We start from the raw sequence: 57,540 nt of genomic DNA, 5'->3' as shown, positions 1-57,540 counted from the left end.
GGCCCGGTCGAGCAGCTCGTGCAGCAGGTCGGCGTGGGCGGACATCAGTTCCCTCCGGTACGGGCGACGGGACGGACGGGGTGCGGCGCCGTCGCGGGGGCGGGCAGGGCGCGCAGCGCGATGCGGCAGATGCCGTCGACGTGGTGCAGGTTCTCCGGGACGAGGTCGTCGGCGTCGAACTCGACGGCCAGCTCACGCTCGAGGCGTTCGACGATCTCCACCACCCGGAAGGAGGTGAAGCCGGGTACGTCCGCCAGCGGCAGCCCGTCGAGCAGGGCCGCCGGGTCGGCCTTGAGCACGGCCCCGGCGGCGGCCGCGACCCGGGCCCGCAGCGCGGCGGGCACGGGCGTGGCGTCGGCCGGCCGCGGCTCGGGCGCGCGGAACGCCGTGGAGCCGAACGCCTCCCGGTCCCGGCGCAGCTGCCCGGCCAGGCGGTCGAACACCTCCCGGGCCTCGGGCCGGCCGCGCTCGACCCGGCGGTAGCCGAGGTAGACGCTCTCGGCCAGCGACTCCCACGCCGTGACGTGCGCGAGGGCCGCCGTGTCGTCGCCGAGCAGGCCGCGGGAGCGCAGGAAGCGGGCGTGCAGCTTGCGGGAGCGGGCGAGCAGCCAGGTCTCCAGGGTGAGCCGGTCCAGGGCGGCGAGCCGGTCGGGGTGGTCCGCGTACGCGGCGACGTACCGGGCGGCCGTCTCCTCGTCCGCCAGGTCGGGTGCGGCGCCGGCCGGGGCGGCCGGACGTCCGGCCGGGGCGAGGGTGACGGCCAGGGCCGGTCCGGGCACGGCGGCGGCCAGCCCGGCGCGGTCCAGCGGGCGGCGGACCGGGCGGGCGCTGCCCCAGGGTGTCTCGTTGTGGTAGCCGTCCACCACGACGGCGTCCGCGCCGGCGGCCGGCTCCAGCAGGAAGCTGTGCTCCATGTGCCGCCGCCCGAAGTACGGCACCCACGGCAGGTGGTAGGCGTCGGCCACCACGTAGCGGCCCTCGGCCGGGGCGATCGCCTCGCCCGCCCGGGTGGTACGGCGCTCCACGACGGTGAGCCCGAGGAGCGGGGCCGCCTCGCCGAGCTGCTCGGTGGCGGAACGTTCCACCGTGGGCAGCCCGTCCGGCCCCGGCACCGGGCGGAAGCGCAGCACGGAGCCGAGGTCCAGATGGGTCCCCGGGCCGTACCAGCGGTCGGCCAGGACCGCCAGGTTGACCTGGACACAGTCGAACAGCGCCCACTCCACGGATCCGGGCATGGACACGGGCTCGGACGCGGCTGCGGTGGCCGCGGTTGCGGTCACGGCCGCGGTCGCGGTCGCGGGGTCAGCGGCCATGACCGGCCCCCGCCTCCGCCAGCCGCTGCGCCGGCTCCACCGGTTCCAGACCGCCCATGGCGCGGCGCAGCGCCTGCGCGTCCGGCGCCTCGTTGCTCAGCTCGCCGTCCAGCAGCTGCTGGTAGGCGCCAAGGTCCAGGTAGCCGTGGCCGCTGACGCACACCACCACGCCCTTCTCGGCGCGCAGCGTGCCGTTGTTCCCCTCGGCCCCGGCGCCCGCCAGGCGCGCCGCCGCGGCCAGTGCGTGACCGGACTCCGGCGCGGGCAGCACCATCTCGCCGCGGGTGAAGCGGCGGCCGGCGTCCAGCGCCTCGACCTGCCCGACGGCGGTCGCCGCGATCTGGTCGCGGTGGCGCATCGCCGACAGCACCTTCGCCGCGCCGTGGAAGCGCAGCCCGGCCGAGTGCGAGTCGGGGATCGGATACGAGCTGCCGATGGTGTACATCGCCTCCATCGGCCCGGTGCCGGTGGCGTCCGTGCGGTCGTAGGCGTACGTGCCCCGGGTCAGCTTGGGCGTCGTGCTGGACTCGGCGGCCACCAGCAGCGGCGGCTCGGTGCCGGCGGCGGCCGCGGCCGAGAAGAACGGCAGCGCGATCCCGCCGAAGTTGGAGCCCGCGCCCACGCAGCCCACCACCGCGTCCACCGACGCCTCCAGGCCGGCGAGCTGCTCGGCGGCCTCCAGACCGATCACCGACTGGTGCAGGATGCTGTACGTCTCCCCGCTGCCGATGCAGAACGCCGCGCCCTCGGTGCGGGCGGCGTACTCCACCGCCTCGCCGATGGCCAGTGACAGGCTGTTGACGCCGGCCTCGCTCTGCCGGGCCACCTCGGTCAGCGGGCTCGGGCTCGCGTGCACGGTGGCCCCGAGGGTGCGCATCAGCGTGCCCCGGTACGGTTTGCGGCGCAGGCTGCCGCCGACCATGAAGACCGTGCACTTCATCCCGAACATCGCGCAGGCCGCCGCCAGGGCGGTGCCCCACTGCCCGGCGCCGGTGCCGCTGACGAGTTCCCGCACCCCGGCCCGCGCGTAGTAGTAGGCCTGCGCGAGGGCGGTGTTGAGCTTGTGGCTGCCGGAGATGTTGCCGCCCTCGTACTTCACGTAGATCGGCACCCGGGCCCCGACCGCGCGCTCGAAGCCCCGGGCCCGCCACAGCGGCGTCGGCCGGAACGCCCGGTAGGCCTCGGCGACCTCGGCCGGGATCTCCCAGTACTCCTTCAGCTGGACGCTCTGGCGCACCAGCTCCATCGGCAGGTTGACCTGCACGCTGCCGCCCCCGGCGGCGCTCTCGGGCGTACGGTCCGCGGGCAGCCGCTCGTCCAGGTGCGGCAGGACGCTGCGCCAGCGGGCGGGCGGTTCGGTGCGGCTCATCGGGACGCCTCCGCCGCGGACACGACGATCTCGATGAGGTCGTGGACGGTCTGGAAGCTGCGTCCGACGAACAGGTCGTCGGGCAGGACGATGTCGAGTTCGTCCTCCAGTCGCACCAGCATGCCCACGAATCCGAGCGAGTTGACGCGCAGGATCTCTCCGTTGAGCGGCTCGTGGTCGTCGATGTCCGCGGGGCGCAGTGACAGCCGGGACTCGGCGATGACCACGCGCTTGACGGACTCGGTGACCGCGGTGCGGTCCAGCCCGGTGATCATGGTTCCTCCGTGGAAGGTCGGGAAGGCCGGAAGGCCGGGAAAGGCCGGGACAGGCCGGCGAGTTCAGGCGGATCAGGCGGATCGGGCGTTCGGCGGGGCCCGGCGGCCCCGCCGCGGCACGGGGGCCGGGGGGTCAGGGCCGGGACGCGGTGAGGGGGCTGCGCAGCGTGCCGTGCGCCTCGACGACCCAGCTGTGGGTGACCAGCGAGCCGAGCGTGACCGGGCCGCGCACGTGCATGCGGCCGGTGCTGATGGAGATCTCGGAGCCGAGGCCGAGCGTGGGGCCGTCGTGCAGGCGCAGCGAGCCGTTGACGACGATCGCCGCGGCGTCCACCCGGCGGGTGAACTCCTCGCTCACGCCGCCGTCACGGGCCAGCACGCCCTCGGTGTGCCCCGAGCCGTGCCGCCGGATGTGGGCCAGGGCCTCGTCGAGGCCCTCGACCGCGCGCACGCCGATCGTGGCGTCCAGGAACTCCCGGCCGAGGTCGTGCTCGCGCAGGTCCTCGATCCGCCAGGGCCCGCCCTCGGCCTGCCCGCCGGGCCGCGCCACCCGCGGGTCGAGCCGCACCGTCACCTGCCGCTGCCCGCGCTCGGCGGCCCGCACGATCGCGGCGACCAGGTCACCGGCGACCTCGGCGTCCACGAGCATCAGCTCCGCGGTGTTGCAGGCGGTCGGCTCCGGCAGCTTGCTGTCCAGGGCGACCTCGGCGGCCAGCTCCAGATCGGCGCTGCGGTGCACGTAGACGTGGTTGACGCCGCCGCCGCTGGCGATCACCGGGATCGAGGAGGCGCCGCGGCAGTAGTCGATGAGCGAGGGGCTGCCGCGCGGGATCAGCACGTCGACGGCGTCGGGCCGCTTCAGCAGGGCCCGCAGCTGCGACCGGTCGGGGTCGTCGAGGACGGTCACCAGCTCGGCCGGCAGCCCCGCCGCCGACAGCGCCTCCCGGGCCACGACCGCCAGCGCCTCGTTGGTGCGGGCGATCTCCTTGCCGCCGCGCAGCAGCACCGCGTTGCCGACCGCGACCGGCAGCAGCGCGCCCTCCACGGTGACCGTGGGACGGGCCTCGTACACCATGAACACCACGCCGAGCGGCTTGGGCGAGCGCAGCCGCACGCCCCAGTCGCCCACGGGCACGCCGGGGTCGCGGGCGGTCACCTCGGCCAGTTCGGACAGCACGGCGGCGGTGAGCCGCTGGAGCCGGCCGAGGTGGTCGTCGGTCAGCCGCAGCCGGTCGAGCAGGACCGGGGACAGGCCGCGCTCGGCGGCGCGGTCCACGTCCTCGGCGTTGGCCTTCAGGACGGCCGGCCAGTGGTCGGCCAGGCGCCCGGCGAGTTCGCGGCAGTAGCGGGCGTAGGCCGGGTCGCCGGTCGGCGGTGCGGCCGCCAGGGCGGCCCGGGCGGATGTGAGCAGTGCGTCGGTCATGATCTCCTACCACATGAACTGGCCGCCGTCGACGATCAGCTTCTGGCCGGTGACATAGCCGCTGAGGGGGCCCACGAGGTACTCCAGGGCGTCGGCGATGTCGTCGGGGGAGCCGATGCGACGTTGCGGGATCTCGGACAGGACGGCGGCGCGGTGCCGGGGTTCGGTCAGCCGGAACCGGGTGACGAGCTCCTCGGTCTCGGTCATTCCGGGGATCAGGCAGTTGACCCGGACGGCTGGTGCCAGCTCCAGGGCCAGGCACTTGGTGAGGTGCAGCAGCCCCGCCTTGGCGGCCGCGTAGTTGACGCCGTTGAGCCGGGGGCGGATGCCCGTGGTGGCGCCGACGTTGACGACGGTGCCGTCTCCCGCGGCCAGCATGGCCGGGGCGAACGCCTGGGTCAGGTGGAAGGGCCCGGACAGGTTGGTGTCCAGCACCCGCTGCCAGTCGGACTCGGTGAGGTCGAGGAACGGGCGGTCGATGTTGATGCCGGCGTTGTTCACCAGCACCCGCGGCGTGCCGTGCTCGGCGAGGATGTGCCGGGCCGCCGCGCGCACCGCGTGGCTGTCGGCGACGTCGGCCCGCACGGCGATCAGGCCGTGCTCGCCGGCGGCCCGTTCGGCCGCCTCCTTGTCGGCCCGGTACAGGGCGACCGTGCGGTGGCCGAGGCGCACCAGGCGCCGGGACAGGGCAAGGCCGATGCCGCGGGTGCCGCCGGTGACGACGGCGAGCGGACGGGATGTGGTCATCGTGCGTACTCCTGTGCGGCGTCGGCCCGGCGGGCCAGGAACTCGTCCAGGTGCCCGAGCAGACCGGGCTGGTGGGCGGGGTCGAAGACCTCGAAGTGCCCGCACGCGAGGTGCCGTACGGTCAGCCGGTCGGCGAGGCGCCGCCAGCGGTCGATCTGCCGGGTGCGCTGGGCGCCCTCGCAGGCGACCAGCAGGGCCGGCCCGGCGCCCCGGACCTCGGTGCGGTGACCGGCGCCGGCCCGGATGTGCGCGAACGCCGTGGCCCGCGCCCGGGCCGCGTCCCGGCCGCCGCCCAGGTGGCCGACGGACCGTTCCACCGCGGCCCGCAGTCCCTCCCGTACGGCGGCGTCGACGCTCTCCCGCTCGGCGAAGCTGTCGATGAGGACGACGGCGGGCGCCGGCCCGTCCTCGGCGAGCCGCGCCGCCAGCTCCCAGGCGATCACCCCGCCCAGCGACCAGCCGACCAGCACGTCCGGCCGGCGGTCCAGCCCCCGCACCAGGGCCAGGTAGCGGCGGGCCATCACCGCGACGCTGTCGTCGGGTTCCTCGCCGGCCAGCAGCCCGTCGGCGCGGATGCCGTGCACGGTGCCGTGGCGGGCGAGCCGGCCGGCGAGGCCGAGGTACTGGGCGAGCCCGCCGCCCGCCGGGTGGACCAGCAGGCTGTGCAGCGGGCCGGGCCGCCGGGCGAGCAGCACCAGCAGGCGCGCGTCGGCGCCGGTCGTGTCCATCAGGCACCGCCCCCGGAGCTGATCCAGGCGGCCTGGGCGCGGATGGTGGGGTCGCGGAAGAAGTCGAGGACGGGGATCTGCACGCCGTGGCGTTCCTCGATCATGGCGCGCGCGGTCATCACGTTGAGCGAGTGCGCCCCGTACTCGAGCAGCGAGCGGTCGACGGGCACATCCGTGCGGCCGAGCAGCTGTCCCCACAGTTCCTGCAGCCACGCCTCGACCGGGTCGCCCGCCGCGGTGACGGCCCCGGCGCCGGACCGGCTCTCCTCGCGGACGGCCCGCTCCGCCTCCTTCACCAGGACCGGGCGATCCACCTTGCCGTTGCGGGTCAGGAGCACGGAAGGGACCGTGAAGACCCGCGAGGGCGCCATGTACCCCGGGACCGCGCCGGCCACCAGGCGCCGCACGTCGTCCGGGTCCGGCGAGCGGCCCTCCTCCGGCACGCAGAACAGCACCAGCTGCCGTTCGGCGCCCTCCCCGAGGACGGCGGCCACCGCGAGGCGTACGCCGGGGTGGGCGGCGGCCGCGGTCTCCAGCTCGCCGAGTTCCACCCGGTAGCCGCGGATCTTGACCTGGTCGTCGTCCCGGCCCAGGAAGACCAGCGTGCCGTGCTCGTCGCGCAGCACCTGGTCGCCGGTGCGGTACATGCGGGCGTCGGGCCGCTCGCCGCGCGGGTCGGGCAGGAAGCGCTCCGCGGTGCGCTCGGGATCGCCGACGTACCCGATCGCCGGGCAGACGCCGCCCAGGTACAGCTCGCCCGGCACGCCGAGGGGCGCGAGGTGGCCGGTGCCGTCGATCACCTGGGCGGTGGTGTGGGTGATGGGGCGGCCGATCGGCACGTGCGACGGCCACGGCCCGCTGCCGGCCACGAGCCGGTGCGTGGTGACGGCGTGGGTCTCGGTGGGGCCGTAGAGGTTGACCAGCCGGATGTGCGGGCGGTCGGCGAAGAAGCGCCGGATGCCGTCGTCCAGGAGCAGCTGCTCCCCCGAGACGCACAGCAGGCGCAGGTCCGGCAGGTCGTCCCCGGCGTCCTGCGCGGCCCGGGTGAAGGGGCGCAGCGCGGCGACGGGCAGGTAGACGTGGGAGATCCGCAGCGCGCCGACCCGGTCCAGCACCGCGGGCAGGTCCCGGCGGTCGGCCGGCTCCCGGGAGACCAGGGTCCCGCCGGCGACCAGGGTGGGCACGATCTCCTGGAAGGAGACGTCGAAGCCGAGGGGGGCGTACTGGAGGAAGCGGGTGTCCTCGTCCATGTCGAGCGCGTCGAGCTGCCAGGCGGTGAGGTTCACCAGCGGGCCGTCGCCCATCAGCACACCCTTGGGCCGGCCCGTGGAGCCGGAGGTGAACATGATGTACACCCCGTCCGCGTCGCCGCCGCCCCGGCTGTCGCCGCCGCCGGTGTCCGCGGCGGCCTCCCCGGCCGCCGCGTCGCCGTCGCCGGAGCCGGTCAGCTCGCTCAGCGCCAGCACCCGGGCGCCGTCGACCGTGCCGCGGCCGACGACCAGCCGGCAGCCGGCCTTGCCGGTCATGTAGGCGAGCCGCTCACCGGGCAGGGACAGGTCCAGCGGCAGGAACACCGCGCGCCGCTCGAGTACGGCGAGGACGGCGACGACCGTGTCCACCAGCGTCGGCGTGGTCAGCCCGACCACGGTGCCGGCGCCGACCCCGTGCCGGGCGAGACCCGCGGCGGCCGAGCGCACCAGCCGCGCCAGCTCGCCGTAGGTCACCCGGCGGCCGTCCTCCTCGACGGCGGTCGCACCGGGCCGCCGGGCCAGCGCCGCGCGCAGCCAGCGGCGCAGGTCCGGGTGGGGCGGCCGGCGCCAGAAGCCGTCGTGGGCGTGGGACTCGGCCGACGAGGCGTCCTCGAACAGCTCGGCGAGGACCGTGCCGGGGTGTGCGACGGCCTTGTCCAGCAGCCCGGTCAGCGAGTCGGCCAGCGCGGAGACCACGGGTTCGGGCAGCAGCTCGCGGTCGTGCTCCAGCTCCAGCAGCCAGCCGTCGGGGCCGGGCGTCACGCCGAGCCACAGGTCGAACTTGGCGGTGCCGTTGCCGTGTTCGCGCACCCCCAGCACCGGCGAGCCGGGCTCGGCGCCGGTGGCGTCCTGCATGGCGAGCATGCAGGAGAAGACGGGGTTGCGGTTGGTCGAGCGGTCCGGTTCGACGTGGCGCACGATGCGGTCGAAGGAGACGGCCGCGCCGCCCTTCACCCGGTCCGTCTCGGCCTGGACCGTCCGCGTGACGAACTCGTCGAAACGCTGGTCCCAGGGGACGTCGACGACGAGCGGCAGGGTGTTGACGAAGAAGCCGCACAGGTCGAGGGAGCCCAGGGTGCGGCGGGCCAGCACCGGACTGCCGAAGACCACCGAGGCGTTGGCCGAGTGCCGGGCCAGCAGCGCCGCGTAGACGGCGGAGAAGAAGACGAAGGGGCTGACGCCGAGCGCCGCGCAGACGTCGTCGAGGGCGCGGGAACGCTCCGGGGACAGCCGGATCTCCCGGCGTGCGCCGGTGAAGGCGGTGGTGGCGGGCCGGTTCGGCCGCGGGAAGACCACGGTGGCGGGCACCGCGCGCAGCCGCTCCGCGAGTTCGGCGGCCGCCCGCTCGACCTGCTCCTCCTCGGCGGCCGACAGCTGTGCGGCCAGCTCCCGGCACAGGGCCCGTTCGCGGGCGACGCGCACCCGGTCGACGTCGAGGTCGCCGCGTACGGCCGAGGTGAGGTCGCGGACGAACTGGCGCAGCGAGAAGCCGTCGAAGACCAGGTGGTGCACGACCAGCAGCAGCGTCGAGCGGGACAGGCCGTCGGTGTGCAGCAGCACCGCCCGCAGCAGCGGGGGCCGCTCCAGGTCGAAGGCGTGGCCGCCGAGTTCCGCGAGCAGTTCGGCGCGCCGCCGCTCGAAGCCGGCGGCGCCGGTCACGGCCACCCGCAGCGGGATCTCGTCCGGGACGGTGCCCAGTTCGGCGTGCGGGGTGGGCCGCCGGCGTACGGCCAGGCGCAGCGCGGGCTGGACGGCCAGCACGTCCGCGAGCGCCGCGCGCAGGTCGCCGGGGGTGAGGGCCGGGTCCAGTTCCAGCTCGGCCAGGACGTTGTAGAGGTGCGGGACGGGCACGGTGTCGTGCACGACGAGCAGGCCCTGCTGGGCGGCCGTCAGCGGCAGGGTGGCGAGCTGGGGCGCGACGGTCATCGCACGCTCTCCGCCGGCACGAGCAGACCCCGCAGCCACTGCTGGAGGTCCCCGACCGTACGGACCGCGGCGAGGCCCGTCGGGTCGATCTCCTGGTCCGGGTCGGGAACCAGCTCGCTGGCGATCCGCACCACGGACAGTGAATCCAGTCCGACCTCGGCCAGCAGGGAATGGTCATGGAAAGGCACGCGCACATACCTCCTGACCACCGAAATGATGTCGCCGCCGGTCATGTCGTCCGTACGGTTCATTACTCAGACTCCTCAGGCAACGGTCACTGTTCATGACGCGTGAATGATGATTCAGCAATTGCCGAAGAGGGGTCAAGGAACGGTTTTCGCGGCATCGAGTTCTTCGATGACAGGCGATCGGCCACTTCTATGGGCAGTCATCAGGCAGCCATCGAATTCTTCTATCGGACGTCATCGAGTTTTTCGATGGCCGATAGCGGGCGGCGCATGGCCGATGGCAGATGGCCGATGGCCGGAGGAAAGAGGAGCCCGTAAAGGGCGCCCCGCAAAGGGCGCCCGGAAAACGGGACCCGGGAAAGGGAGCGGGGGAAAGAGGGCCGGCGAAGCGGCAGGCCCCGCCGGGGGGTGGCGGGGCCTGCGCGGGCCGGACCGGTGGCGCCAGGCGGTTACCGGTCCGCCGCCGCGGCGGCCTGCTTCGCGGAGTGCCGGCGCGCCTTGGCGCGGTTGCCGCACACGCGCATCGAGCACCAGCGGCGGCTGCGGTTCTTGGACACGTCCCAGAAGACCCAGGCGCAGGCGTGCTCGGCGCAGCGCTTGAGCCGCACGGCCTCACCGGTGACGACCAGCTCGCTCCAGGCGATGGCGAGCCCGGCCAGGGCCTTCCTGACCGGCGTCAGGTCCGCCGCCGGGGACAGCACACCGCCGCGGCCCGCGGCGCCGCGCACGGTGATGAGCACCGGCAGCTCACGCAGGGCCTCGTCCGCGCCGGCGAGGAGGGCCGCGTCGGCGGTGTCACCGACGTTGACGCCCAGTTCCTCGCGGATGCCGGTGCGCAGGCGCAGGCACAGGGCGTGGTCCTCGGCGCCGATCCGGCGTTCGCGGTCGAGCAGCCCGCGCTCGGTGAGCCAGGCGGAGAGCGCGCTCGCCGTGGCCAGCTCGTCGGTGCCGAGTTCCACGTCGACGGTGTTGGCGAAGGCCTCGATGAGCTGGGCGGAAGCCGGGGCTTCGGACATGAGCCACCTCCTGGTAGGGACCCCAGTCTACACCCGGTCTAACCGGCTAACGGCTTGACCGGGTAGCGAACGAGGCCTCGAACGTGTCAGACTCGCCTCCTCGGGAATAACCAGTGAAGGCGATAGATGGTTAGGGGAACAGCGATGAGTGATCAAGCCCTCCAGGTGGCGCGGCCGCCGGCGGCGGTCGCGGACGACACCACGGCGCAGCCCTCCACGCGGCCCACGGCACGCCCCGCACGGCCCACGGCACGCCCCGCCGCGATCCACCCCGGCAAGCCGCGCAAGCCAGCCGGCCACGGGACGTCGAAGGAGGCCGGCGCCCGGCAGGGCACGCGCAACACCGTCGTCCTGCTGGCCTTCACCGCGATCACCAACCTCGCGGACGGTGTCACCAAGATCGCCCTGCCGCTGCTGGCCACCCGCGCCTCCGCCTCCCCGGCCCAGATCTCGGCCGTGTCGCTCACCCTGTCCCTGCCCTGGCTCCTGGTCGCCCTGCACGTCGGCGTCCTGGTCGACCGCGTCGACCGCCGGCGCCTGCTGTGGGGGGCGAACGCGCTGCGGCTGCTCGCGCTCGGCGCGCTGGCCGAGGCCGCGCTGGCCGACCGGGTCACCATCCCCGTCCTGTGCGCCGTGGGCGCGGTGCTCGGCGTGGCCGAGGTGGTCGCGCTGACCGCGGCCTCGGCGCTGATCCCGGCGCTGGTCCCGCCGGAGGGCCGGGAGCGCGCCAACGCCTGGATCGCCGGGGCGGAGACGGTCTGCAACGAGTTCTGCGGCCCCTTCGTCGGCGGCCTCCTGCTCGCCGCGGGCACCGGCTTCGCCCTCGGCGTGACCTGGGTGTCGTACCTGGCGGCCGCCCTGGTCCTGCTCCTGCTCACCGGCCGGTTCCGCGCCGCCCGGGACACCTCGGCGGCCCGCCCCGCCGAGAGCGTCAACCAGCAGATCACCGGCGGCCTGCGCTACCTGTGGCGGCACACGCTGCTGCGCACCATGTCCCTGATCCTCACGGTCCTGTGCGCCTGCTGGGGCGCCTGGCTGGCGCTCATGCCGCTGTTCGCCACCGACGTGATGCACCTCAGCCCCCGCCAGTACGGGACGCTCCTGAGCGCGCTCGGCATCGGCGGCCTGGTCGGCGCCCTCACCGTCGGCTGGGTGAACCGGGTCCTCGGACGGCGCTGGGTGATGTTCGCCGACCTGGTCGGCACCTTCGCGATGATGGCCGTGCCCGCGCTGACCACCGGCCTGTGGGCGGTCGCCGCCGCCGCCTTCGCCGGCGGCCTGGGCGGCACCCTGTGGACGGTCAACGCCCGCACCATCGGCCAGCGCCTGGTGCCCGACGCCATGCTCGGCCGCTACACCGCCGTGGGCCGCCTCTTCAGCTGGGGCGCCATGCCCATCGGAGCCGGCGCCATGGGCCTGCTCGCCGAGTGGCTCGGGCTGCGGCTCGCCTTCCTGGTCTTCGCCGCCTCCGTCGCCGTCACCGTCGTCCCCTTCCTGCGCGTCCTGACCCGTCCCGCCCTCGCGGAGGCCTACGGCGAGTAGCGCGCCGCCCCCGCCCGGGACGGCGGCAGGGTCAGCGAACCGGGGCCGGCACCGGCAGCAGTCCGGCCGCGAGGTCGGCGACCCGGCGGACCGCCTCCCCGCGCAGCAGCGTGTAGTGGTCCGCGGGCAGCCGTACCGTCGCCGGCTCCGGGGTGAACAGGCGCCGCCAGCGCGCCACCTCCCCGTCGGTCAGATCGGCCGCCACCAGCAGCGCCCGCGCCTCGACCGCGTCCGCGCCGCGATAGCCGGCCATCGCCGTCACATGCCGGGTGTGCAGCGCGTACCGCTCGTGCAGCGCCCGCGACGGCGCCTCACCCGCGGTGGCGCGCAGCAGCGCCACCAGCGTCCCGATGCCGAGGTCGGCGCGGCGCCCGAGGCGCAGCCGGTCCGGCGGCGCCGCACCCGCGGAGCGCAGCGCGTTGTGCGCGAAGGCGTCCAGATCGTGCCGGTCGGCGTCCGTGAAGTCGCCGGGGACGGGCGGGTCGAGCAGCAGCAGCGGCGGGCAGGGCAGGCCGCGCCGCCGCAGCAGGCCCGCCATCGCGTGGACGAGGAGTCCGCCCATGGACCAGCCGCCCAGCAGGTCCGGCAGCCGCTCACCGGCCAGCAGCGGCGCGAGATAGCGCTCGGCCATGCCCGCCACGCTCGCCGCGCCCGCGCCGTCGTCCTCGCTGACGGTCACCCGCCAGTCGGCGGGCAGCGCCTCGACCAGCTCGCGGTAGGGCAGCCTGCCCACGCCCGCGCCGTGCACCAGGTGCAGATGCGGGCCGCCGGGCGCACCGCCGCGCAGGGTCACGGGCCCGCCGCCGCGGCCGGCGGCCGGACCGCCGTCCGGGCCGGGGCCCTGCGGTGCGGGCGGCGCGAGCAGCTGGGCCATCCGCCGCGGCGTGGGGTCGTCGAGCCACTCGGCCACGTCCAGTTCGCGGCCCGTGCGCGCCTCCACCCGGGCGACGAGTTCGAGCACCTGCAAGGAGTGCCCGCCGGCCTCGAAGAAGTCGTCCTCCTCGCGCACGTCCCCACCGAGCACGTGCCGCCAGTCGGCCAGCAGCCCGGCCTCCTCCGGTTCGGCGGCGGCGGTCGCGGGACCGGCCGCCGGGATGGCCCGCGTCGGCGCCACGGGGACACCGGCGGCGGCCCGCGAGGCCACGCGCAGCCCGCTCAGCTCCCCGCCCGGGCCGGCCGAGGCGGTCAGCACGTGCTCCACGTCGTCCAGGAAGGTCCGTACGGTGCCCTCCCGCAGCTGGTCCGTGTCGTACTCGATCTCCAGGACGGTGTGCTCGCCCTCCTCGAAGATGCCGACGAGGAGCTGGCAGCGCGCGCTGGTCGACGGGCTGGGCAGCAGCCGGGCGGGGCCGCCGCCGAGCGACAGCCCGGAGCCGATGCTGCCGTGGTGGGTGATCAGCACCGGGGGCGTGGAGCCGAGCGCCGCCCGGTCCTCGGCGGACAGCCGCGCGAACACCTCGGAGAAGCCGGCGTGCTGATGGGGCAGGCTCTCCCACAGGCCGTCCCGGGTGCGGCCGACCACGTCGTCGAAGCCCTCGCCGCCGCCGACCTCGTCCGCCAGCAGCACGGTGTTGGCGCAGTAGCCGACCCGCCGCTGGTCCTCCAGGGTCATCCGGTTCGCGACGACGACACCGAGCGCGGTCCGCCCCGCCGCCCCGCCCCGCGCCAGCACCGTACGGACCGCGGCGAGCTGCACCGCGAAGGCCGTGCAGCCGACCCGCCGGGCGATCCGGGCGACGGCCTCCCGGGCCGGGCCGGACAGCCGGTGCCGCAGCGCCGCCCCGGCCGGGGCGGCGCCCTCCGGCCGGTCCGGCGCCGGGTCCGGAACCAGCGCGGCCGCCTTCACCCCGCGCAGCCGCCCGCTCCAGAACGCCAGGTCGTCGCCGGCCTTCCCGCCGCGCGGGCGCCGGCCGAAGTCCCGGTAGGGAACGGCCGGTTCGCGGAACACCTCGGCGGCCGTCACCCGCGGGCCGCGCTCCCGCACCGCCTCGTACGCGGCCCGCAGGTCCTCCACCACCAGGTGCAGCGCCCAGCCGTCGAGGACCGCGTGGTGCACGGTGATCAGCACCTCCTCGACGCCGCCCACGCCGACGTGCGCCAGCCGGGCCAGCGGCGCCCACTCCAGGTCGAACGGCGTCGCGTGCAGCTGCGCGGCCACCTCGTCGAGCAGCGCCTCGGGGGCACGGTCCGCGGGCGGCTCGCGCCAGCCCACCTCCTGCGGCGTGGCGTCGCAGGCCGGGTGGATCAGCTGGACGACCGCGTCGCCGCGCCGGGCCAGGGCCGTGCGCAGCGCCTCGTGCCGCTCCACGACGAGCCGCCAGGCCGCGGCCAGCGCCGCCGGGTCCAGCCGCGTCACCCGCAGCCGCCAGGTGAGGTTGTAGAGGTCCTTGCGCTCAGCGCGGTGCTGAATCCACCACAGGGCTTCCTGAGCGGGCGAACTGGGGAGTTCCACGGGTGCCGATGTCATGGGTCCTCACCGGGAATGGGGAGTCGTCTGCTGGCGAATTACGCGAGCACCGGAAAAGGATGGCGCGGACACCGGCCCCCGGCAAATACCGGATTCAGAACCTCTATGGCACCGGATTCAGGAACTCTATGGCGGCGGACCCGCCGGCGGCCGCACCCTTGACCGGCTGCCGGCCACCGCGAATAGCATTTTGGCGACGCCCCCGACATGCATTCCCATTTCTTGTCGCGAAGCCGGGAGCTGTTCCGGCGTCCTGCGACGCGTCACGGAAGAGGACCGGACATCATGAACGCCACCTGGACCATGTACGACTGGTTCGCGGCCTCCGCGGCCACGCACGGCGACCGGCAGACCGCGCTCGAGGTCGCCGGGGAGCACCTCACCTACGCCGAACTCGACGCCACCGCCCACCGGCTGGCCGGCGAACTCCTCGCCGCGCACGGCGGCGTCCCCTCCCGGGTGGGCCTGCTGGCGGCCCGCAGCACGGCCGCCTACGCCGGATACCTGGCCGTCCAGCGGCTCGGCGCCACGATCGTCCCGCTCAACCCGGCGTTCCCGCCCGCCCGCAACGCCACCATCGCCCGTGACGCCGGCCTGGACCTCGTCATCGCCGAGGAGGGCGCGCCGGGCCGCGCGGAGCTGCCCGTCCCGGTCGTGGCGCTGTCGCCCGAGCGGATGGCGGCGCTGCGCACCGGCCCGGTGCCCGACCTGCCGGCGTCCACGGCCGGCCCGGACGACCTGGCGTACATCCTGTTCACCTCCGGGTCGACGGGCCGGCCCAAGGGCGTGCCCATCGCGCACCGCAACGTCTCCGCCTACCTGGGCCACGTCATCCCGCGCTACGGCCTGGGCCCGGACGCCCGCGTCTCCCAGACCTTCGACCTGACCTTCGACCCCTCGGTCTACGACATGTTCGCCGCCTGGGGCTCCGGCGCCACCCTCGTCGTACCCGGCAAGAAGGACCTGCTCTCGCCGGTGCGGTTCGTCAACCGCCACCGCATCACGCACTGGAACTCCGTGCCGTCGGTGGCGTCCATCGCACTGCGGCTGCGCGCGCTGAAGCCCGGTGTGATGCCGACGCTACGCTGGAGCCTGTTCTGCGGTGAGGCCCTGATGCTGACCCACGCCCGGGCCTGGGCGGCCGCGGCCCCGGACTCGGTCGTGGAGAACATCTACGGCCCGACCGAGATGACCGTGACGTGGACGGAGTTCCGGCTGCCCGCCCGCGCCGAGGACTGGCCCCGGCCGGCCAACGGCACGGTGCCCATCGGCACCCCCTACCCCGGCCAGGAGCACCTCGTCATCGGCGAGGACGGCCGCCCGGCGTCCGACGGCGAGCTGTGCGTGCGTGGCTCGCAGCGCTTCCCCGGCTACCTGGTCCCGGCCGACAACATCGGCAGGTTCCTGTCCTTCGACGGCGAGCGGGCCGTCCCCTACGACGGTTCGCGGCCGCTGACGGCCGCCCACTGGTACCGCACGGGCGACCGGGTCACCACCCTCGACGGGGCGCTCGTCCACCTCGGGCGGCTGGACCACCAGCTGAAGATCCGCGGCTACCGGGTGGAACTCGGCGAGATCGAGTCGGCCCTGCTCGCCCAGGCCGGGGTGGCGGAGGCCGCCGTGGTCGCCCTGCACGGCCCGGACGGCGAGATCGAGCTGTCGGGCGTGTACACCGGCCCCAACAAGGACACCGAGGCCCTCCTCGACAGCCTCCGGGAGCGGCTGCCCGCCTACATGGTGCCGGCCGGCCTCACCGCGCTGGACGCGCTGCCGCTCAACGCCAACGGCAAGGTCGACCGCGGCGCGCTGACCGCCCTGCTGTCCGCCCCGGCCGCCGCCTGACCCGCCCCGGCGGACCCCACCCCGGCGGACACCACAGCGGCCGGGCTCCCCATCCGGGAGCCCGGCCGCGCACGCGTACCGCTGCGGCCGCGTCCGCGGGGTGCGCACGGTCAGCAGACCGCTTGCAGCGTCAGGTCGGCGGCCGGGTCGCCCGACTCGGCCAGCACCTGCCGGGCCGTGCCGAGCACCGTGCGGAACACCGGGTCGTCGTCGAGGCCGCGGCGCCACACGCACTGCGAGTACACGGTGAAGGGCGGCTGCCAGTCCACGCACCGCAACTGCCCGAGCCGCAGCTCCTCGGCGACCGTGACGGTGGGCAGCAGCGCCATGCCGATGCCCTCGCCGACGCTGCGCTTGACCGCGTCGACCGAGCCGAGGACGAGGATGCCGCGGGCGACGGCGCCCGCCTCCACCAGCGCGGTCTCGAAGGCGCGCTGGTAGCCGCTCTCCCGGCGGGCGCAGGCCACGGTGTACGGGGCGAGGTCGGCGGTGGAGCGCACCGGCCGGCCGGCCAGCGGGTGCTCCGGGTGCGCCACCAGGCTCAGGCCCTCCGGGCGCAGCACCAGATGGCTCACGTCGGCGGCCGCGGTGCGCGGGCCGATGAAGAACGCGCAGTCGGCCTGCTCCTCCCGCACCAGCCGCACCGGGTCGCTGTCCAGCGTCCGCAGCGACAGGTCGAGTTCCTGGTGGCGCAGGTGCAGGTACTCGATGAGCGGGACCAGGCGGTAGGTGACGATGCACTCGGCGGCCCCGATCACCAGCGCGTCCGGGGCGTCGTCCGCGTCGGGGACGGACACGGACTGCTGGGCCAGCTCGCTCAGCTGCACGATGCGGCGCGCGTAGCGGTGCAGCCGGCGGCCGGCCGGGGTGAGGCTCGCCCCGGAGGCCGTACGGTGCAGCAGCGGCGTCTCCAGCGTCTGCTCCAGGGACTTGATCCGGGCGGTGACCGTCGGCTGGGCCAGCCCCAGGATGCGGGCCGCCTGCGTGAAGCTGCGGGACTCCGCGACCGTCAGGAACGCGCTGAGGTGCTTGATGTTCATCCGTCAGCTCACACCCACGGTGCCGAGCGCGGCGAGCGCGCGAGCCCGTATTCGGATTCGAATCACGCCAATCCCCCATCTTCTCCGTGTCTGCGGCAGCCGAACCGATGCCAGGTACGCCGGACTCCGCCGAGCCCGACGGCCCGTAGTTACCGTACAGAACGTTCGCTATGTTTTTCTAGTACGGAACGGCGGCTACCGCATCCAGGGGACCGGGGCAGGGTCGGACCTTCTGTCAGACCTTCTCGGTGGCGACGCCCCGCAGGACCAGCCGCCAGATCCGTTCGACCTGCTCGGCGACGCTCTCGGCCGCGCACACCGGCGCCTCGTTGCCCGTACGGATCTCCGACTCCGCGCCGGCCAGCAGGTACACCACCAGGGCGGCCAGCGTCTCCGGACAGTGCTCCGGGCGCAGCTGACCGTCCGCCCGCGCCCGGGTCAGCAGGTCGAGCATGGTCGGCAGCCAGGTCCGCGACCACGGTTCCGTCACGTCCGGCTGCTCCCGGGCGACCCGTGCCGCCGCCCGGACGGCGACGTCCCGCTCCAGCAGGGCCGCGAGCGCGACGGTCAGGTCGCCCACGGCACGCAGCCGTGAGGTGCCGTCCGCCACCGTCCGGTCCACCACCGCGGCGACACTCGCCGCGCCCTCTTCCCGCACCGCCTCGGCCAGCGCCTTCTTGGTGGGGAAATGGAAGGTCAGGGCCCCCATGGAGGCATCGGCGACCTGGGAGACCCGGGACAGCCGCGCACCCTCGTAGCCCGACCTGTCCATCTCCAGCGCCGCCGCCCGGACGATCCGGGCCCGCGTCCGTGTCGCCCGCTCCTGCTGCCTCATGCATCTCCTCCTCCTGATCGGCCCGGACGGCCGGGAGCGACCCGGCCGTCCGAAGATGCCCAATTTAGCAAAACGATCGTTCTCTATGCTTTGCTTCCGGACAACCGTCGTGTGGCTCAGGAGAGGTCTTGCGATGGCCCAGGCGAGGTCGTGCGATGGCCCGGGTGAGGTCGTGCGGTGGCTCGGGAGAGGTCGTGCGCGGCCCTACACCGCGGTCGAACCGCCGTCGACCGCCATCGCTGCGCCGGTGACGAACGAGGAGCGGTCGCTGCACAGCCAGGCCGCGGCCTGCGCCACCTCGTCGGGCCGCGACATCCGCCGCTGCAGCGAGTCGGCGAGGAAGACGTCCTCCAGCTCCGGCATCCGCGCGATGACGTCGTCCATCATCTCCGTCCGGGTGGCGCCCACGACGAGCGCGTTGACCCGGATGCCCCGCTGCCCGTAGTCGTAGGCCGCCGCCCGCGTCAGGCCGATCACCGCGTGCTTGGCGGCCACGTACGCCGCCGAGGCGCCGGTGGCCTTCAGGCCCGCGACGCTGGAGGTGTTCACCACGGCCCCGCCCGAGCCGGACGCGAGCATCGCCGGTATCTGCCGGGACAGGCAGTTCCACACCCCCCGCACGTTGACGTCCATCGTCGTGTCGTACGTCTCGGCGTCCATCTCGTGCAGCGGGACTCCCGCCGTGGCGTAGCCGGCGTTGTTGAATGCCGCGTCCAGCTTGCCGAACGTGTCCACGGCCGTCGCCACGGCGCGGGCCACGTCGTCCGCCACGGCGACGTCACCCGCCACCGCCGCCGCCCGGCCGCCGGCGCCGCGGATGTCCCGCACCAGCGTGGCCAGCCGGTCCTCCCGGCGGGCCATGAGGACGACGGCCGCCCCCTCCTGCGCGAACAGCCGGGCGGCGGCCGCGCCGATCCCGCTCGACGCCCCGGTGATCATGGCCACCCTGCCGCTCAGCAGCTTCCGCTCGTCTCCCACGAGACCTCCCCCTTCGTCACGTCACACACACCGGGGCGGCCCGGACGGCCGCCCCGGTCCCCTCCCGCGCGGCGGCGGCCGTTCAGTGCGGCCACACCGTGCCGGCGGCGGCCTCGGCGTCCACCGTCCGCAGCAGCTCCTCGTCCACGGCGTGCAGCGAGTCCACCAGGTGCCGGACCCCGGCCTCGCGCATCAGCTGCCGCTGGAAACTGTGCTCGAAATGGCTGGGGTGACCGATGAAGGGCATCCCCAGCGATCTGGCCGCCTCGGCGACCGTCGCGACGTCGTCGATCACGAGCACCTGGTCGTGCTTCAGGCCGAAGTGCTCGGTGGCGATCTCGTGCAGACCCGGCCGGAACGCGTCGGTGCAGATGTAACCGGGGCCGTCGAACAGACCGGCGTGCTCTCCCAGGAACGCGTCGAAGTGGCTCCTGTCCAGGCCGCCGTAGCAGACCGTGCGCAGTCCCAGCCCGCGCAGCCTGCGGACGAGTTCGAGCGCCCCGTCGTTCACCCGCACCGGGTGCGCCGCGACATGGCGCGCACGCTCCTCGAAGTACGCCTCCAGCGCCTCCTCGCCGGTCATGGACCCGTCCACCGCCTCGGCGAGCAGCCGGCCCGCGACCGCACGGGGCCGGGAGAAGATGCTCTGCTCGAGCTGCGGGGTGTAGGCGCAGCCGCGGCTCACCAGGAAGTGGTGGATGACCGGGCTGAAGGTGTCGTTGAGCATGACGCCGTCGATGTTGACCGCGCCGAGGCGCAGCTGTTCCAGACCGTGAACCATGTCGTCTCCCCTGTCGATACGGATCTCACGTTGCCCACGGCACCCGCGGCGCCGGGGGCGATCCGCCCCCGGCGCCGCTCCGGCCGTTCCGGTGCCCGAAGTCAGTTGCTCGGGGCGCCGCCCTGCGGGGAAGCCGCCGCCGACGCGGAGGCCGCGGCCCGCACCAGCTCCTGCGCGCGTGTCTCGCTCACCTCGGTACGGGCGATGACGGGCGGTACGGCGATGCCCGGCAGCAGCAGCCGCCACATCCGTACCACCCGGTCGCCCAGGTCCGCCCGCCCCTCGCTCGCCACGGCCGAGTAGGTCTGCATGCCCGTGCACGCCTCGACGACGAACTCGGCGAGTTCCTCCGGCTCGACGCCCGCCTGCAGCTCACCCTTGCTCGCCGCGACCCGCAGGCAGTCGGCCATGATGGCGCCCCAGTCCCGGTAGGGCTTGGCGTCCCGCATGCCGAAGGAACCCTGCTCGCTGGTGAGCCGTACGCCCGCCCGCAGCAGCGGGTCCGCCCGCAGCTGCTGGGACCAGACCAGGGTGATGTCGACGAGGCGCTGCAGGCCCTCGGACTCCAGCCACGGGACTATCGACTCGGGCTGCGCGTTCATGACCGCACGGGCGAGCGCTTCCTTGGACTCGAAGTGGAAGTAGAGCGCTCCGGCCGTGAGTTCGGCCTGCTGGAGGATGTCCTTGATACTCGCGCCGGCGAAGCCGGACTCGTCGAACACCTCTGCCGCCGCCCGGAGCAGCAGATTCCGCGTCTGCACTCCTCGTTCCTGCTTGGGTTGACGAGCCACCAGTACCTCCCTGTGAAACCGAACACTCTTTACGGTATCGGCCTCCCACCCTCCAACCTGCCCAAACTCTAGGAAGACTCAAGCGGCCCGCCGAGAAAAGACTGATTCGCCCCGTTCTCGTCCCGCCGTACTTGACCAATCCATGACCTCACCTTTGCCATAAACTGGCAGTAAAACAAAACGAGCGCTCTCTATATTGTCGGGGCGGCACTTCGCCGCACCCGTACGCGAGGTCAACAACATCCCTGGGGGGGATCCAGCATGCTGATGACTGCCCCGACGCGCGTCATAGCGCGTCCGTCGGCCACCTCCGTTCCCCGCGAGTACGTGCACAAGACGGCCGCGTCCGAGGTGCTGCTGACCGGGCTGTCCCCGGCCGGGCCCGACCGGTTCCACATCACCGCACGCTGGCCGTCGCAGCACCCCTTCTACGGTCCGAAGGGCGGCTTCCACGACCCGCTCCTCATCGCCGAGTCGGTCCGCCAGACCGTGCCGCTGCTCAGCCACGTCGCCTACGCAGTGCCCTTCGGGCACCGCCAGTCCTGGAGCACCTTCCGCTACGAGGCCGACCCGCTCGCCCTGGCGTTCACCGGCACCGAGGCGGACATCGACATGCGCGTCACCTGCTCCGACGTGGTCAGCCGCGCCGGCCGGCTCTCCTCACTGCGCATGCAGGTCGACCTCTACATCGACGGCCGCCCGCTCGGCGTGGCGGAGACCAGGTTCTGCAACCTGTCCCCGGCCGTCTACCCCCGGCTGCGCGGCCCCTACGCCGACGCCGCACAGGCCGCCCGGCACGCCGTCCCCCTCGCCCCCGCCATGACACCGGCCCGCGTCGCCCGCACCCACACCCACGACGTGGTCCTCTCCCCCACCTCCGTCCCCGGCCGGACCCAGCTGCGCGCCGACCTCTCCCACCCGGTCCTCTTCGACCACGCCGTCGACCACGTACCGGGCATGCTGCTGCTCGAGGCCGCCCGCCAGAGCGCCCACGCGGCCACCCACCCGCGCCCCATGCTCATGACCGGACTCGACGCCGTCTTCAGCCAGTACGTCGAGTTCGACGCCCCCTGCTGGATCGACCGCACCCCGGCCGGCACCCACGGGGACGACCACCACCTCCTGAGCGTCCAGGCCGTCCAGAACGACACTCCCGCCTTCACCGCGACCGTCGCCCTGACCCAGCCCCTGCTGCCGGGATAGCCGCGAGGACGGCGCGCTCATCCCCGGGAGTCGGCGTCCGGCCCGCGGGTACCCGCCCCGCGTCACTGCTCGGCCTGCCCCGGAGAACGTCATGACGCAGCACACCGAACGCCGCTTCTGCACCGCATGCGGCACACCGGCCGGAGACGACGGACTGTGCGAACACTGCGCAACCGTCGTGGACCTGCCCGACGAGGCCGGACTGGTCGAAGACCGGGGAGCGGCACTGCGGCGGGACTTCGAAGGACGCGGCCCGTCGCAGGAGGGGTGAGCGCGCCATCGCCCTGCCGGTGAGGGATCCCCCGGCCGGGCCGGAAATGGGCGAAAGGAAACGAGGGGGTGTACGCCCTTGCCTACCCTGGTTGGGAGGAGGTCGCGGGGACAGCGGCCTCTATAACACGGGGGTTAACGCATGCTGGAACTCCTTGGATTGGGGAAGAACCCGGCAGAGCTCTACCGCGCGGTCCTGGCGCGTCCCGGCCTATCGGTCGAAGACCTGGTGGACACCCTGAGGTGGCCGGCCGACCGGGTGCACGCCGCACTCGACGAGTGTGTACGGCTGTCACTGATCCGGCCCTCGTGGGAGACGCCGGGCACGGTGCGGCCGGTCCCGCCGGACGTCGGACTGCAGGCGCTGCTCGCCGGGCAGGAGGCCGACTTCCTCGAACGGCAGCAGCAGATGACGCAGCTGCGTGTCGAGGTCTCCCGGCTCGTCCACGACTACGCCACGGCACAACGGGAGTCACACCAGATCGAGACCGAGCGCATGGAGGGAATCGACGAGATCCGCTCACGGATCGAGGAACTCAGCCATTCCTGCCAGGTCTCGCTCCTGGCGTTCCACCCCGGCGGCGGTCAGTCCTCCGCCAGCCGCGCCGCCGGCCGGCCGCTGAGCGAGACCCTACGGCAACGCGGCGTCGTGATGCAGACCGTCTATCTCGACAGCATCTACAACGACCCCGAGTCGGTCGACTACGCGCGCTGGCTGATCCGTTCGGGAAACCACGTGCGCACCACGGCGTCGCTGCCCTCCCGGATGCTCATCTTCGACCGGGAGCAGGCGGTCGTGCCCATCGACCCGGACGACTCCGGGGCGGGCGCCATGGTGTTCCGCAGCCCCGGCATCCTCGCCAACCTCTGCGAGCTCTTCGACCACGTGTGGGACAGGGCGGTGCCGCTCAGCGGCGAGAAACGGCCCCGGCAGCCCGCCGAGGAGAACGAACTCACCGGTCAGGAACAGACCGTGCTGCGCCTGCTCGGAGAAGGGCTCACGGACGAGGTGGTCGCCCGCCGCCTGGGTGTCTCGGTGCGTACCGGGCGCCGGATCACCGCGGAGCTGATGGGCCGGCTCGGCGCCAAGAGCCGCTTCCAGGCCGGGATGCGCGCCGTGGAGTCCGGCTGGCTCGGCGGTGACGGCGACCGGACCGGGCAGCCGGACGGGCGGAGGCACGAACCGGCAGGGCCCCTGGACGCGGCCCCGGTCGGCACCGCTGAGCTGCGCGAATCATCCGTATAGAGCGGGCATAGCGGCCCGCCTCAACATCGACTCACCGAACGGACGGGCGGAGTCGCACGACTCCGGATCCTCACCGATCTCTCAGGGAGTCGACATGACCGACGTGACCACCGGACTGGATGCCGCGCGCAAGCAGAACATCAAGGAGGTCGTCTGCGACATCCTCGAGATCGACGAGGACGAGGTCACCGAGGTCAGCCTCTTCAAGGAGGACCACGACGCGGACTCGCTGCGCGCGATCGAGATCCTCGCCGCCCTGGAGCGGACCCAGCACGTGACGATCGACCAGGCCGACCTCAGCCGCATGGTCAACCTCGTCGGCGTGTACACCGTCGTCGAAGAGGCCGCTGCCCGCAGCTGACCAGCAGTGCCCAGGCCCTGCCCCGATCAGTCGGCTGTGTCAGTCAGAGGTGAGCTTCGATGAACACAGGTACGCGAGGCCCGGACCCCGCCCCCCGCAGGGTGGTCGTCACCGGGCTCGGCGTCGTCACCAGCATCGGCATCGGTATCGGCGCGTTCACCGCCGGCCTGCGCGAAGGGCGCGGCGGGGTCAAGCCCATCACGGCGTTCGACACCACCGGGTTCGACCACGCCAACGGCTGCGAGGTCGCGGACTTCGACCCGGCGCGGTGGATCCACCGGGTGGACCCGGACGAGCTCGGGCGGGCCAGCCAGTTCTCCGTGGCCGCCACCCGGATGGCCATCGAGGACGCGGGCCTGACCGTGGACGAGGTGCGCGCCCGCCGCTCCCTGGTGTCCGTGGGCACCACGGACGGCGAGTCCCGCGACCTCGACCAGCTCGCCGAGACCGGTCTCGCCGCCGGCCCGGAGTCGTACGACCCGGTGGTCGCCCGCCGGGTGCCGGCCGGCCGGCTCTCCTCCGGCATCATCAGGGAGTTCGCCCTGGAGGACGTCGAGGCCGTCACGATCCCGACCGCCTGCGCGGCGGGGAACTACGCGGTCGGCTACGGCTACGACGCACTGCGCAGCGGCGACGTGGACATCGCCCTGGTGGGCGGCGCGGACGCGCTGTGCCGCAAGACCTTCACCGGTTTCTACCGGCTCGGCACCATCGCCCCCGAGGTCTGCCAGCCCTTCGACAAGGACCGCAAGGGCATACTCACCGGCGAGGGGGCCGGGATCCTCCTGCTGGAAAGCCTGGACTCCGCGCTCGCCCGGGGCGCCCGGATCCATGCCGAGGTGCTCGGGTACGGGCTCGCCTGCGACGCCCTGCACCCGGTAGCGCCCGACCGGGACAGCATCGCCCGCACCATCGCCATCGCCCACCGCAACGCGGGCGTGACACCCGGCCAGATCGACTTCGTCTCCGCGCACGGCACCGGCACCCGGGCCAACGACATCACCGAGGCCGGCGCGATCCGGCAGATCTTCGGTGCCGACTCCATGCCGCGGACGGTGTCCATCAAGTCGATGATCGGCCACAGCATGGGAGCGGCCAGCGCGGTCGCCGCCGCCGCGTGCGCCGTCGCCCTCACCGAGGGCTTCATCCCGCCCACCGTCAACCACCACGAGACGGACCCCGAGTGCGGTGTCGACTGCGTACCCAACGAGGCCCGCGAGGCCGAGCTGAACATCGTGCAGAACAACGCGCTCGCCTTCGGCGGCAACAACGCGGTGGTCATCCTCGGCAAGTACCGGAGCGCGGCATGAGCTGGATCGTGACCGGGAGGGGAGCCGTCGCCAGCATCGGCTCCGACACGGAGGAGATCTACCGGTCGCTGGTGGCGGGCCGCAGCGGCCTCGCCGCACTGCGCGGCTACGACCGCGGCAGGTTCCGCGCCCAGGTCGCCTACGAGATCGACGACCGGCCGGCTCCCGGCGTCGACGAGCCCCTTCGGGCCACCCGCTGGCTGGAGCGCGCCGTCGCGGCGGCCGCACGGCAAGCCGGTCTCGGTGACGACCTGTCGTCGGTGCCGGTCCTGGTCGGGACGACTCTGCGCGAGCTGCGCTCCGTGGAGCTGTCCTGGCGGGACGGGACACCGGTGGAGGCCGCGGACCTGCACTTCGGCACCATGCTGCGCAGGCGCTTCGGCGCCGCCGACACCCACACCGTCGCCAACGCCTGCTCCGCGTCCCTCTACACCCTGGCCCTCGCCACCGACCTGCTCGACCTCGGACAGGCCGACACGGTGGTGGTGGCCGGTGTCGACACCATCGCCGAGAGCACGTACGGGCTGCTCGACCGCTGCTACCCCGAAGCACCGGACCGGGTGCGGCCGTTCGACCGGGCCCGGCGCGGCATGCTGCAGGGCGAGGGCGCGGCCGCCATCGTGCTGCGCAGGGAGGCCGACGGGCCCGGCCCCGGGGCCGCGGCGCAGGCACGGGTACGCGGTGTCGCGGTCAACTGTGACGCCTATCACCCCTCGGCGCCGGAGGCGAAGACCATCACCGCTGCCGTGCGGGAGGCACACCGCCGGGCGGGGGTCGCCCCCGCCGACATCGACCTGGTGATGCTGCACGGTACCGGCACCCCGCTCAACGACGAGGCGGAGTCCGAGGCCCTCGCCTCGGTCTTCGCCGGTGTGGAGCCGTCCCCCTACATGACCGCGATCAAGTCGATGACCGGGCACACCGCCGGGGCGTCCGGGCTGCACAGCCTGGTCGCGGCCGTCGACGTGATGCGGCACGGAAGCGTGCCGCCGATCGTCGGGCTCGACGATCCGGTGGAGTCCGTGGCCGGATTCCGGCTGGTGCGCGGCCGCGCGGTGCGCCCCGACGAGGAGCTGCGCATCGCCCAGATCGACTCCTTCGGCTTCGGCGGGCTCAACGCGGTCGCCATCGTCGAGCGCTGCCCGCAGGGCGAGGCGGCCGGCCCGGCCGGCGCCGCGGCGCGGGAGGAGGGACGGTGAGCCGGACAGGCGTCGTGGTCACCGCGGTCGGTACGGCGGTCCGCGGTCTCGCCACCCCCGCGGAACTGCTCGGCGACCGGCTCCCCGGCGCGGCGCAGGCCGACCCGGTGGACCGGCTCACCGGCCGGGGCCTGCGCTACCGGGACCGGGCCACGAAGCTCGCCATGGTCGCGGGCGCCCAGGCGCTCGCCGCGGCCGGGCTGACCGGGGCGGACGGCGCGCCGACCGTACCCGGCGAGTCCATCGGCACGGTCGTCAGCACCAACTTCGGCAACGTCGACACCGTCTGCGAGACGGTCGCGACCATCGCCCGCGACACCTACCTCGCCACCAGCCCCATGCTGCTGCCCGCGACCTCCAGCAACGTGGTGGCGTCCTGGCTGGCCATCACCCACGGGCTGCGCGGCGCCAACCTGACCCTGTGCAACGGCCGGACCTCCGGTCTCGACGCGGTCAACTGGGCCCGCCTGCTCATCCGTTCGGGCCGGATCGAGCGGGCGCTCGTGGTGGGGGTGGAGCCGGACAACCCACCGGTCCGCCACCTCGCCCCGGAGCAGGGCGAGTTCTTCGACGGGGCGGCCGCCCTGGTGCTCGAGTCCGCCGCCTCGGCGGCCGCGCGGGGGGTGCGGCCCCTGGCGGAGCTGGGTCCCTACGCGCGCCGGGCCGAGCACACCCGGGCCGTGGCGGAGGTACGCGCACGCGAACCGCGCGCCGTCGGCCTGTGGTGCGTGCCCGAGCACCCGGAAGGCGTCCGCGCCCCCGGAGCCTGCCTCGGAGCCGTGCCGGGCAGCGGCGTACGCGATCTGTCCGCGCTGCTCGGGCCCAGCTCGGGGGCGCTCGGTGTGCTCCAGTGCGTGGCCGGCACGGCATGGCTGGCCGGTGCCGCCCCGGACGGCGCCGGTGCCGTGGTGCTCGCCAGTGCGGGTACCGGCGACGGCGCCCAGGACGACGCGGCGGCGGCCCTCATCCTCGCCCCGGCGGGGAGCGCGTGATGACGTCCGGCGAGGGCGGCGAAGGCGGTCTGAGGGTACGGCTGCGCCGCATGGCCCACGACGACGCCCGGCGGCCCGTGCGGGTACTGCTTCTGCACGGCCTCGCGGGATCGTCCGCCGTGTGGCGGCAGTTCGCGGAACTGGCCGGGAGCGAGCTGGAGCTGTGGGAGGCGGAACTGCCCTGGGCGGCCCACGGCGACAGCCGCTGGAGCCACGGCCCCGACCCGGTGCCCTGGGTGGCCCGTGCGCTCGACGCCGTACCGGGCAGGGTCGACCTGCTGATCGCGCACTCCTTCGCCGCCAACGCCGTGCTGGAGCTGCTGGCCTCGCGGCCCGCCGGGCGGCCGGGGGCCGCCGTCCTGGTGTCACCCTTCCACCGCAGGACGCCCGAGGAGTTCGACTGGGACACCGCCGTCCACTATCTGCACGGCTTCCAGCGCATCCTTGACGAGGGGCTGCGGGTCGGCTCGGGCGGCCGGATCCCCGTCGACCTGCGCGAGGCGATGGCGCTGCGGGTGCGCGACCGGATCGGCCCGTACGGCTGGATGCGGTTCTTCGACGCCTACCTGCGCAGTCCCTTCCTCGACACCGCGGCCATCGCCCTGCCCACCCTCGTCGTGGCCGGCGAGCACGACGTCGCGGCCCGGGCCGCAGACGCCCGCGCCCTCGCCGGGGCGCTGCCGGACGCGCGACTGCGGATCTTCGAGCGGTCCGGGCACTTCCCGATGGCCGAGCAGCCCGAGCTGTTCGCCGGGGCCGTGCACGACTTTCTGTCCTCCCGCACGCGCGCCTCTTGCGTCCCACCCTCCTGCCTGCCCTCTCACGTAACGGAGTTGACGTGACCGCGAACAGCACCGCCCACCCCTTCCAGGAGCCGAGCTCCCTGGAGATACGGCCCCGGTACGAGGGCTCCAACATCTGCACCTGGATCGGCTTCAAGCACGTCAACTACCTCGTCGAAGAAGCCGTGCTGAACCATCTGCGACACGGCGGCCTCCTGCCGGGCACGGCGTACGAGACGTACGGCCTGTGCACCGACATCGTCGACATCGACACGCGCATCCTGCACGCCTTCCACATCGACGACGTGGCGCACGCCGAGGTCACGCGGCACCGCCGGGCCAAGGACGGCGAACTGCTGCTGTCGGTGGTGCTGCACGTCCGGCGCGGCGGCGCCCTGCTCAAGGCCGTGACCTCCACCGTCCGCGTCCAGCTGCGCCTCGACCCGCGTGGCGGCGGCAACGAGCCGGTGCCCGCGTCCCTCGCCCCGTACACCGTCGGGCGGCTGGGGGCGGTCCCGGCCTGGGACCCGGCCGCCCCCGGGACGAACCCCGACTCCGCGGACCTGCTGAAGGAGCTGACCGCGGGCACCAACTCCGTCGCCTGGAAGTTCCGCATCCCGTACTGGTACTGCCACTTCACCGAGCGCATCCAGATGTCGGGCTACCTGCGGCTGATGGAGGAGGCCAAGGACCGGCTCGTCGCCGACCGCGGCGTCTCCATCAAGACCCTGCTCGACGAGCGGAACTGGATCCCGGTCGTCCCGCACTCGCGCATCACCGTCCTCGACGAGGCGCGCATGGAGGAGGACCTGTACACGGTCCTCACCGTCGAGGAGGTCTTCAAGGGCTTCACCTACACCTCCCGGATGGACACCTACGTCGTCCGTGACGGGGCGCTGGTGCACACCGCGACCGGGCGCATCACCCACGGCTACGCGGTGATCGAGAACCGCCGCGACTGGAGCCTGGTCCCCTTCGACGACCGCATGAACGCGGCGCTGGCGGGCACGTCGGCATGACCGGGGAGGTCGTGGTCACCGGGATCGGTGCCGTCTGCTGTCACGGCGGCGGTACGGACACACTGTGGCGTGCCATGACGGCGGCCCGGGTGCGTCGGCCGGACGAGCCGGCCGACCCGCTCGCCGTGATGGAGCTGCCGCGCATCAACCTGGTGCCCGACCCCGACCTGCGGGCGGCACGTGCCGCCCGGTTCGCCGTCGCGGCGGCCCGGGAGGCCCTCGCCGACGCGGGCCTGACCGGGCTGTCCGAGGCGGCGGTCGTCCTCGGCAGCTGCATGGGCGAGCCCGGTCCCAACGAGCGCGAGCGGGGCGACGGGTCATGGACGGCGCCGTTCCGGCTGGCCTCCGCGACCGCCACGCGGCTCGGCCTGGCCGGCGTCGCCCACGACATCGCCAACGCCTGCTCGGCCGGCGGATACGCGCTCGGCATGGCGTACGACATGGTGCGCGCGGGTGAGGCCGACGTGGTGCTCGCCGGCGGGTCCGACGCCTATTCGCGGGTCGCGCTCGGCTGCTTCAACCGACTCGGCGCCGTCGACCCCGACCGGTGCCGGCCCTTCGCCGCCGAACGGGCCGGCACCGTGTTCGCCGAGGGCGCCGGCATCCTCGTCGTGGAGTCCGCCGCCCACGCCGCGGCCCGTGGCGTCACGGCCGCGCCGACCCTCGCCGGCTGCGGCTGGAGCTGCGACGCGGGCCATGTGACGGCACCGCACGCGGACGGCGAGCAGATCGTACGGGCCATGCGCGAGGCCGTCGGCCCAGCAGGCGGCCCCGCGGCCATCGGCTGCGTCGTCCCGCATGGCACCGGGACGCGGCTCGGCGACGTGGTGGAGAGCCGGGCCCTGCACCGTGTCTTCGGCGAGCGCACGCCCGACGTACCGCTCTACAGCCTCAAAGCGCTGCTCGGACACGCGGGCGGGGCCTCCGCCGCGCTCGGCGCGGTCGCCGGCGCGCTGATCCTGCGCCACGGGCACATCCCGCGCAACGTGCCGCTGCGCGAGCAGGACCCCGCGTGCGCGGTGTGGCTGCCGCAGCGCGCCCCGGTGCCGTTGCCCAGCGGCCGCCGGCGGGTCCTGGTGAACGCCTACGGCTTCGGCGGCAGCAATTCCTCACTGGTCCTGGAAGGAGCGGCGGCATGAGCGGGACCACGTGGGCCGTGACCGGCATCGGGCAGGTCACCCCCGGCACCGGGGACGACGACTGGTTCGACCACCGGACCAGGCTCGGACCGCGCGGCTACAAGTACCTGCCCGCCGCCGCCCAGTACCTCCTCGCCGCGGCCCGCGAAGCGCTCGCCGACGGCGGCCGCGCCGACGCGGTGCCCGCCCGGCGCAGGGGCGCCGCACTCGCGCTCAACGGCGGCTTCGCCGAACTCTTCGACCGGATGGACCGGCAGATCGCCCTGGAGAGCGGCGCCGCCGGGCTGTCGCCCGCCACCGCCCCCTACTTCGCGGTGAGCCTGCTCGGCTCCCGCCTCACCTCGGAACTCGGCATCAGAGCCTTCGCGCTGACGCTGGCGACCCCCAGGGTCGCGGCCCTGGAGGCGGTGGAAGCCGGGGGCCGGGCCCTGGCGGCCGGGCGCTGCGACACGCTCCTGGTCGGCGCGGCCGAACACCGGCTGCCCAAATCACCGGCCGGCGACGGCGAACAGGGCGCCGTCGCCCTGACCCTGGAGCCGCCGGCCGCCGCCGAGGCGCGCGGCGCCCGGGTCCTGGGCACCGTCGCCGTCCGCTCGCTGTTCGTCCCGCCGGACCGGGAGCCGCCCGCCGGGCTGCTGACCGGGGCGGTACGCCGGCTGCTGCCCGAGCCGGACACCACCGTGCGGGTCCACCACGTCCTGGACGGCTCGCCGTTCGCCTCGGCGGTGGCCGCCGGCGTGGACCGGGCGACCGGCACCAGCGGCCGCGTCGCACTCGCGGGAGCGGGCTGTCTGGCCGCCGCCCAGGCGCTGGCCGGGCTGCTCACCGGCCCGCCCGGCACCCGGCTGCTGACCACCGCCACGCGCGAGGGGCACGCCGCGCTGGCACTCGTCCGCACCCGGCCGGACCCCTACCGCCATCCCGAGACGTCGCACACTTCCCAGAAGCGGGGGACCCCCTGATGCTCACATCCCTTGACGGCAGCTGGTGCCTGGTGCTCGGCGCCTCCAGCGGGATCGGCCGGGCCATCAGCCTCGGTCTGGCCCGCGAGGGGGTGAACGTCGCCGGAGTGCACTTCGACACCGCGGCCAGGGACGAGGAGGTCGCGGCACTCGTCGAGGAGATCCGGGGACACGGCGTCGAGGCGTCGTTCCACAACGCGAACGCCGCCAGCCACGCCACCCGCGAACGGCTCGTGCCCCACCTCACCGCACTGACCGGTGCCACCGGCGGCATCCGCATCCTGGTGCACTCCCTCGCCTTCGGCACACTGGTGCCGTTCCTGCCCCGCGAGGGCTGGGAGCGGCCGGTCACCTCCCGGCAGCTGGAGATGACCCTCGACGTCATGGCGCACAGCCTCGTCCACTGGACGCAGGACCTGCACCGGGCGGGGCTGCTGCGCAGCGGCTCCAAGATCTACGCGATGACCAGCGCGGGCGTCGTCCAGGCGCTGCCCAGCTACGGAGCGGTCTCCGCGGCCAAGAGCGCCCTGGAGAGCCATGTCCGCCAGCTCGCCTGCGAACTGGCGCCGCAGGGCATCGCCGTCAACGCCCTGCGGGCGGGTGTCACGCTGACGCCCGCGCTGCGGGCCATCCCCGAGCACGCCGGTTATGTCGCGCGCGCCGCGGTGAACAATCCGCACGGCCGGCTGACCAGGCCCGACGACATCGCCGAGGCGGTCGCGGTGCTCTCGCGCACCGACTCGTCCTGGATCAGCGGCAACACCATCGGCGTGGACGGCGCCGAACTGCACGCCGCCGCCGGGGCCTGGGGTTCCGCCGGGACCGGTGCCACCGACGACACGCCGAAGGGCGAGGGACGATGACCGCAGACAGCCTTGTCGTGTCCGGATGGTCCGCGGCATCGCCCTACGGGCTCGGCGCCCAGGCGTTCGCCGACGGGGTGCGCGCGGGCCGCGACGCCACCACCGCGCCGGGGCAGGGGCCGTACCGGCGCGCCGGCGCGATACCGGACTTCGACGTGCGCACGGTCCTCGGCCGCAAGGGCACCCGGGCCATGGACCGGGCCACCGCCATCGCCGTCGCCACCACCGGGATGCTCCTGGCGCAAGCCGGCGGCGGTCTCGCCGGGGACCGGCCCGACGACGTCGGCATGGTGCTGGGCACCGGCCACGGCAGCGTGCAGAGCATCATGGACTTCACCCGCGACTCCCTCACCGGGGACAAGCCCTTCCACGTGGACCCCGCCCGCTTCCCCAACACGGTGATGAACCGGGCGGCCGGCCAGAGCGCCATCTGGCACACGCTGCGCGGCCCCAACGCCACCGTGGCCGGCGGCGCGCTGACCGGGCTGCTGGCCCTCAACTACGCGTCGCGGCTGCTGCGGCAGGGCCACTGCGAGGCCGTGCTGTGCGGCGCCGTCGAGGAGTACTCGGCCGACCGCGCCTGGCTGGAGTACCGGGGCAGGCAGGACACCGCGCGGCGCCCGGCGGGACCGCTCGGTGAGGGCTGCGCGCTGTTCCTGCTGGAACCGCGCGGCCGCGCCGAGTCGTACGGGCGCGCTCCGCTGGCCACCCTGCTCGGCAGCCGCTTCCTGGGCTTCCCGGAGCCGGAGGGCGCCCGGCAGGCCGTCGTACGGGCCGTCACCGAGGCCCTCAAGGAGGCCGGCGCGGAGCCCGAGGACGTCTCGCTGATCGTTCCGGGCGACACCGGCGGCGCCCTCGGCGGCCGCGAGGAGGCCGCCCTGAACGAGGTGTTCGGGCCGCACCGGCCCCGCCGGCTGCGCCTTCGCCGGCTCATCGGCGACGCCTCCGCCGCGTCCGCCGCCTTCCAGCTGGCCGGCGCGCTGTGCGCCACCGGCCCCGGCGGCGTGGCCCTGGTCACCTCCGTCGACCCGGACGGCCAGGCGGGCTGCACCCTGCTGCGGGTGTGAACCCGTGCTGCCGACCGTCCGCCGCCACGCCCGCCGCACCCGCCGCCTGCTCGCCCAGGCCCTGTACGCCGCGCCCGCGGCCCCAGTCCGACGCATCCCCGAACGGAAGACGACCATGACCGAGACCACAGTCAGCAGCCACGCCACCGGCACTCCCGCCCTCGACAAGGAGGAACTGCGCGTCCTCGTCGCGGAGATCCTCGACCTGGACGTCGCGGAGGTCACCGACGACGCCCACTTCGTCGACGACCTCGACGTGGACTCCCTGATGGCGCTGGAGATATTCGTGCGCCTGGAGCGGGAGTACGCGGTGAGGATGGCCGAGTCCGAACTCCTCGCCGTCACCTCCCTGCAGGGCACCTACGAACTGCTCCAGAGCAAGCTGAAGGAGAAGGGGGAGGCCGCGTGAGCCGCGCGAGCGCGCTCGGCGCGGACGGTCTGGAACTGCTGCGCGACGAGCCGCGGGGCGCCACCACCGCCGTCGTCGCCGAGCCCGGCGACCCGGTGCTCCTCGGCCACTACCCGGGCTTCCCGGTGCAGCCGGGCGTCTTCCTGATCGAGGCCGCCGACCGCACCGTACGGCTGTGGGCGGCCGGCGCCGGTCTCGGCACGGACCTCGAACTGGTCGCCATGGACCGCTGCCGCTTCCGCCGTCCGGTCTTCCCCGGCGACCGGGTGTCGACCGAGGTGACGGTCGACACCGGTGAGGACGGCGGGACGCTGACCGCCAGGGCGTCCGCGCACACCGGTTCCGGGGCCGTCGCCGACATCCGCCTGCGCTACCGCCGCGTCCTCGCGGCCACGGCGCCGGCCCCCGAGGGAGAGACCCGGTGAACGCGTCCGCACCCGCACGGACGGGTCCCGGGACCGAGGACACCGGCGCGTTCCACGGCGTCCACCGGATCAAGAACACCATCCCGCACCGCTTCCCCATCCTGCTGGTCGACCGGGTCGGCGAGGTCGTGCCCGGCGTGCGCATGACGACGTACAAGGCGATCTCCGGCAACGAGCCCTGCTACGCGGAGTTCGGCCGGCACGCGGCGCCCGCCGACTACGCGTACCCGACCGCCTTCGTCATCGAGTCGTGGGCCCAGTCCGCCGTGCTGCTGGCCACCTGGGAGCAGCCCAACCCGGACGTGCTCGCCGGCAAGGTCGAACTGGCCGGTGCCATCAACGACGTGCTCCTCGACGGCCACGCCTACCCGGGCGAGGTCCTCGAACACTCCGTACGCCTGCTCAAGCAGGCCGGGGACACCGCGATCCTGGCCGGCCACACCCACGCCGGCGGTCGCCGGCTCCTGAGCGTCGGCGCCTTCGTCGTCGCTCTCAAGGACGTCACCGAACTGCTGCCCGCGCCCGCGGGCCTGCCTGTGTGAAAGGAGGGCATCGGCCATGACCGCTGCGAAGTCCCCGGCCGCCGCCGGGACGTCCAGGACCGCCGGGGCGAAGGTCGCCCTGGTCACCGGCGGATCGCGCGGCATCGGCCGCGCCGTCGTCAACCGGCTCGCGAGCGACGGCTATGACATCGCGTTCTGCTACCGCTCCGACGACTCCGCCGCCGACCTGGTGGCGAAGGAGGTAACGGCCCTGGGCCGCAGGGTGTTCGCCCGCAAGGCCGACGTCGCCGACCGCGAGCAGGTCAAGGCGTTCGTCACGAGCGTCGAGGAAGCCTTCGGACCGATCGCCGCCGCGGTCACCTCGGCCGGGATCACCCGGGACAACCCGCTGGTCCTGATGCCGGACGACGACTGGGACGCGGTGCTGCGGACCAACCTGGACGGCACCTACCACGTGTGCCGTTCGGTGATCTTCCCCATGATCAAGCGGCGCGGTGGCGCGGTGGTGACCCTGTCGTCGGTCACCGGCGTCGCCGGCAACGCCGCGCAGACCAACTACGCCGCGTCCAAGGCCGGCATCATCGGCTTCACCCGCTCCCTCGCCAAGGAGGGCGGCCGGTTCGGCATCCGCGCCAACACGGTCGCCCCGGGCTTCATCGACACCGACATGACGTCGGTCCTGGCGGAGAAGGTCACCGCGGAGATGCTCGGGCGGATCCCGCTGGGCCGCTTCGGCACGGCCGGTGACGTCGCCGCGCTGGTCTCCTTCCTCGTCTCCGACCAGGCGTCCTACGTCACCGGGCAGGTGTTCCAGGTGGACGGCGGCATCGCGCTGTGAGGCCGGGGAAGCGCGAGCGGGTGACGCCGCGGTTCTACTTCTCGCTGCGCAGCCCTTACTCCTGGCTCGCCTACCGGGAACTCGTCGACGACCACCCGGAACTGGCCGCGCGCACGGAATGGGTGCCGTTCTTCGAGCCGGACCGGCTCAGCCGCACGATGCTGGACGCGGCGGGGGGAGAGTTCCCCTATGCCGCGATGTCGGCGGCCAAGCACCGCTACATCCTGCAGGACGTGCGGCGGCTCGCCGCCGCACGCGGACTGGACTTCACCTGGCCCGTCGACCGGGACCCGGTGTGGGAGGTGCCGCACCTGGGCTACCTCGCCGCCCGGCGGCACGGCAGGGGCGCGCAGTTCGTCGCACTCGCCGCGCGGGCCCGCTGGGAGGAGGGCCGGAACATCTGCGATCCGGCCACCGTCGGCTCCTTCGGGCCGCCACTGGGCATCGCGAGCGCCGAGCTGGCCGGCGCGTCGGACGAGCCCGGCCTGCGCGAGGAGGGTCTCCAGGCCCTGCTCGCGGTGCACCGCGACGGGGTGTTCGGGGTGCCGTTCTTCACCGTCCACTACGACAAGTTCTGGGGCGTCGACCGGCTACGGGACTTCGTGGCGGCCGCCGCCGCCCGCGAGGCCCGGGACGCCGCGGGCGCCGGTCGTCCCCGCGGGGACGGCGGACTCCCGCACGGCCCGTCGTTCGACGACGGCCACGCGGGCGGCTGCGGCTGACACCGCACGCCGGGCCCACCCGGCGCCCGGACCCCGTGCACGGCCGCCCCCCGTCGGCCGGCGCGGGGGCACGTCCCGCGGTCATCCGGCCGCCGTCCGGCACCCTCCTGCCGTACGGCGGCCCGCACCGCCTTCCGCCCGCCGCACTCCGCGTGGACTCCGGCAGGCAGGTATAGGCCCGGGATAGCCGGGCCGACCAGGGTGGGTCCACCAGACGGCTTCGAACGCAGGGGAGTGGCACGTGGTCTGCTTCGACGGGTACGTGAGCGGATTCCGGCGCCGGGTCGCGGAGCATCCGGACCGGACCGCCGTCCGGTTCGCCTCCGCGGACGCCGTCACCGACGAGCTGCTGAGCTACGCCCAGCTCGACCGCGCCGCCCGGTCGGTGGCCCGGTGGCTCGCCGTCCGCACCGCCCCCGGCCAGCGCGTGCTGCTCGCCTTCCACCCCGGCACCGGATTCGTCCGGGCCTTCCTCGGCTGCCTGTACGCGGGGGTGATCCCGGTACCCGTGCCGGCGCAGGGCGGACACAGCGGCCGGCAGGCGCGCGTGCGCGGCATCGAGGCCGACAGCGGCGCGAGCCTGGTCCTCGACGAGGCCGCGCTCGAACAGGCCGTGGCCGGCGACGTACTGGGCTGGACGCCGCCCGCCGTACTGCCGCAGCTGCCGGCCTTCCTGCAGTACACCTCCGGCTCGACCAGCGAGCCCAAGGGGGTGGTGGTCTCCCACGCCGCCCTGGTCCACAACATCGAGCTGATGCGTGCCAGCCACGGCTGGCACGGTGGTCAGACCTGGTGCAGCTGGCTGCCCGCACACCACGACATGGGGCTCATCGCGATGATGCTCACGCCCCTCTACCTCGGCGGCACCGCGGTCCTGATGCCGCCCACCGATTTCCTCAAGCGGCCCGTCTCCTGGCTGCGGCTGATCGACCGGACCGGCGCCGCCATCAGCTGCGCCCCGAACTTCGCGTACGACCTGTGCGCGCGGCGCCTGACCGACGAGCAGGTCGCCGGTCTCGACCTGTCGCGCTGGACGCACGCCTGCAACGGCGCCGAACCGGTCGACGCCGCGACCCTGGCCCGCTTCACCGCCCGCTTCGCACCGGCCGGACTGCGCCCCGAGGCGCTGCTCCCCGGCTACGGACTGGCCGAGTCGACGTTGTTCGTCACCGGCACCCGCGTGGAGACACCGCCGGTGGTGACGACGGTGGACGCCGCCGCGCTCGCCGCCGGACGCCTCACCGGCGCGGCAGCGGGCACGGCCGGGCGGGAGCTGGTCAGCAGCGGCGTCGTGCGCGGCCTGGAGGTGCGGATCGTCGACCCCGCGACCGCCCGGGTGCGTCCCGACGGGGAGATCGGCGAGATCTGGATCCGCGGCGAGAGCCTTGCGCTGGGCTACTGGGGGCGGGAGGAGGAGACCCGGCGCACCTTCGGCGCCACCGCCGCCGGGCTCGGCGGCGGCTTCCTGCGCACCGGTGACCTCGGCGCCCTGCGTGGCGGCGAGCTGTACGTCACCGGACGCATCAAGGAAATGATCATCGTGCACGGGCGGAACCTCTACCCGCACGACATCGAGCGGGAGATCGGTGCTCTGGAGGAGGAGTTCGGCAGGCTGCCGGCCGCCGCCTTCGCCGTTCCGCAGGGCCCGCACGAGGAGATCGTCGTCGCCCAGGAGGTACGGGCCGGCCGCCGTGGCGAGGACGAGCTGCGGCAGCTGGCGACCAGTGCCCGCGCCCGGCTGGGCCGGCGCCTCGGGGTCAGGGTCGGCGCCGTCGCCCTGGTGCGGGTCGGTGAGGTGCGGCGCACCACCAGCGGCAAGGTCCGGCGCACCCTCATGCGGGAGCTGTACCTCAAGGACGCGCTGGCACCCGCCGGCACCTCCCGCACCCGGAAGGCGGACAGCCGGTGACCACGGCGGCCACGGCAGCGACCACGGCCCGGACCTGGTCCCCCTACGGGCTCACCGAGACGCTGGAGAGCTGGTTCGGCGACCCGCACGACGCGGCCCTGGCCTTCTCCTTCGCCCGGCTCGGCGCCCTGGACCGGGCGGAGGCGTTCCCGGCCGAAGTGTGCCGGCAGCTCGACGCGCTCGGCCTGCCGAAGTGGTTCGTGCCCGCCCACCTGGGCGGCGAACTGCGTGACGCCGGAGAGCTGTTGCAGATCATCCGCGTGCTCGGCCGCCGCGACTTCACCGTCGCGCTCGCCCACACCAAGACATACCTCGGCGCCGTCCCGGTCTGGGTGGGCGGCACCGCCGAGCAGGCGGCACGGCTGGCCGAACGGGTCATGGACGGCGCGGTGGTCTCGCTCGCGCTGACGGAGCGGTCGCACGGCAGCGACCTGCTCGCCGGGGACCTGACCGCCGAACGCACCCGGGCGGGCGGCTACCGGCTCGACGGCGAGAAGTGGCTGATCAACAATGCCACCCGGGCCGACCTGGTGACCGTCCTCGCCCGTACCGACCCGGCCGGCGGGGCCCGCGGCTTCAGCCTCTTCCTCGTCGACAAGTCCCAGCTGGACGAGGGCGGCTGGCACCCGGTCCCGGCGCTGCCCACGCACGGGGTGCGCGGCGCCGACATCAGCGGCATCGCCTTCACGGGCGCCGAGATCCCCGCGGCGGCGCTGATCGGGGCCGAGGGCGCCGGACTCGAGATCGTCCTCAAGGGCCTGCAGATCACCCGCACGCTCTGCTCCGCGATGACGCTCGGCATGGCCGGACAGGCCCTGGGCGTCGCGGTCGCCTTCGCCGAGCGGCACCAGCTGTACGGACGGCGCCTCGCCGACCTCCCCCAGGCCGGCCGCACCCTCGCCGAGGCCTACGCCGACCTGCTCGCCGCGGAGGCCGTCAGCCTGGTCGCGACCCGCGGCATCCACACCCTGACCGGTGAGCAGAGCGTCGTCTCGGCCATCGTGAAGTACCTGGTGCCGACGGTCGGCGACCAGCTCATCGCCGGTCTGCGGCAGCTCCTCGGGGCGCGCGCCATGCTCGTCGCCGATCACGCCGAGGGCACCTTCCAGAAGATCGAACGCGACCACCGCATCGTCGGCATCTTCGACGGCAGCACCGTCGTCAACCTCCACTACCTCATCAACCAGTTCCCGGTCCTCGTCCGGGGCTGGCGGCGCGGGCCCACCGACCCGGCGGGCGTGGCCGCCTCCGCACGGCTCGACGCACCACCACCCGCACTCGACCCGGACTCCCTGACGCTGTACGCGCGCTCCGGTTGCAGCGTCGTCCAGGCACTGCCGGCCGCCGTCGGCCGCCTGTGCGCCCGCGAACCGGGCAGCGCCGTCGCCGCGCAGGCCGAGCGGCTGCTGGTCCTGGCCGGGGAACTGCACGACGCGCTCGCCGCCCACCGGCCCACCGCCCGCGACGTGCCCGACCACGCCTTCGCCCTCGCCCGCGACTACACGCTGCTGTACGCGGCCTCGGCCGCCCTGCACCTGTGGCTGGAGAACCCCGCCGGACGCTGGTCAGGCAGCGGCTGGCTGGAGGCCGTACTCACCCGGCTGTTGCGGCAGCTGAGCGGCGAGCCCGATCTCGACGACGTGGACGGGCCGGCCCTGGACCGGCTGCTGCCGGCGCTGCGCCGGCAGCACCGCCACGGACTGCTGTTCTCGCTGCTGCACTGCGAACTGGCCGAGGCCCCGGGCCGTCCGACCGAGGAGAGGTCATGAGCGGGACGATCACCCACGTACCCGGGCCGGCGCCCGCGCCCGCCGCGGCCGACCCCGACCACCGGGTGCGGACCGCCGCCCTCGAACGCCTCGTCGGACCCGCCGACGACCCCGGCAACCCCCTGGGCACCGCCGCCGTGCTCGCCGCCGACGAATGCGGCGAACTGTCCGCCGAGGGCGAGCGCCTGCTCACCGGATACGGCCTCAACGCCGAGTTCGTACCCCGCGCCCTGGGCGGCCGCTTCACACAGGCCGACGGGCTCGCCCACCTCATGCGCACCGTCTTCCGCCGCGACTGCTCCCTCGCCATCGGCTACGGCGTCACCAGCTTCATCGCCGGGCTGCCCGTCTGGGCGTCGGGTTCCGCCGCGCAGCAGCGGCGGGCCGCCGACCTCCTGCTCTCCGGCGGCCGCATCGTCGCCGCCTACACCGAACTCGACCACGGCAGCGACTTCTCCCGCGTCGACCTCACCGCCGCCCCCGCACCCGGTGGACTGCGGTTGCGGGGCGGCAAGCAGCTCGTGAACAACATCTCACGGGCTGAGGCCGCCGTGGTGTTCGCCCGCACCAGCGCGGAACCGGGCAGCCGCAGCCACTCCCACCTCCTGGTCGACCTCGACCGGCTGCCCGCCGGCACGGTGCGCCGCGACATCCGCTACCCGACGTCGGGCGTGCGCGGCTGTCTCCTCGGCGGCATCGAGTTCGATGACTGCACGGTGCCCGCCGACTGCGTACTCGGCACACCCGGCGACGCCATGGAGACCGTGCTGCGCGCCTTCCAGGTGACCCGCAGCGTGCTGCCCGGCATGGTCGTCGGCATCGGTGACACACAGCTGCGGGCCGTGCTCGGCTTCGGCCTCGAACGCCGCCTGTACGGCCGTCCCGTCGCCGAACTCCCCCACCCGCGCGCCGCGCTGGTGGGAGCCTTCGCCGACCTGCTGGCCGGCGACGCCCTGGCCACGGTCGGCGCCCGCTCGCTGCACCTGCTGCCGGGCGAGACCAGCGTGCAGTCCGCCGCCGTGAAATACCTGGTGCCCAAGCTGCTCCAGGAGTCCTCCTACCGGCTCTCGGTGCTGCTCGGCGCCCGCAGCTACCTGCGCACCGGCCCCTACACCGTCTTCCAGAAGGCCGCCCGGGACCTGCCCGTGGTGGCGCTCGCGCACGCCGGCAGCGCCGTCTGCCAGGCCACGATCGTGCCGCAGCTGCCACGGCTGGCCGACCGGGGCTGGTTCGGGCCCGGTGCCGCGGCACCCGCCGCGCTGTTCCGCCCCGGCGACCCGCTGCCGCCCCTGGACCTCGCGAGGCTGGAACTCACCTCGCGCGGCCAGGACACCCTCAGCCGGGCCGTCACCGACACCGAGTACGACGACCCCCGCGTGAACGCCCTGGCCCGGCTGTTCGTCGCCGAACTGCGGGGCATCGCGCGCCGCGCCGCCGAACTGCCGCCCCGGGACCGCACGGTGCTCGCCTCGCGCCGCGGGTTCCTGCTCGCCGACCGGTACGCGCACGTGCTCGCCGCAGCGGCCTGTCTCGGGGTGTGGCAGCACGGCGCCGGCCCGCTCGGCGATCCGGCCTGGGTGCTGTGCGTCCTGCACCGGCTTGCCGGCCGTCTCGGCCTGAAGCCGGGACCGCTGCCCCGGGACGCGGCCGAGGAGCTCCACGCGGAGCTGCTCCGCCGCCACCGGGAGCACCTCACCTTCGACCTCGTCCGCGCTCCGCTCGCGTGAGCGGGACGCTCCTTCCAGGGAGTTCAGCCATGTCCATCGCGTCCACCGGGTCCACCGCACCCGGCACCGTCTCCGCCGCCGACATCCGCGGCTGGCTCGTCGAACGGATCGCCTTCTACCTGGAGTGCCCCGGCGACCAGGTCGACGAGAGCGCGCAACTGGTCGACCTGGGCCTCGACTCGGTCTACGCGCTCACCCTGTGCGGCGACATCGAGGACCGGTTCGGGCTCGCCGTCGAACCGACCATCGCCTGGGACCACCCGACCGTCGACGCGATGACCACCCACCTCACGGAAGAGCTGGCCACGCGGTGACCGCCGCCTCACCGCTCTCCGCGGGCCAGGAAGCCATGTGGTTCCTGCACCGTCTCGCCCCGGACAGCGCCGCGTACAACGTGGTCCTCGGGGTGCGCGTGCACAGCCCGGTCGACGCGGCAGGCCTGCGCCGGGCGGTGGCGGCCCTCGCCGCACGCCACGAAGTGCTGGGATGCGTCTACGAGGAGCGGGACGGGCAGCCGCTGCGCCGGCCCGCGCCCGGCCTGCCCGTGCCGTTCGAGGTGTGCGAGCTGCCCGGCAGCACGGAGGAGGAACTGACCGCGCTCGCCCGTGAGGCCGGTGCCCGGCCCTTCACGCTCCGCGACGCCTGGCCGTTCCGGGTCGTGCTGCTGCGCCGCGGGCCCGCCGACGCGGCGCTCGTGGTCGCCGCCCACCACATCGCGAGCGACGCCACCAGCCAGTGGCTGATGCTGCGCGACCTCCTGGATTCGTACGCCCTCGGCGGCGCACCGCTGCCCGCCGTCGCCGTCCCCTACAGCCGGTACACCGAGCAGGAGCGCGCGCTCGCCGGCAGCCCCGCCCGCGCCCGCGCCGAGCGGTACTGGGCCGGGCTCGGCCGGGGCACCACGGCCGCCACCCTGCCGCCCGACCGGCCCGCCACCGACTCCGCGGCGCTGCGCGGCGCCACCCACGTCCGTCCGCTCGCACCCGCTCTCGCCACCCGGTTGCCCGAGGCGGCCGCACGGGCCGGGGTGACGCCCTTCGCGCTGCTGCTCGGTGCCTTCCAGGCCGCCGTGCACCGCTGCACCGGGCTGGACGACTTCCTCATCGGCTGCCCCGCCTCCAGCAGGATCGGCGGGGGCACCGCCGACATGGTCGGCTACCTCGTCAACTCCCTCGCCCTGCGCGCCCGGTTCACCGCCGGGACCACCATCGGCGACACCGTGACCGCGGCCCACCAGGGTCTGCTGGCCGGCCTCCGGCAGCTGCGCCACCCCGTGCCCGTACCCGCCTTCGCCATGGCCGTGACGATGCTCGCGACCGACCGGCTGCCGGTGCCCGGACTGGTCGGCGCGGCCGGACCGGTCACGTACGGCGGACTGCGGCTGTCGCTGCTGGACCTGCCGCACATGGAGGGCCAGTTCGACGTCAACGCGGAACTGCGCAGCGCCGCGGACCGGCTGACGCTCGTCCTGCGCTACGCGGACGAGCGGTTCGACCGGGAGAGCGTCGAGCGGTTCGCCGCGGTGTGCACCCGAATGATCGAGGCCGCGGTGTGTGAGCCGGCGGCGGTCGTCTCACGCGTCCCGCTGGTCACGGACGACCAGCTCGCACACCTGCTGGGCCTGGGCGACGGCCAGGACGACGACTGGTGAGGGCGCTGCCGCGCGCATCCCGCGGCCTCGGAATATAGGCCGCTTATGAGAAGGCGCTGCCAGCGTGCACCCACCACCCCTATCGATGAGGTCACCATCATGAATCAGGCAGCCGGGGCCGGCCGACGGCCGTTGGTCGAACGGATCACCCACTGGAGTGTCCGGAACCGGAAACGGGCAGCCCTCGGCTGGCTGGGTCTGGTCGTCCTCGTCATCGCGATCGGCGCCGGCCTGGGTTCCACCAGCCTCGACGAGCACGCGCCGGGTGAGACGGGCCGTGCCCAGAGGATGCTGGACGACGCGGCCGTGTTCTCGCCGCCGCAGGAGAACGTGCTGATCGAGGCCAGGGCGGGCGACCCCGCCTACCCCGGCAACCCCGAGATGCGCCGGGCCGCCGCGGACGTCGCGCGGGCGCTGCGTGCGCTCGGCAAGGACGAGACCGGCGCCCTGTGGGCCTCCGACGTCGTCACGCCGACCGACGACGCCGACGCCGCGCGGAAGCTGGTGTCCGCGGACGGGCGTTCGCTGCTCGTGCGGTTCTCCGTGACCGGCTACTCGATGGAGCCGGTGGAGAAGGCCGTCACCGCACAGGCGAAGACGCACCCGGGGGTCGCCATCACACAGACCGGCAAGGTCAGCGTCAGCCAGGCGATCGACTCGATCCAGGACGACGACTTCCGCCGCGCCGAGTTGCTGTCCGTCCCGCTCACCGTGCTGATCCTCGCCGTCGTCTTCGGCTCGCTCGTCTCGGCCGGCCTGCCGGTGCTGATCTCGCTGGTCTCCGTCGTCGCGGCCATGGGTGTCCTGACGTTCTTCGGCAAATGGATCGCGATCGGGGACTCCACGCCCTCGGTGGTGCTCCTGATCGGCATGGCCGTGGGCGTCGACTACTCGCTGTTCTACCTGCGCCGGGCCCGTGAGGAGCGCGCCGCCGGACACGACAGCGACACCGCCCTCGTCATCGCGGGCCGCACCTCCGGCAAGGCGGTCGTGGTCTCCGGGCTCACCGTCATGGTCGCGCTCGCCGGACTGTTCTTCACCGGCATCGAGACGTTCACCGGCATGACCGTCGGCACCATCGCGGTCGTCGGCATCGCCATGCTCGGGGCGATCACCGCGCTGCCCGCCATGCTGTCCTGGCTCGGCGAACGCGTCGACCGCTGGAAGGTGCCGTGGCTCGGCGCCCGCCGCACCACGGTCAAGGACTCCCGGGTGTGGGGCTCGATCGTGCGCCAGGTGGTCAAGGCTCCCGTCGTCTGGGCGGCCGTCGGCGCGCTGGCCCTGGCCCTGCTCGCCGTGCCCGCGCTCGGCCTGAAGCTCTCCGACCCGGACCTCAAGCACCGGCTGCCCACCGACGTACCGGCCCTGCAGGCCCTGGAGAGGGTCGAGAAGGCGTTCCCGGTGGACACACAGCCGGCCGAGATCGTGGTGCGCGGCACGGATCTGGACGGGCCCGCCGTCAGGTCCGCGATCGGCGCGCTCAAGGAGCAGGTCGCCGACAGCGGCGGCCGGCTGAAGGAGCCCGTCGAGGCCAACCTGATCCCCGGCGGCAGACTCATGGTGGTACGGGTGCCACTGGCCGGTGACGGCAAGGACGCCGAGTCCGCGGCCGCCTTGAGGGAACTGCGCGACACGGCACTGCCTGCCTCGCTCGGCAAGGTCGACGGTCTGGAGTTCGCCGTCGCCGGCGACACCGCCAAGCAGGAGGACTTCAACGCGGCGCTGGACGGCAGTGCCCCGTGGGTCCTCGGCTTCGTGATCGTCCTCGCCTTCGTGCTCCTCGCGGCCGCCTTCCGATCGCTGGTGATCCCGGTCGTGTCGATCGTGCTGAACCTGCTGTCGATCGGTGCGGCCTACGGCGTCCTGACCCTGGTCTTCCAGGACGGACACCTGTCCTCGCTCCTCGGCTTCCGCTCCTACGGCGCGGTGGTCAGCTGGCTGCCCCTGTTCATGTTCGTCACCCTGTTCGGGCTGAGCATGGACTACCACGTGTTCATCCTCAGCCGGGTCCGTGAGTACCGGGGCCGCGGCCTGTCCACCGAGCAGGCCGTCGTGCAGGGCATCACCAGGAGCGCGGGCGTCGTCACCAGCGCCGCCGCCGTGATGGTCGCGGTGTTCTCGGTCTTCGCCACCCTCTCCGCCATCGACTTCAAGATGGTGGGCGTGGGACTCGCCACTGCCGTCCTCATCGACGCCACGGTCGTGCGCGGAGTGCTGCTGCCGGCCGCGCTGACGATGTTCGGCGAGGCCACCTGGAAGATGCCGCGCGCCCTGCGATGGCTGCCCGGTGTCGGCCTGGAGGGCAGCGACGACACGCCCGCCCCCGCGCCGGCGGACCCGGTGGCGGTCACCCCGCCGCACCTGGCGGCGTCCGGGCAGGTACCCGCGGGACCCGGGTCCCGCATCCGCTGACGGCGAGCACGAGGGAGCCGGGGTACGCCGCGACGGCGCACCCCGGCTCCCTCGCGCGTGCCCGCCCGCGGATGCGGGACCCCGGCCGTATAGGGGAGGTATAGCGGTCCCGCACAGAATTCGAATGTCAGGTCAGAGGTTTTCGACAGTGCCTGCCACGAAGGGACAGCCGTGCCCGAGAAACCGTACTCAGGAATTCTGGCGACCATCGGGAACACTCCGCTGGTTCACCTGGAAAACCTGCTGCCCGGCTTCGGGTCCAAGATCTACGCCAAGGTCGAGCGATTCAACCCGGGCGGCAGCGTCAAGGACCGGTCGGCGCTGAGCATGCTCGTCGACGCGGTGCGCAGCGGCGAACTGCGGCCGGGCGAGTCGGTCGTCGTCGAGTCCAGTTCCGGCAACCTCGCCGTCGGTCTCGCGCAGATCTGCCGCTCGTTCGGACTGCGCTTCATCTGTGTGGTCGACAGCAAGACCACCAGTCAGAACCTGGCCGTCCTCAACGCCTTCGGCGCCGAGGTCGAGATCGTCACCGAACGCGACACGGCCACCGGCGAGTACCTGCCCGCCCGCCTGCGCAGGGTGCGCGAGCTGGTCGCCGGAACAGCCAACGCCTTCTGGCCCAACCAGTACGCCAACCCCCTCAATCCGCGCGCCCACGAGGTCACCATGCGGGAGATAGCCGGCGCCCTGGACGGCCGGGTCGACTATCTCTTCGCCTCCGTCTCGACCTTCGGCACGCTCAAGGGCTGCGCCGACCACATCCACGCCGAAGGCCTCGGCACCACGGTCGTCGCCGTCGACGCCCTGGGCAGCGCGATCTTCGGACTGGAATCGACGGCACGGCTCATTCCCGGGCACGGCGCCTCCGTGGTGCCGGCACTGATGGACCCGCAGGCCGCCGACGAGGTCGTCCACATCTCCGACCTCGAATGCGTCGCCGCCTGCCGCAGACTCGTAGCCCGCGAGGCGATCCTGGCCGGCGGCTCGTCCGGGGCGACGGTCGCGGCGCTGCGCAAATACGCCGAGCACATCCCGGACGGATCGAATTGCGTACTCATCTTCCCGGACGGCGGCGACCGCTATCTCGACACCATCTATTCCGACGAATGGGTGCGCCGGAATTTCGGTGAGGTCTCCCATCTCTGGAAGGACTGAATTCCCCATGATCGTCATACGGCATGCCGACGTCGAGAGCATCCTCGACGGCCGCGAGGCGGACAACGTCCGCACCGTCGCCGAGGCCTACCGGCTGCATGCCGCCGGGCGGACCGCGGTCCCCCACTCCGTCTTCCTGCGTTTCCCCGGACACGACCGTGACCGCATCATCGGCCTGCCCGCCTACCGCGGCGGCGACCGCCCGGTGGCCGGCCTGAAGTGGATCTCGTCGTTCCCGGCGAACACCGAGTCGGGACTGCGGCGGGCCAGCGCCGCGATCCTGCTCAACTCGCTCGCCACCGGCCACCCCGAGGCGCTGATCGAGGGCTCGGTGATCTCCGCCCGGCGTACCGCTGCCAGTGCCGCGCTCGCCGCCGAGCTGCTGACCCGCGGCGCACGCCCGACCGGTGTCGCACTGATCGGCTGCGGCGTCGTCAACGAGGAGATCCTGCGCCATCTGCGGGCGGTGCTTCCGGAGCTGACCGAGGTCACGCTGTACGACCGGGCCCGCTCCCGCGCTGAGGAGTTCGCCGGGCGGCTCGCCGCCGACGCGTCCGGGCCGGCGGTCGCGTGCGCCGACTCGCTCGACGAGGCCCTCGCCGCGCAGCCGCTGGTCTCCTTCGCGACCACGGCGGGCGTACCGCACACCGGCCTCGACGCGGTGCGGCCGGGCTCCCTGGTGCTGCACGTCTCACTGCGCGACCTGCACCCCGAGGCACTGCTGGACACCCACAACATCGTCGACGACGCCGACCACGTGTGCCGCGAGCACACCTCGCCGCACCTGGCCGAGCAACTCACCGGCAACCGCGACTTCATCGACGCCTCGATCGGCGAGCTGCTCACCGGTGAGCGGGAGTTCGTCCGCGTCCCGGGCCGCACGACGGTGTTCTCGCCGTTCGGCCTCGGTGTGCTCGACATGGCCCTCGCCGCCTTCGTGCGCGATGCGGCGGCCGCCGGCGGCCTGGGGACACGGGTCGACGGCTTCCTGCCCCCGCCCGCCGCCTGAGGCACGCGCACGCCCGTGCGCGTCCGGCACCGCCCGCACCACCCCACCACCCACCGCCGCCCGGCGTGGGCACCACCACCCTCCAAGGAGCAGACATGGCGACCGAGCCGACCGACGACCGCACCTACCGCGTCGTCCGCAACGACGAGGACCAGTACTCGATCTGGTGGACCGAGCGCGACCTGCCCGCCGGGTGGAGCGCCGAGGGCACCGAGGGCACCCGCGAGCAGTGCCTCGCCCGGATCGCCGAGGTCTGGACGGACATGCGCCCGCGCAGCCTGCGCGAGCGCATGGAGGCCGGCGCGGCCTGACCCGGCGACCGCCCCGCCCCTCGTTGGCACCTTCTCTCTTTCGCGATCCGGAACAGGAGATCTCGTGAACGCCGAACAGCGGTCGGGTGACGTCCCCGACATCCGTCCCCGGCCGTCGGCGGCCGGAGGCACCCTCCTTCTGCCCGAGAGGTTCGCCGCACAGGTCCTGCGCACGCCGCACGCGGTCGCCGTCATCGACGGCGCCCGCACCGTGACGTACGCGGAACTCGACCGGGCGGCCAACCGCATGGGGCACTTCCTGCGGGGGCTGGGGGCCGGGCCCGATTCGGTCGTCGGGGTCGGCCTGGAACGCGGCGCCGACCTGGTCGTCGCGCTGCTCGGAGTGTGGAAGGCGGGCGCCGCCTACCTGCCGCTCGACCCGGCCCAGCCACCGGCCAGGCTGACCGGTCTGGTCCGTGCCTCGGGCGCCCGGATCGTCCTGGCCCCAGCGGGGCTGGAAGGCGCCGTACGCGACGCGGGCGCCCGCCGGGCGGGGCCCGACGAGGTGCCCGCCGGCCTGCCGGACACCGCCCCCGCGGGCGGCGCGGACCCGGACGGCGCGGCGTACGCCGTCTTCACCTCCGGCTCCACCGGCACGCCCAAGTGCGTCGTCATCACCCACGCGGGCATCGCCAACCGCGTCGGCTGGACCGTGCGCACGCACGGACTCGGCCCCGCCGACCGCATCCTGCAGAAGACGTCCATCGGCTTCGACGCGGCCGGCTGGGAGATCTTCGCGCCGCTGGTCGCCGGCGCCGGCGTGGTCCTCGCCCCGCACGGGGCCGAGCGGGACCCGGCGGCCCTGCTCCGCGCGGTGGCCGGCCACCGGGTCACCGTCCTCCAGGTGGTCCCGTCCGTCCTGCGCATCCTCGTCGAGGACGGTGACTGGAGCGGCTGCGGGTCGCTGCGGCTGCTGTTCTCCGCCGGTGAGGCCCTGCACGCCGAACTCGTCACCCGGCTGCGCGAGAAGGCCGGTCCCGCGATCGAGGTGTGGAACACCTACGGGCCCACCGAGTGCTCCATCGACATCACCGCCCAGGCCGTCGATCCGGCGCAGACCAGCGGCGCGGTACCGATCGGCCGCCCGCTGCCCGGGACGCGTGTCCTGGTGCTGGACCCCCACGGCGACCCGGTCCCGGTCGGCACCCCGGGTGAGCTGTACGCGGGCGGGACCGGCGTGGCCCGCGGCTACCTGGCCCGGCCCGACCTGACCGCGGAACGCTTCGTGCCCGACCCGTACGCGAGCGAACCCGGCTCCCGCCTGTACCGCACCGGTGACCTGGTGCGCTGGCGTACCGACCGCACCCTCGACTACCTGGGCCGCCTCGACCAACAGGTCAAGGTCAACGGCGTCCGCATCGAGCCGGCCGAGGTCGAGGCGGCGCTCACCGCCCATCCCGGCGTCACCGGTGCCGTCGTCCAGCCGTACGAGGCGGGAGGCGGCAGCAGGCGGCTCGCCGCCCACCTCACTGTGACCGGAGACGCGGCCGCGGGTCCGTCGCCCGACGCGCTGCGCGCCCTCCTGCGCGAGCGGCTTCCCGAGAGTCACATCCCGTCGTTCTTCCACACCCTGGACGCCTTCCCACTCACCCCCAACGGCAAGGCCGACCGGGCCGCACTGCCCACCCCCGGCGACATCGCCGCGGCCGACCAGCCGTCCTTCGTCGCCCCGCGCACCGCGGCCGAACAGCTCGTCGCGGACACCTGGGCCGACCTGCTGGGGCTGAACCGGGTCGGGGCGCTGGACGACTTCTTCGGCCTCGGCGGCTCCTCCCTGCAGCTCACTCGCCTCGCCGCCCGGCTGCGCGCCGCGTCCGGCGCGCCGATCCCGCTGCGCGGACTGCTGCGGGCCACCACCGTCGAGGCGCAGGCAGGGCTCATCGAGGCCCCTCCCGCCGACGAGAGCCCGGTCGTGCCGGTCCCGCGCGACGGTGAGCTGCCGCTGTCGTCCGGGCAGCGCCGCCTCTGGTTCCTGGACCGGATGCACCCGGGCAGCCCCGAGTGGGTGGCCCCGCTCTTCCTGCGGCTGCCCGCGGCCACCGGCGCCGACACCGTACGACGCGCCCTGGAGGCGCTGTCCGCCCGCCACGAGGCGCTGCGCACCCGCTACCCGGACCGGGCCGGCGAGCCCCGCCAGGTGATCGGCGAGGCCGGCGCGCAACCGGTCGAACTCCGCGTCGAGGACACCTCCCGCGATCGACTGGGACAGCTGTTCCGCGAGCAGTTCGAGCGCGGGTTCGACCTCGCCGCGGGACCGCTGTGGCGGGCGCTGCTCGCTCGCACCGGCGGCGACCACGTGTTGCTGCTGACACTGCACCACATTGCCGTCGACGGCTGGTCCACGGTCGTCCTCGAGCGCGAACTGCGGGAACTGTGCGCCGCGTTCGAGACGGACCGCGCGCCGCGGCTGCCGGCGCTCCCCGTGCAGTACGCCGACTACGCCGCCTGGCAGCACGCCCGGCACACCGAGGACTTCGTCGCCGGCGAACTCGCCCACTGGCGTTCCGCGCTGGCCGGCATCGAACCCCTCGACCTGCCCCTGGACCACCCCCGCCCCGCCGAACGCGACCCGCGCGGCGCCGTCGTCCCCTTCCGCGTGGAACCGGAACTCGCGCGCCGGCTGGCCGAGTTGGGCAGGGCACACCGTGCGACGCCCTATATGACACTGCTCACCGCGTACGCCACCCTGATCGCCCGCTACAGCGGCGGCTGGGACATCCCGGTGGGCACCCCCGTCGCCGGCCGCGGCCGCCCCGAGACCGAGAACACCGTCGGCTTCTTCCTCAACTCCCTCGTCGTACGCTGCGCACTGGACGCCGACCTCACCTTCGCCGCCGCCCTCGACCGGGTCGGACAGGCGGCGCGCGCCGCCTTCGCCCACCAGGAACTGCCCTTCGAGCGGCTCGTCGACGAGCTCCAGCCCGAGCGCGACCTGTCCCGCACCCCGCTCTACCAGGTCGCCTTCGACCTGCACAGCGAGGGCGTCACCAGCGTCGCCACCGAGGACGACGACATGGCGGCCTTCACCGCCGCCTGGCAGGTCGCCAAGACCGACCTCTCCCTGTTCATGCGCGAGACCCCGGACGGCGCCCTGGACGGCGTCCTCGAATACGCCACCGCCCTCTTCGAGCGCGCCACCGCCGAGCGCCTCGCCGGACACTTCACCAGCCTGCTCCGGTGCGTCGCCGAACGACCGGACCTGCCGCTCGGCGAGGTGGACTTCCTGTCGGCCGAGGAGCGCGGCCGGCTCCTCACCGGGTGGAACGACACCGAGGTCAGCGCCGAGTCCGAGACCGTCCTCGCGCTCGTGGAGGCCTGGGCCACCGCCGACCCGGACGTCACCGCCCTCTCCCACGGCTCGCGCAGCGTCACCTACGGTGAGCTGGACGCCGGCGCCAACCGCCTCGCGCATCTGCTGCGGGAGCGGGGCGTCGGCGCCGAGTCGCGGGTCGCGGTGCTCCTGGACCGGGGACCCGAGCTGGTCACGGCCCTGCTGGCGGTGTGGAAGGCCGGGGGCGCCTATCTGCCCGTCGACCCCTCCTGCCCCGCCGAGCGGCTCACCGCCATGCGCCGCAGCGCCGGAGCGAACACCGTGATCACGTCCAGCGCCCACACGGCGGCCGCCGGGGACGGCGCCATCGTCGTCGACACCGACTCGGCACTGATCGCGGCCGCTCCGGCCACCCGGCCCGCGCGCACCGACGACCTCGACCGGCTCGCCTACGTGATCTTCACATCGGGTTCCACCGGGACGCCCAAGGGCGTCGAGGTCACCCACCGCGGCCTCGTCAACCATGTCGCCTGGGCGGCACGCGAGCTGGCGCCGCGCGACTACGGCGGGGCGCCCCTGTTCTCGTCCGTCGCCTTCGACCTCGTCGTCCCGAACCTGTGGGTGCCGCTGGTGACCGGGCAGCGGCTGTTCCTGCTGCCGCAGGACACCGACCTCTCCGAGCTGGGCAGGCATCTTGCCGGAGCTGAACCGTTCAGCTTCGTCAAACTCACCCCCGGCCACCTCGACGTGCTCGCCCTCCAGCTCACCCCGGCCCAGGCCGGCGCCCTCGCCCCGGTCCTCGTCGTGGCGGGGGAGGCCTTCTCGGTGGCCACCCTGCGGCGGTGGCGGGCTCTGGCCCCCGGCACCCGCCTGGTCAACGAGTACGGCCCGACCGAGGCCTCCGTCGGCACCTGCGTCTTCGAGGTGCCGGAGGAGACCGGGGAGAGCAGGGAGAGCGGCGAGAGCGGAACGCGGGTCCTCCCGATCGGCCGGCCACTGCCCAACATGGCGATGTACGTCCTGGACGACCGGCTCCAGCCGGTACCCGCCGGGGTCGCGGGCGAACTCTACGTCGGCGGAACGGGAGTGGCCCGCGGCTACGCCGGCCGCCCCGGCCTGACCGCCGAACGCTTCCTGCCCGACCCGTTCGGCGCGCCCGGCGCCCGCGTCTACCGCACCGGCGACCGGGTACGCCGGCGGACGGACGGCAACGTCGAGTTCCTCGGCCGGTTCGACGACCAGGTCAAGATCCGCGGCTACCGCGTCGAACCCGGTGAGGTGCAGGCGGTCCTGGCCGCACACCCGGCCGTGCGCGAGGCGTTCGTCACCGTCCACCCGCTCGGCGACGGTGAGCGGCAGCTCGTCGCCCACTACGTCGCCGAGAGCGGCGGCGACCTCGCCGGCACCCTCACCGCGCACTGCGCCCGGCGGCTGCCGGACTACATGGTGCCCACCGTCTGGACCCGGCTCGACGCACTGCCCCTCAACGCCAACGGCAAGGTCGACCGGCGTGCCCTGCCCGGCCCCGGCGCGGACGACGGGCCGGCCGGGCGGGTGCCACCGAGCGGCCCCGTCGAGGAGCGCGTCGCCGAGATCTGGAGCGAGCTGCTCGGCACCCGGGCCGGGGCCCACGACAACTTCTTCCACTCGGGCGGCAATTCCATCTCCGCGATCCGGCTGATCTCCCGCATCCAGGAGGAGTTCGAGATCGGTCTCGCGGTGCGGACCGTGTTCGAGCAACCCACGGTCGCAGGCCTCGCGGCCACCGTCGAGGAGCGCATCAAGGCGGAGATCGCCGCACTCGCCGACTCGGAACTCGTCCATGACGAACTGCTGGTGAAGGGGTACGACGCATGACCGGGGACAAGGCTCAGACGGTCCGGGACACCGCGGCACTGCGCGACGAACTGCTGCGCCGCCGGATGGCGGGCGGGCGCGGCGCCGGCCGGCGCACAACGGTGCCGCGCGCGGACCGCACGGCCCCGCTGCCGCTGTCGTACGGACAGCAGCAGATGTGGTTCCTGAACCGGCTGGAGCCGGACAGCACCGAGTACGTGGTGCCGCTCGTGCTGCGGCTGCGCGGCCCGCTGGACCCTGCGGCGCTCGGCCGCGCCTGGCAGGCACTTGTGGAGCGCCACGAGATCCTGCGCACCCGCTACGCCCTCGCCGGGGACGAACCCGTCCAGGTCATCGACGCGCCGCGCCCCACCTCGCTGGACGTCACCGCGGTGGCGGACGAGGAGAGCCTGCTGCGGGCCGTCGAGGACGACATGGGCCGGCCCTTCGACCTGGCGGGCGAGTGGCCCGTACGCGCCCGGCTGCTGCGGCGCGCCGCCGACGACCACGTGCTGTCGGTCGTCTTCCACCACATCGCCTGCGACGCCTGGTCCACCGGCGTCCTCGGCCAGGAACTCTCCGCCCTGTACGGAGCCTTCACCAGCGGCGCCGGCAACCCCCTGTCACCCCTGCCGGTGCAGTACGCGGACTACGCCGCCTGGCAGCGCGCCGAGCTGGACGGCGGCGCCCTGGCCCGCCAACTCGAGCACTGGACGGCCCGCCTGGCCGGCCTCGAGACGCTCCGGCTGCCCACCGACCGGCCGCGTCCGGCCGTACGGGACGCGGCGGGCGACAGCGTCGCCTTCACCCTGCCCGCCCCGCTCACCGCGAGCATCCGCGAGACGGGCCGGCGCCACGAGGCCACCCCCTTCATGGTGGTGCTCGCCGCCTTCCAGGCCCTCATCGGCCGCTACACCGGCCGCACGGACGTCGCCGTGGGCACCGTCGGCTCGCAACGCACGCTGCCCGAACTCCAGGGCCTGATCGGCTACGGCATCAACAGCCTGGTGCTGCGCGGCCGCTGGAGCGACGGATCGTCCTTCGGTGACCTGCTCGCGGCCACCCGCGCCACCGTCCTCGACGCCTTCGACCACCAGGCCGTCCCCTTCGCGCAGCTCGTGGACCGGCTCCAGCCGGAGCGCGACCTGTCCCGTACGCCGCTCTACCAGGTGGCGTTCACCATGCACGGTGAGCGGACGGCCGCCTTCGACCTGGCCGGCGTCACGGCGGAGCCGTACCTGGGCACCGGCCACGTCGCCAAGACCGACCTCGACCTGCAGCTGACCGAGCACGCCGACGGCTCACTCACCGGCCGGCTCGAGTACGCCACCGCCCTGTTCGACCGCGCGACGGTGGAGCGCATGGCGGACCACCTGCTGCGGCTCCTCGAGGCGGGCACCGCCGACCCGGCCGTACGCCTCTCCGCGGCCGGCATCCTCGGCGCCGAGGAGCGGGCCCTGCTCGCCGGCGCCCCCGAGCGCGTGGAGCCGGTCACCCGCCGCGTCCACGAGATCTTCGAGGCGCAGGCGGCCCGCACCCCGGACGCCGTGGCCGTCGTCTTCGAGGACCGGGCACTGTCCTACGCGGAGCTGGACACCCGCGCCAACCGCATCGCGCACCTGTTGCGCGGCAAGGGCGTCGGCCCCGAGGACCTCGTCGGCGTCTGCCTGGAACGCGGCATCGACCTGATGCCCGCGCTCCTCGGCGTGCTCAAGTCCGGCGCCGCCTATCTGCCCCTGGACCCGGCCAACCCCGCCGACCGGCTCGCGTACATCGTCGAGGACGCGAACGCCCCCGTCGTGCTGACCACCGCGGCGCAGGCCGGCGTCCTCGACGGGCGCTACGCGGGCGAGGTGGTCGAACTGGACACCGCGGCCGCCCTCCTCGCCGCCCAGCCCGGCAGCGCCCCCGGCGTGGCCGGCAGCCCCCAGAATCTGATCTACACCATCTACACCTCGGGCTCCACGGGCCGCCCCAAGGGCGTCGCCGTCACCCACGAGAACGTGGTGCGGCTCCTCGCGCGCGGCCACGAGCACTACGCCTTCGCGCGGACCGACGTGTGGCCGCTGTTCCACAGCTACGCCTTCGACGTCTCCGTCTGGGAGATGTGGGGCGCGCTGCTGCACGGCGGACGCCTCGTCGTCGTGCCCTTCGCCGTCACCCGCTCCCCCGAGGAGTTCCTCGACCTGCTCGTCGAGCAGGGAGTGACGGTCCTCAACCAGACGCCGTCCGCCTTCCGCGCGCTGACCGCCGCCGCCCGCGACGGCGACCCGCGCATCGACCGGCTCGCCCTGCGCGCCGTGGTTTTCGCCGGCGAGAAGCTGGAGGTCTCCGAACTCGGTCCGTGGGCGGACCGCGTCGGCCTGGACCGCACCGCCCTGGCGAACATGTACGGGATCACCGAGACCACCGTGCACACCACCTACCGGCGGCTGACCGCCGCGGACCTCGACCCGCGGCGCGGCAACCCGATCGGGCGGCCGCTGGCCGACCTGACCGTGCGTCTCCTCGACGGCAACGGCGAGCTGGTGCCCGTCGGCGTACCCGGCGAGATCCACGTCGGCGGCCCTGGTGTCGCCCGCGGCTACCTGGGCCGCCCCGACCTGACCGCGGAGCGCTTCGTCCCCGATCCCAGCGGACCGGCCGGCGCCCGCCTCTACCGCAGCGGCGACCTGGCCCGCCGGCTCCCCGACGGTCAGCTGGAGTTCCTCGGCCGCGCCGACGACCAGGTCAAGGTCCGCGGCTTCCGCATCGAACCCGGCGAGATCGAGAACGCCCTCACCGCCCACGAGGCCGTCCGCGACGCGGTCGTCCTGGTCCGCGAGGACACCCCCGGCGACGCCCGGCTCGTCGCCTACGTCACCGCGGGCCCCGCCGGTGCCCCCGCCCCGGCCCAGCTGCGCGCGTCACTCGCCGCCGCGCTGCCCGAGTACATGGTCCCGGCGGCCTTCGTCGTCCTCGACCGGCTGCCGCTGACCACCAACGGAAAACTCGACAAGCGCGCCCTGCCCGCCCCCGGTCAGGACGCCGTCGGCGCCACCGCGTACGTCGCCCCGCGCACCGTCGTGGAGGAGCGCGTCGCCGAGGTCTGGCAGGACGTGCTCGGCCTCGACCGGGTGAGCGTCGAGGACGGCTTCTTCGACCTCGGCGGGCACTCCATCCGGGCGGTCACCCTCGTCGGGCGGCTGCGCGCCGCCGGGTACGACCTGGCCGTACGCGACGTCTTCGAGCACCGCACCGTCGCCCGCATCGCCGAACTCGTCACCGGCCGCCCCGCGCCGGCCGCCCGGCCCGCCACGGTGAGCCCGTTCGCCCTGCTGGCGGACGAGGACCGGGACCGGCTCCCGGAAGGCCTCGCGGACGCCTACCCGCTGTCGCAGGTCCAGCTCGGCATGGTCGTGGAGATGCTGACCGACGACGGCAGACACCCGTACCACAACGTCACCTCGTTCCGGATACGCGACGCCGAGCCCTTCAGCGAGGCGGCGCTGCGCGAGGCGGTGGCCGCCGTCGTCGCGCGCCACGACGTCCTGCGCACCTCCGTGGACCTCACCACCTACTCCGTACCGCTGCAACTGGTGCACGCCCACGCCGAGATGTCCCTCGGGGTACGTGACCTCAGCGCCCTCGGCGAAGAGGAACTGCGGGCGTCGCTACGGGAGTTCACGGCCGCCGAGCGTGCCGACCTCTTCGACCTCGCCACCGCACCGCTGCTGCGGCTGCACGCGCACCTCGCCGGCGACGGCAGCTGGTGGCTGACCAACACCGAGTGCCACGCGATCCTGGACGGCTGGAGCCACCACTGCTTCCTGATGGAGGTCCTGGAGGAGTACCGGCGGGTCCGGGACGGAGAGCCCACCGCTGCCGCGCCGGACGGAACCGCCGTCCGCTTCGCGGACTTCGTCGCGGCCGAACTGTCGACGCTCGCCTCACCGGACGCGCGCGGCTACTGGCAGGACGTCGTCACCCATCACGCCCGGCTGTCCGTCCCGGCCCCCTGGACCGGCGACGCCCAGGACACCGGACAGCCCTACCGCGTCCCCGTCCCCTTCCACGACCTGGAGGACCGGCTGCGCACCCTGGCGGCGAAGGCGGGCGCGTCGCTCAAGAGCGTGCTGCACGCGGCGTACCTCAAGACGATGAGCCTGATCACCGAGGAGGAGCGGTTCTTCACCGGCCTCGTCTGCAACGCCAGGCCCGAGGTCCTCGGCGCGGACCGGGTGTACGGCATGCACCTCAACACCCTGCCCTTCGCCCACGACCGCTCGGCCGGCACCTGGCGCGAGCTGGTGGCGCAGGTCTACGCCCGTGAGATCGACCTCTGGCCGCACCGGGCGTACCCCATGCCCGTCATCCAGCGGGAACTCGCCGACGGCGAGCGTCTGATCGACATGCGCTTCAGCTACCACGACTTCGACCAGGTCGACCGCGACCGCGTCGACTACCTGGCCAGCATCGACGACAGCCCGACCGAGTTCCCGCTCGGCGTCTCCGCCCGTATCGGCCACCTGGTCCTCACGGCCTCGCCCCGAGCCCTGGGCAGGGAGGCCACCGACCGCCTCGCCGGGATGCTGCGCTCGGTGCTGGAGGCGATGGCGGCGGATCCGGAGGGGTCGGCGCGTCAGGCGCATCTGCCGGCGGGGGAGTACCGGCGGTTGGTGGTGGAGTG

Annotated in this window: 47 protein-coding genes (1 of these 47 only partly in view); 31 read left to right on the top strand and 16 right to left on the bottom strand. The window is 74.0% G+C overall.

Annotated features, from left to right (window positions below; all coding sequences use genetic code 11):
* From ACZ6CZ_RS33715 to ACZ6CZ_RS33670, 10 genes are all read right to left on the bottom strand, one after another.
* A protein-coding gene (locus ACZ6CZ_RS33715) for a class I adenylate-forming enzyme family protein (protein ID WP_469029001.1) crosses the window boundary here: on the bottom strand, positions 1-45 show its 5' end (the start). The gene continues 1,470 nt to the left of window position 1, outside the view; the window shows 45 of its 1,515 coding nt (coding positions 1-45); its start codon is at positions 43-45; the stop codon falls past the left edge of the window.
* A complete protein-coding gene (locus ACZ6CZ_RS33710) occupies positions 45-1,313 on the bottom strand; it encodes a hypothetical protein (RefSeq protein WP_469028999.1) in 1,269 nt (422 codons plus the stop codon). The genes ACZ6CZ_RS33715 and ACZ6CZ_RS33710 overlap by 1 nt, the downstream gene beginning before the upstream one ends.
* A complete protein-coding gene (locus tag ACZ6CZ_RS33705; protein ID WP_469028996.1) occupies positions 1,303-2,682 on the bottom strand; it encodes a TrpB-like pyridoxal phosphate-dependent enzyme in 1,380 nt (459 codons plus the stop codon). The genes ACZ6CZ_RS33710 and ACZ6CZ_RS33705 overlap by 11 nt, the downstream gene beginning before the upstream one ends.
* Positions 2,679-2,957, bottom strand: coding sequence for an acyl carrier protein (locus ACZ6CZ_RS33700; protein ID WP_469028994.1), 279 nt, complete (start codon positions 2,955-2,957; stop codon positions 2,679-2,681). Before ACZ6CZ_RS33700 ends, ACZ6CZ_RS33705 begins: the two co-directional genes overlap by 4 nt.
* 133 nt (positions 2,958-3,090) lie before the next feature.
* A complete protein-coding gene (locus ACZ6CZ_RS33695; protein WP_469028992.1) occupies positions 3,091-4,380 on the bottom strand; it encodes a glutamate-5-semialdehyde dehydrogenase in 1,290 nt (429 codons plus the stop codon).
* A 6-nt stretch (positions 4,381-4,386) separates the two neighbouring features.
* Entirely contained in the window at positions 4,387-5,127 is a 741-nt protein-coding gene (locus ACZ6CZ_RS33690; RefSeq protein WP_469028989.1) for an SDR family NAD(P)-dependent oxidoreductase, read from the bottom strand.
* Complete coding sequence (locus ACZ6CZ_RS33685) at positions 5,124-5,855, bottom strand: alpha/beta fold hydrolase (RefSeq protein ID WP_469028987.1); 732 nt, start codon at positions 5,853-5,855, stop codon at positions 5,124-5,126. The genes ACZ6CZ_RS33690 and ACZ6CZ_RS33685 overlap by 4 nt, the downstream gene beginning before the upstream one ends.
* Positions 5,855-9,031, bottom strand: a complete 3,177-nt coding sequence (locus ACZ6CZ_RS33680) for a non-ribosomal peptide synthetase (protein WP_469028984.1) — start codon at positions 9,029-9,031, stop codon at positions 5,855-5,857. Before ACZ6CZ_RS33680 ends, ACZ6CZ_RS33685 begins: the two co-directional genes overlap by 1 nt.
* Positions 9,028-9,282: a phosphopantetheine-binding protein gene (locus ACZ6CZ_RS33675; RefSeq protein WP_469028981.1), complete on the bottom strand. Its 255-nt coding sequence runs from the start codon at positions 9,280-9,282 to the stop codon at positions 9,028-9,030. Before ACZ6CZ_RS33675 ends, ACZ6CZ_RS33680 begins: the two co-directional genes overlap by 4 nt.
* A 386-nt stretch (positions 9,283-9,668) precedes the next feature.
* Positions 9,669-10,235, bottom strand: coding sequence for a CGNR zinc finger domain-containing protein (locus tag ACZ6CZ_RS33670; protein WP_469028978.1), 567 nt, complete (start codon positions 10,233-10,235; stop codon positions 9,669-9,671).
* A gap of 144 nt (positions 10,236-10,379) precedes the next feature.
* Here ACZ6CZ_RS33670 and ACZ6CZ_RS33665 point away from each other — a divergent pair, with 144 nt between their 5' ends.
* Entirely contained in the window at positions 10,380-11,777 is a 1,398-nt protein-coding gene (locus ACZ6CZ_RS33665; protein ID WP_469028975.1) for an MFS transporter, read from the top strand.
* 31 nt (positions 11,778-11,808) lie between these two features.
* Here the strand turns inward: ACZ6CZ_RS33665 and ACZ6CZ_RS33660 are convergent, their stop codons facing one another.
* A complete protein-coding gene (locus tag ACZ6CZ_RS33660; protein ID WP_469028974.1) occupies positions 11,809-14,244 on the bottom strand; it encodes a condensation domain-containing protein in 2,436 nt (811 codons plus the stop codon).
* 285 nt (positions 14,245-14,529) lie between these two features.
* On the opposite strand from ACZ6CZ_RS33660, the gene ACZ6CZ_RS33655 reads away from it, so the two are divergent.
* Complete coding sequence (locus tag ACZ6CZ_RS33655) at positions 14,530-16,086, top strand: amino acid adenylation domain-containing protein (protein ID WP_469028973.1); 1,557 nt, start codon at positions 14,530-14,532, stop codon at positions 16,084-16,086.
* A gap of 110 nt (positions 16,087-16,196) precedes the next feature.
* Here the strand turns inward: ACZ6CZ_RS33655 and ACZ6CZ_RS33650 are convergent, their stop codons facing one another.
* The 5 genes from ACZ6CZ_RS33650 to ACZ6CZ_RS33630 form a co-directional block, all read right to left on the bottom strand.
* Complete coding sequence (locus ACZ6CZ_RS33650; protein WP_469028970.1) at positions 16,197-17,126, bottom strand: LysR family transcriptional regulator; 930 nt, start codon at positions 17,124-17,126, stop codon at positions 16,197-16,199.
* A gap of 235 nt (positions 17,127-17,361) precedes the next feature.
* The gene (locus ACZ6CZ_RS33645; RefSeq protein ID WP_469028968.1) at positions 17,362-17,961 is read right to left on the bottom strand and encodes a TetR family transcriptional regulator; all 600 of its coding nucleotides are present in this window, start codon (positions 17,959-17,961) and stop codon (positions 17,362-17,364) included.
* A gap of 204 nt (positions 17,962-18,165) precedes the next feature.
* Positions 18,166-18,900 carry an SDR family NAD(P)-dependent oxidoreductase gene (locus ACZ6CZ_RS33640; RefSeq protein ID WP_469029023.1) on the bottom strand — a complete coding sequence of 245 codons (735 nt, stop codon included), beginning with the start codon at positions 18,898-18,900 and terminating at the stop codon, positions 18,166-18,168.
* 121 nt (positions 18,901-19,021) lie between these two features.
* Positions 19,022-19,720 (bottom strand): HAD family hydrolase, encoded by a 699-nt coding sequence (locus ACZ6CZ_RS33635; RefSeq protein ID WP_469028965.1) that lies wholly within the window; start codon positions 19,718-19,720, stop codon positions 19,022-19,024.
* Positions 19,721-19,821: 101 nt separating this feature from the next.
* A complete protein-coding gene (locus ACZ6CZ_RS33630) occupies positions 19,822-20,481 on the bottom strand; it encodes a ScbR family autoregulator-binding transcription factor (protein WP_469028962.1) in 660 nt (219 codons plus the stop codon).
* 297 nt (positions 20,482-20,778) lie between these two features.
* On the opposite strand from ACZ6CZ_RS33630, the gene ACZ6CZ_RS33625 reads away from it, so the two are divergent.
* The 29 genes from ACZ6CZ_RS33625 to ACZ6CZ_RS33485 all read left to right on the top strand — a co-directional run.
* Entirely contained in the window at positions 20,779-21,714 is a 936-nt protein-coding gene (locus ACZ6CZ_RS33625; RefSeq protein WP_469028960.1) for a ScbA/BarX family gamma-butyrolactone biosynthesis protein, read from the top strand.
* Positions 21,715-21,805: 91 nt separating this feature from the next.
* Positions 21,806-21,985 carry a hypothetical protein gene (locus tag ACZ6CZ_RS33620; RefSeq protein ID WP_469028957.1) on the top strand — a complete coding sequence of 60 codons (180 nt, stop codon included), beginning with the start codon at positions 21,806-21,808 and terminating at the stop codon, positions 21,983-21,985.
* Between the two features lie 141 nt (positions 21,986-22,126).
* The gene (locus ACZ6CZ_RS33615) at positions 22,127-23,230 is read left to right on the top strand and encodes a LuxR C-terminal-related transcriptional regulator (protein ID WP_469028952.1); all 1,104 of its coding nucleotides are present in this window, start codon (positions 22,127-22,129) and stop codon (positions 23,228-23,230) included.
* 94 nt (positions 23,231-23,324) lie between these two features.
* Entirely contained in the window at positions 23,325-23,591 is a 267-nt protein-coding gene (locus ACZ6CZ_RS33610; RefSeq protein ID WP_469028950.1) for an acyl carrier protein, read from the top strand.
* Positions 23,592-23,650: 59 nt separating this feature from the next.
* Entirely contained in the window at positions 23,651-24,901 is a 1,251-nt protein-coding gene (locus tag ACZ6CZ_RS33605) for a beta-ketoacyl-[acyl-carrier-protein] synthase family protein (protein WP_469028947.1), read from the top strand.
* A complete protein-coding gene (locus tag ACZ6CZ_RS33600; protein WP_469028945.1) occupies positions 24,898-26,100 on the top strand; it encodes a beta-ketoacyl synthase N-terminal-like domain-containing protein in 1,203 nt (400 codons plus the stop codon). Before ACZ6CZ_RS33605 ends, ACZ6CZ_RS33600 begins: the two co-directional genes overlap by 4 nt.
* Entirely contained in the window at positions 26,097-27,092 is a 996-nt protein-coding gene (locus ACZ6CZ_RS33595) for a beta-ketoacyl synthase N-terminal-like domain-containing protein (RefSeq protein ID WP_469028942.1), read from the top strand. The genes ACZ6CZ_RS33600 and ACZ6CZ_RS33595 overlap by 4 nt, the downstream gene beginning before the upstream one ends.
* Positions 27,092-27,934, top strand: a complete 843-nt coding sequence (locus ACZ6CZ_RS33590; RefSeq protein WP_469028940.1) for an alpha/beta fold hydrolase — start codon at positions 27,092-27,094, stop codon at positions 27,932-27,934. Before ACZ6CZ_RS33595 ends, ACZ6CZ_RS33590 begins: the two co-directional genes overlap by 1 nt.
* Complete coding sequence (locus ACZ6CZ_RS33585) at positions 27,931-28,893, top strand: acyl-CoA thioesterase family protein (protein ID WP_469028937.1); 963 nt, start codon at positions 27,931-27,933, stop codon at positions 28,891-28,893. The genes ACZ6CZ_RS33590 and ACZ6CZ_RS33585 overlap by 4 nt, the downstream gene beginning before the upstream one ends.
* Positions 28,890-30,032: a beta-ketoacyl-[acyl-carrier-protein] synthase family protein gene (locus ACZ6CZ_RS33580; protein WP_469028935.1), complete on the top strand. Its 1,143-nt coding sequence runs from the start codon at positions 28,890-28,892 to the stop codon at positions 30,030-30,032. The genes ACZ6CZ_RS33585 and ACZ6CZ_RS33580 overlap by 4 nt, the downstream gene beginning before the upstream one ends.
* On the top strand, positions 30,029-30,994 hold the full coding sequence (locus tag ACZ6CZ_RS33575) for a beta-ketoacyl synthase N-terminal-like domain-containing protein (RefSeq protein ID WP_469028932.1): 966 nt from the start codon (positions 30,029-30,031) through the stop codon (positions 30,992-30,994). Before ACZ6CZ_RS33580 ends, ACZ6CZ_RS33575 begins: the two co-directional genes overlap by 4 nt.
* Positions 30,994-31,857, top strand: coding sequence for an SDR family NAD(P)-dependent oxidoreductase (locus tag ACZ6CZ_RS33570; protein WP_469028930.1), 864 nt, complete (start codon positions 30,994-30,996; stop codon positions 31,855-31,857). Before ACZ6CZ_RS33575 ends, ACZ6CZ_RS33570 begins: the two co-directional genes overlap by 1 nt.
* On the top strand, positions 31,854-32,924 hold the full coding sequence (locus tag ACZ6CZ_RS33565) for a beta-ketoacyl synthase N-terminal-like domain-containing protein (RefSeq protein ID WP_469028928.1): 1,071 nt from the start codon (positions 31,854-31,856) through the stop codon (positions 32,922-32,924). Before ACZ6CZ_RS33570 ends, ACZ6CZ_RS33565 begins: the two co-directional genes overlap by 4 nt.
* Positions 32,925-32,928: 4 nt before the next feature.
* Positions 32,929-33,333 (top strand): acyl carrier protein, encoded by a 405-nt coding sequence (locus ACZ6CZ_RS33560; RefSeq protein WP_469028925.1) that lies wholly within the window; start codon positions 32,929-32,931, stop codon positions 33,331-33,333.
* Positions 33,330-33,758 carry a 3-hydroxyacyl-ACP dehydratase FabZ family protein gene (locus ACZ6CZ_RS33555; RefSeq protein ID WP_469028923.1) on the top strand — a complete coding sequence of 143 codons (429 nt, stop codon included), beginning with the start codon at positions 33,330-33,332 and terminating at the stop codon, positions 33,756-33,758. The genes ACZ6CZ_RS33560 and ACZ6CZ_RS33555 overlap by 4 nt, the downstream gene beginning before the upstream one ends.
* Entirely contained in the window at positions 33,755-34,300 is a 546-nt protein-coding gene (locus tag ACZ6CZ_RS33550; RefSeq protein ID WP_469028922.1) for a 3-hydroxyacyl-ACP dehydratase FabZ family protein, read from the top strand. The genes ACZ6CZ_RS33555 and ACZ6CZ_RS33550 overlap by 4 nt, the downstream gene beginning before the upstream one ends.
* A gap of 16 nt (positions 34,301-34,316) precedes the next feature.
* Complete coding sequence (gene fabG / locus ACZ6CZ_RS33545) at positions 34,317-35,099, top strand: 3-oxoacyl-[acyl-carrier-protein] reductase (protein ID WP_469028919.1); 783 nt, start codon at positions 34,317-34,319, stop codon at positions 35,097-35,099.
* A 20-nt stretch (positions 35,100-35,119) separates the two neighbouring features.
* Positions 35,120-35,821 carry a DsbA family protein gene (locus ACZ6CZ_RS33540; RefSeq protein ID WP_469028917.1) on the top strand — a complete coding sequence of 234 codons (702 nt, stop codon included), beginning with the start codon at positions 35,120-35,122 and terminating at the stop codon, positions 35,819-35,821.
* Positions 35,822-36,062: 241 nt separating this feature from the next.
* On the top strand, positions 36,063-37,730 hold the full coding sequence (locus ACZ6CZ_RS33535) for a fatty acyl-AMP ligase (protein WP_469028915.1): 1,668 nt from the start codon (positions 36,063-36,065) through the stop codon (positions 37,728-37,730).
* Positions 37,727-39,499, top strand: a complete 1,773-nt coding sequence (locus ACZ6CZ_RS33530) for an acyl-CoA dehydrogenase family protein (RefSeq protein WP_469028912.1) — start codon at positions 37,727-37,729, stop codon at positions 39,497-39,499. Before ACZ6CZ_RS33535 ends, ACZ6CZ_RS33530 begins: the two co-directional genes overlap by 4 nt.
* Entirely contained in the window at positions 39,496-41,226 is a 1,731-nt protein-coding gene (locus ACZ6CZ_RS33525; RefSeq protein WP_469028910.1) for an acyl-CoA dehydrogenase, read from the top strand. The genes ACZ6CZ_RS33530 and ACZ6CZ_RS33525 overlap by 4 nt, the downstream gene beginning before the upstream one ends.
* Before the next feature lie 29 nt (positions 41,227-41,255).
* A complete protein-coding gene (locus ACZ6CZ_RS33520; protein WP_469028907.1) occupies positions 41,256-41,540 on the top strand; it encodes an acyl carrier protein in 285 nt (94 codons plus the stop codon).
* Positions 41,537-42,877 (top strand): condensation domain-containing protein, encoded by a 1,341-nt coding sequence (locus ACZ6CZ_RS33515; protein ID WP_469028905.1) that lies wholly within the window; start codon positions 41,537-41,539, stop codon positions 42,875-42,877. The genes ACZ6CZ_RS33520 and ACZ6CZ_RS33515 overlap by 4 nt, the downstream gene beginning before the upstream one ends.
* A 99-nt stretch (positions 42,878-42,976) precedes the next feature.
* The gene (locus ACZ6CZ_RS33510) at positions 42,977-45,289 is read left to right on the top strand and encodes an MMPL family transporter (RefSeq protein WP_469028902.1); all 2,313 of its coding nucleotides are present in this window, start codon (positions 42,977-42,979) and stop codon (positions 45,287-45,289) included.
* A 171-nt stretch (positions 45,290-45,460) separates the two neighbouring features.
* Entirely contained in the window at positions 45,461-46,444 is a 984-nt protein-coding gene (sbnA, locus tag ACZ6CZ_RS33505) for a 2,3-diaminopropionate biosynthesis protein SbnA (protein ID WP_469028900.1), read from the top strand.
* 7 nt (positions 46,445-46,451) lie between these two features.
* Positions 46,452-47,453: a 2,3-diaminopropionate biosynthesis protein SbnB gene (sbnB, locus tag ACZ6CZ_RS33500; RefSeq protein ID WP_469028897.1), complete on the top strand. Its 1,002-nt coding sequence runs from the start codon at positions 46,452-46,454 to the stop codon at positions 47,451-47,453.
* Positions 47,454-47,548: 95 nt separating this feature from the next.
* Complete coding sequence (locus ACZ6CZ_RS33495; RefSeq protein ID WP_469028895.1) at positions 47,549-47,764, top strand: MbtH family protein; 216 nt, start codon at positions 47,549-47,551, stop codon at positions 47,762-47,764.
* Positions 47,765-47,828: 64 nt separating this feature from the next.
* Positions 47,829-52,892 (top strand): amino acid adenylation domain-containing protein, encoded by a 5,064-nt coding sequence (locus ACZ6CZ_RS33490; protein WP_469028893.1) that lies wholly within the window; start codon positions 47,829-47,831, stop codon positions 52,890-52,892.
* On the top strand, positions 52,889-57,540 hold a 4,652-nt coding region (locus ACZ6CZ_RS33485; protein WP_469028891.1), incomplete at its 3' end, for an amino acid adenylation domain-containing protein. The genes ACZ6CZ_RS33490 and ACZ6CZ_RS33485, both read left to right, overlap by 4 nt.

This window comes from Streptomyces sp. NPDC041135 (genome assembly GCF_055592085.1).
This window is presented reverse-complemented; position numbering and strand designations above follow the sequence as displayed.

Bases quoted from the DNA above. Each gene is read 5' to 3' on its own strand.
- ACZ6CZ_RS33610 (WP_469028950.1), top strand. From the start codon at position 23,325: ATGACCGACGTGACCACCGGACTGGATGCCGCGCGCAAGCAGAACATC.
- ACZ6CZ_RS33645 (WP_469028968.1), bottom strand. From the start codon at position 17,961: ATGAGGCAGCAGGAGCGGGCGACACGGACGCGGGCCCGGATCGTCCGG.
- ACZ6CZ_RS33615 (WP_469028952.1), top strand. From the start codon at position 22,127: ATGCTGGAACTCCTTGGATTGGGGAAGAACCCGGCAGAGCTCTACCGC.
- fabG (WP_469028919.1), top strand. From the start codon at position 34,317: ATGACCGCTGCGAAGTCCCCGGCCGCCGCCGGGACGTCCAGGACCGCC.
- ACZ6CZ_RS33520 (WP_469028907.1), top strand. From the start codon at position 41,256: ATGTCCATCGCGTCCACCGGGTCCACCGCACCCGGCACCGTCTCCGCC.
- sbnB (WP_469028897.1), top strand. From the start codon at position 46,452: ATGATCGTCATACGGCATGCCGACGTCGAGAGCATCCTCGACGGCCGC.
- ACZ6CZ_RS33660 (WP_469028974.1), bottom strand. From the start codon at position 14,244: ATGACATCGGCACCCGTGGAACTCCCCAGTTCGCCCGCTCAGGAAGCC.
- ACZ6CZ_RS33635 (WP_469028965.1), bottom strand. From the start codon at position 19,720: ATGGTTCACGGTCTGGAACAGCTGCGCCTCGGCGCGGTCAACATCGAC.
- ACZ6CZ_RS33625 (WP_469028960.1), top strand. From the start codon at position 20,779: ATGACTGCCCCGACGCGCGTCATAGCGCGTCCGTCGGCCACCTCCGTT.
- ACZ6CZ_RS33705 (WP_469028996.1), bottom strand. From the start codon at position 2,682: ATGAGCCGCACCGAACCGCCCGCCCGCTGGCGCAGCGTCCTGCCGCAC.
- ACZ6CZ_RS33675 (WP_469028981.1), bottom strand. From the start codon at position 9,282: ATGAACCGTACGGACGACATGACCGGCGGCGACATCATTTCGGTGGTC.
- ACZ6CZ_RS33700 (WP_469028994.1), bottom strand. From the start codon at position 2,957: ATGATCACCGGGCTGGACCGCACCGCGGTCACCGAGTCCGTCAAGCGC.
- ACZ6CZ_RS33620 (WP_469028957.1), top strand. From the start codon at position 21,806: ATGACGCAGCACACCGAACGCCGCTTCTGCACCGCATGCGGCACACCG.
- ACZ6CZ_RS33600 (WP_469028945.1), top strand. From the start codon at position 24,898: ATGAGCTGGATCGTGACCGGGAGGGGAGCCGTCGCCAGCATCGGCTCC.
- ACZ6CZ_RS33605 (WP_469028947.1), top strand. From the start codon at position 23,651: ATGAACACAGGTACGCGAGGCCCGGACCCCGCCCCCCGCAGGGTGGTC.
- ACZ6CZ_RS33640 (WP_469029023.1), bottom strand. From the start codon at position 18,900: ATGATCACCGGGGCGTCGAGCGGGATCGGCGCGGCCGCCGCCCGGCTG.
- ACZ6CZ_RS33655 (WP_469028973.1), top strand. From the start codon at position 14,530: ATGAACGCCACCTGGACCATGTACGACTGGTTCGCGGCCTCCGCGGCC.
- ACZ6CZ_RS33525 (WP_469028910.1), top strand. From the start codon at position 39,496: ATGAGCGGGACGATCACCCACGTACCCGGGCCGGCGCCCGCGCCCGCC.
- ACZ6CZ_RS33495 (WP_469028895.1), top strand. From the start codon at position 47,549: ATGGCGACCGAGCCGACCGACGACCGCACCTACCGCGTCGTCCGCAAC.
- ACZ6CZ_RS33565 (WP_469028928.1), top strand. From the start codon at position 31,854: ATGACCGCAGACAGCCTTGTCGTGTCCGGATGGTCCGCGGCATCGCCC.
- ACZ6CZ_RS33580 (WP_469028935.1), top strand. From the start codon at position 28,890: ATGACCGGGGAGGTCGTGGTCACCGGGATCGGTGCCGTCTGCTGTCAC.
- ACZ6CZ_RS33510 (WP_469028902.1), top strand. From the start codon at position 42,977: ATGAATCAGGCAGCCGGGGCCGGCCGACGGCCGTTGGTCGAACGGATC.
- ACZ6CZ_RS33670 (WP_469028978.1), bottom strand. From the start codon at position 10,235: ATGTCCGAAGCCCCGGCTTCCGCCCAGCTCATCGAGGCCTTCGCCAAC.
- ACZ6CZ_RS33575 (WP_469028932.1), top strand. From the start codon at position 30,029: ATGAGCGGGACCACGTGGGCCGTGACCGGCATCGGGCAGGTCACCCCC.
- ACZ6CZ_RS33695 (WP_469028992.1), bottom strand. From the start codon at position 4,380: ATGACCGACGCACTGCTCACATCCGCCCGGGCCGCCCTGGCGGCCGCA.
- ACZ6CZ_RS33665 (WP_469028975.1), top strand. From the start codon at position 10,380: ATGAGTGATCAAGCCCTCCAGGTGGCGCGGCCGCCGGCGGCGGTCGCG.
- ACZ6CZ_RS33650 (WP_469028970.1), bottom strand. From the start codon at position 17,126: ATGAACATCAAGCACCTCAGCGCGTTCCTGACGGTCGCGGAGTCCCGC.
- ACZ6CZ_RS33685 (WP_469028987.1), bottom strand. From the start codon at position 5,855: ATGGACACGACCGGCGCCGACGCGCGCCTGCTGGTGCTGCTCGCCCGG.
- ACZ6CZ_RS33590 (WP_469028940.1), top strand. From the start codon at position 27,092: ATGACGTCCGGCGAGGGCGGCGAAGGCGGTCTGAGGGTACGGCTGCGC.
- ACZ6CZ_RS33710 (WP_469028999.1), bottom strand. From the start codon at position 1,313: ATGGCCGCTGACCCCGCGACCGCGACCGCGGCCGTGACCGCAACCGCG.
- ACZ6CZ_RS33570 (WP_469028930.1), top strand. From the start codon at position 30,994: ATGCTCACATCCCTTGACGGCAGCTGGTGCCTGGTGCTCGGCGCCTCC.
- ACZ6CZ_RS33680 (WP_469028984.1), bottom strand. From the start codon at position 9,031: ATGACCGTCGCGCCCCAGCTCGCCACCCTGCCGCTGACGGCCGCCCAG.
- ACZ6CZ_RS33690 (WP_469028989.1), bottom strand. From the start codon at position 5,127: ATGACCACATCCCGTCCGCTCGCCGTCGTCACCGGCGGCACCCGCGGC.